Below are 57,671 nucleotides of genomic sequence, written 5' to 3' on the forward strand. Positions count from 1 at the left end.
GGTTTACGCGCAGGAGTTGATACCGGGGCGTGTAGGCATGGTCTCCGGCTTGTTCTTCGGTTTTGCCTTCGGCATGGGCGGTATTGGCGCAGCGGTGTTGGGTCGTGTAGCAGATGCATATGGCATCGATTATGTGTATTCATTGTGTGCGTATTTGCCGTTGATTGGCATGTTGGCAATTTTTCTGCCGAATTTGGAGCGCCATCCTTCCTGATTTTGTTGTCCCTGTTCGCTTATTCGCAGGCGGCCCCCTGTGGCCGCCCGGGCACGCAGCTGTCCTCTTGATCACATTTTCGTGCGTGCGAAATGCGCGCTTTTTTGCTCGTCATCCCGGCGCAGGCCGAGACCCAGTGTCTTCGCTCTTCTTAGAGCGAAGACTAAAGCAGAGTACTGGCGAACTAAAGTCACTGGGTCCCGGGCTGCGCCGGGATGACGAGCGAAGGCGTTTGGCGTTGAGATTTCGACTAAAAATGTGATCAAGAGACAGGGCACGCACGGGGCCTACCCCTACGGTATGTCCTGAGGGTATGAAACGGCCCGCATAAGCGGGCCGTTTCTGCTTCCTCAGTGCTTCGCAGGTGGTGGCCCTTGCACCACCTGCATAAGGCTGTGCGGCCTCAGGTATTTCTTGAACGCCGCCTGCACCTGCTCCGGCGTCATGGACAGGAAATGCTTCGCCGCCACCAGCGGCTGATCCAGCGGCTCGCCATGCCATGCCCAACTCAGCAGCGAACGGCCGATGCTGTTGATGCTGGCGACGCTTATCGGAATCGAGCGGATTTCGTACTGGCGTGCGTTATTCAGCTCTTCGGCCTTCACGGGTGTGTTCTGCATATCCAGCAGGTTCTGGCGCACCAGTCCATCGACTGCCGCCACCTTGTCCGGGTCACTGCCATACTGCACAAAGAAGATCGAGCGTGAGCGGTCTAAGCGCAAGCCGGAGCCCGCACCATAGGCGTAGCCATGTTTCACGCGGATATCGGCCATTAGGCGCGAGGCAAAGCCGTTGCCGCCGAGCACGTCATTGCCCAGTTGCAGCGCGTAACGGTCGGGGTTGTGCATGTTGAGTTCAAGCATCTGGCCCATCAGCACCTGGTCTTGCGAGGCATACGGGTTGTCGACCACGGTATAGCCGGCCGGATTGGTGGCGACCGGCTTGGCGATCACATCCGGTTTCGGACCTTCGGCTTTCCATGCGCCGAAGTAGCGTTCCACCGTGGCCTTGGCCTGGCCCGGCGTGACATGGCCGACCACGACGATGGTGGTGAGATCAGGGCGATATGTTTTCGCATAGTAATCCTTGATGTTCTGCAAGGTGAGTTTGTTGACCGTTTCCGGCGTGGCGCGCCGCAGGTCCGGATCGCCCTTGGGCAGCAGGCCTTCCATCATGGCCTTCATCATCTTGTACTGCGGCGACTGCATTTCGCCGGCCAGGCTGCGCGACAGCGTTTCCTGCCGCACGGCGAAGCCTTCCTGGGGTAAGGCCGGGTGCAGTTCGTTGTCAGCAAGCAGTTGCATGCCGCGGTCGAACTGGTCGCTGAGCACGGCGATGCCAAAATCGGTGCCGCCACTTTCCGTGGCGGAGATATCGTCCAGTGCCTTGTGATACGCATTGCGGTCCAGGGTGGTGGAACCGTAATCGAACAGCGTGGACAGTAGGCGTGACGCACCTTCCTGTCCAGCCGGCTCATGCAGCTTCGGGTTGTTGTCGATATGACCCAGCACCGTCACTGTCTTGCTGATGGTTTCCGGTTGCACGATCAGACGGATGCCGTTGACAAGCGTCATTTCCACCGGCGCCAGCGTCCAGCGCGGCATGTCCAGCTTGCTCAGCTTTTCAGCGGCCCATTCCGGCAGTGGCGCATCGAGCTTGTCGTTGCCGGCGAAGGATTCCGAACCGCCAAAGCCGACGCTGTCCGGCGGACGCTTGCCGTTGTTGTCGGAAGTGAGGACCACGGTGACACGCTGATCCGGTTTCAGATATTCACGCGCGACGCGATTCACATCATCGACAGTGACATGGCGAATCTGCTGTTCGGCTTCTTCGGGTGAATTCAGTCCCATCCACGCGATGGCCTGCGACCAGGCACTGGCGAGCGTTACGGCACTGTTCTTGTTGAATTCGGCTTGTGCGATCTCGGAACGCTTGGAGGTTTCCACCAGTTCGGCAGGTGTGCCGTTTTTCAGCAGGTCGTCGATCACGCCCTGCAGATCGGCTTGCGCCTTCTTGGCGTCGCCGCCCTTGGGGAAGCCGACTTCGATGACCCCGACGCCACCGTAGCTGAAAGGCTGCAACTGCGCATCGGCACTCAGTACCTTGCCTTGCACGGCGAGCGCGTTGAGCGAACTGCGTGCGTTGTTGAGCACGTCCAGCAGAACTTGCGCGGCAGCGTTGTCCTTTTCCTTCATGCCCGGCATGCGATACATGAACTGCACCGAACCCGTGCCTTGCGGGGTGGTAGCGGTAATCGTTTCCGGTTTGACGGGTTGCAGCTTCAGGGGGGCGGCTTTGGCCAGCTTGCGTTGCGGAATTTTGCCGAACAGTTCCTGCACCGTGGCGAACGTGCTTGGCGGATCGACATCGCCCACGATCACCAGCAAGGCGTTGTTCGGCGCATACCAGTCCTTGTAGAACGTTTGCAGATGTTCTGCCGTGGTTTTGTCGAACGACGGACGCGTACCGAGTGCATCTTCCGCGTAGCCGGTGCTTGCGTACAGAATGCGTTCGGCTTTTTGGAAAGCGAGATAACCTGGATCGGAAATATCGCGCGAGACTTCCTGTTCGATCGCACCGCGCTCGCGCTCCCAGTCTTTATGGGTGAGCAGCGCGCCTTCCATGCGTGTTGATTCGATGTGCAGCAGGATGTCGAGATAGTTCGACGGCGCCACGAAGTAATACTGCGTGGCGTCATTCGTGGTGAAGGCATTGTTTTCCGCCCCCATCTTGCCGGTCATTTCATTGAGCTGCGCACCGGTCATGCCCTGGCTGTCGCGGAACATCATGTGTTCCAGCGCATGCGCCGTGCCGGGGAAACCCGCCGGCGTGTGATAGCCGCCGGCCAGATAGGTGATCTGGGTGGTGACCATCGGCGAAAGTGTTTCGCGCACGATGACGACGCGCAGGCCATTGTCCAGGGTGGCACGCAGCACCTTGCCGTCGCTGGCAACGGCTTGCGAGACGGCGGGTGCATCGGCGAGGGCAGGGATGCTGGTGGCCACCAGCCCCATCCCCAGCATCAAGCTCCATGCCAATGTCTTGAAGGGTCTGGACATCATGTTTGGTTTTCCTAGTGTGGACAACGGTAGACCGCCGGATGGTGCCACAGTGCCCGGCAGGCGCCTACGTGCCAGAAGTGGATGCATACCCGCTATCGAGAAGAGACCGTGAAGAGTATCTTCTCGACATGTCGCAGGATTTCCCCAGTGTGGTGTCTCGCAAGTAACGTGAATAAATTCCGAGTGGATTTCGTCGCGAGACAAGGCGCGAGGAGGAGTCATAGTGGGCGCTATGGCGACGACGAGCAACGCAGGATCGTGGCGAAAGACGCCGGAATTTGTTCGTGTTACTTGTGAGACACCACACTAGGGAGGCGTGAATCTATGCTGGTCGTGACAACCGAAAACGTGCCGGGCCATCAGGTGGTGCAAGTCAAAGGCCAGGTGTTTGGCGTGGTAGTGCGCAGTCGTGGCATCGGCGGCAACATGCTGGCGGGCATCCGTTCGCTGGTCGGTGGAGAGATCCGTCAATACACGCAGTTGTTGGAAGAAGCGCGGCGCCATGCACTGGACCGGCTGGTGTCCAACGCCAAGGCGATGGGCGCCAACGCGGTGCTGATGATGCGCTTCGATTCGGCCGAAATCGGCCAGACCATGAGCGAAATCGTGGCCTATGGCACCGCTGTGGTGTTGGATCCTCCGACGTGAGCATGGGGACCCCTGCATGCATTTCAAATGCTACCCTTGCTGTTTTTCCAGCAGCAGGTAGCTATGACCAAAGAGGCCGGCCGTGGACACGCCCTGCTGGTAGGTGCGGGCATCCTTTGCAGCCGCCTGTTCGGCCTGGTGCGGCAGCGGGTGTTTTCCCATTATTTCGGCCTCTCCGACGCGGCCGATATCTTCAGCGCCGCACTGCGCGTTCCCAACTTTCTGCAGAACCTGTTCGGAGAGGGTGTGCTCTCGGCCTCCTTTATCCCTGTCTACGCCCGACTGCTGGCCCAGCACAAGCAGGAAGAGGCAGATCGCCTTGCCGGTGCCATCGCCGCGGCCCTAGCACTGATCATCGCCGTGATCGTGGCGCTGGGCGTGTTGGCGACGCCTTATCTGCTATGGGCGATTGCGCCGGGCTACACGGGTGAAAAGCGCGAGCTGACCATCCTGATCGTGCGGATCCTTTTCCCCGGCACCGGCATCTTGGTGTGGTCGGCGTGGTGCCTGGGTATTCTCAACAGCCATCACAAGTTCTTCCTTTCCTACGTTGCGCCGGTGGTCTGGAATCTTTCCATGATCCTGACCATGTTGTTCTTCCGTCACCGGGATGCGGATCGCCTGATCGTGTATCTGGCGTGGGGTACGGTGCTAGGTTGCTTGTTGCAGTTCTTGGTGCAGTTGGGGCCGGTGTTGAAGCTGGTGCCGGGCATGCGCTTGAAGCTTGATTTGCACAGTCTGCATGTACGGCAAGTGGGGGGTAGTTTCCTGGGCGTGGCGATCGGGCGTGGCGTGGTGCAGATCAGCGCCTTTATCGATCAGGCTATCGCCACCTTGCTGGGCAGCGGCGCTATTGCAGGCATGACCACGGCATCGTCGATCAATTTGTTGCCGGTCAGTTTGTTCGGCATGGCGATTTCCGCTTCGGAACTGCCGACGTTATCGCGCATGGCGGGCGATGAATGGAGTGCCGACGTGGCCACCAAGCTGTCGGCACGGTTGAACCATGGCCTGGAACGCATCGCCTTTTTTATTGTGCCTTCGTCGATGGCGTTTTTCGCGCTGGGCAATGTGGTGGTGGCGGCGCTGTATCAATCCGGTGCGTTTACCCGCAAGGATTCGTATTACGTCTGGGCTATCCTAGCAGGTTCTGGCGTGGGCCTGCTGGCCTCGACCTTTGGCCGGCTTTATGCCTCCACCTATTACGCGATGCGTGATACGCGTACACCATTGCGTTTTGCCATCGTGCGCCTGGTTTTTACCGTTGCACTGGGTCTGGCGAGTGCCTTGTTATTGCCAAGGGCGCTGGACATCCCTCTGCAATGGGGTGCGGTAGGACTTACCGCATCAGCCGGCGTGGCCGGCTGGATCGAGTTCCATTTACTGCGACGCAAGTTGAACAAGCGCATTGGCGCCACCGGTGTGTCGGTGGCGATGATGGTGAAGCTGTGGTCCGCAGCGGGTTTGGCCGTGTTGGTGGCGTGCATGGTGGAGCATTACCTGCCCCTGTATGGTCCGATCGTGACGGCGATATTCGTGCTCTCGACGTACGGCATGGTTTATTTCGGGGTGACCTATCTGATGCGCATCAAGGTATGCGTCGAAGTGTTAGGGAAGATGATGCGGCGCATCGGTATCGGCGGATAGTTTCCGTGCACGCTATCCACTGTGGCAACATCACCCATTGATGCGTGTCAGCGCGATAGCATGTGCATGACATACTGTTGGTCATGGCGAACTTGGCTACGCTCCGATCAAGCTTTCGAGCGGAATGTCGAGGTTCTTGTGGAGGTTGCGCACCATCTCCATGGTGAGGCCGCGTTTTCGATTCAGGACTTCGTAGACGCGGTTCTGCTTGCCAATGAAGGGCACGAGATCTTTAGCGGTGAGCCCTTGCTGCTCCATGCGGAACTTGATGGCTTCGATTGGATCGACTACCTCGATTGGGAAACGCCTTGCCTCGTAGCTCTCGATTACTAGGGTCAGGATCTCGAAGCGATCGCCCTCAGCCGAACCCGGCTCCGGCTCGTTGTCAAAATAGCCAGAAACCTCGCGAAGTGCATCCTGGTAGTCCTTTTGGGTGCGAATGGTGTGGATGGCTGGCTTAGTCATAAATCCTCCACGGTCGCCGCATCGACCTTGTCGTATTCGGCATAGGTGCCGATGAATTTGATGTAGAGCGCCTGGAAACGGTAGGCGACTGCGACAATTAAGCGATAGCTATTGCCCTTGATGTTGAAGACCACGCGATTCTTGCCGACGAAGCTGACGCTCGCATATTGGTCCTTGATGTCCTGAGGGTTGCTCCAGGAGGCTGCCTTGGCTTCGTCATACCATGCCTTGATGGCGTGTGCGGCTGATTGGTATATTTCGACACTTTTCGGATGCACTTGGTCACAGTAGCTTTCCGTCAACTGCGTATTCCGACGAAATCGGCCACTCATTCCAGCGCAAATCGGCCACCTGATCCGAGCCAAATCGGCCGGGTCTTCCGAGGTTAATCGGCCACCCCGGCAAAGGCCGTGCGCGGGGTGGGTGGATTATGGGGTGACGGAGCGGGTCGAGGCCACCGTGGCCGGAGCGCGCTTGCGCATGGACTCGCCGGTGAGGGCGAGTCGGTAGCTGTTATGGACGAGGCGATCGAGGATGGCGTCGGCGAGGGTGGGGTCGCCCAGGTACGCATGCCACTGCTCGACCGGCAACTGACTGGTGATGAGGGTGGATTTCTTGTCGTAGCGATCGTCGAGGATTTCCAGCAGGTCGCGCCGATTGAGGTCGGTCAGCGGTGCCAGGGCAAAGTCATCGAGCACGATCACGTCGACCTTGGCGAGCGAGCGGAAGTAAGCGCTACGACGTGATTCGGCGTGTGCCTTGGTCAGTTCATCGATCAATCGTGGCAGGCGGAAGTAGCGCACCGAGTAATCTGCCCGACAGGCCGCTTGAGCGAGCGCACACCCGAGATAACTCTTGCCGACACCGGTCGGTCCGGTGATCAGCACGTTCAGGTGCTCTTTGATCCACGTCAGCGTGGCGAGTTTGGCGATCAAGCACTTGTCCAGCCCCCGTGCGATGCGTGTATCGAGGTCTTCCAGGGTGGCGCTCTGTCCGAGTTTGGCCCAGCGTAAACGCTGATGCAGGCGCTGCGTATCGCGGTCGGCCATCTCGTGCTGAACCAACAGGGCCAGGCGGTCCTCGAAGGGCAAATGGTCGGCTTGGGTAGATGCCAGTTGCTGCGTCAGGGCGGCGGCCATGCCGCGCAAACGCAAGGATTGCAGTTGTTCGATCAAGGGATGTAGCACCATCGTGGTCTCCGTCAGTGGTAGTAGGACGCGCCGCGCACGTTGTCGTGCTCGGGCAGGGAAAGTGTCAATTCGGTTTGCGGAAGGGTGTGCTTGATCAGCGCACGAATGGCGCGGTAACTGGTGCTGTTGTGCGCCAGCGCCTGCTTGCAGGCTGCCTCCAGTTGCAGCGGCGAGAAGTCGTTGGCCAAGCGCAAAATGCCCAGGCATGCGCGCAACGCATATTCGGGATGCTTGCGCATGTTGACTTGCATGTTCAGCACGCCGACGACGTTCGGCCCGATGGTTTCGGCACGTGCAAACAACTGCTCGATCGTCAGCTCCGTGACCGCGCGATGGCTCTTCGGGCGATGCGCCGGGCAGGTCGTAAAACCGCCGCGCATCGTGGAGCGCGTATGCGCGGCGACGCGCGTGCCGCGCAGAAAGATTTCCACGGTGGAGGCACACAAACGCACGTCCACCACGCGGCCCGTCAGGGTATGCGGCACCGAGTAGTAATGCCGATCCACCTCGACGTGGTAGTCCAGGTGCACCTTGGCCTTCTTCCATTCGGCGTATTCGTAGCGCGTGGCAGGCAGCCGTTGCAGCGCTGCTCGTTCGATCGCCTCGAATACGCTCAGACGGCTTCCCTCGCGCTTCTGAAAGGGTTGCCGATTCAGTTCATCCAACAATGGGCGGATGGCTGCGTTGGCCTCGTTGAGCGAGAACAAGGATTGTTCGCGCAGCGGCGCCAGAATCCGCCGTTCCACCACCTGCACGCCCACTTCGGCCTTGGCCTTGTCGCGCGGCTTTCTCACCCGTGCCGGCAGCACCGTGGTGGCGTAGTGCTCGGCCAGATCCTGATACGACGGATTGATATCCGGATCGTAGCGATGTGCTTTGGTCACGCCGGCCTTGAGGTTATCGGGCACGATCGCGCGCGGCACACCACCGATGAATTCCAGTGCCCGCACGTGCGAGGCCAGCCAGTCAGGCACGCTCTGGGTCCAGGTGGCCTCGGCATAGGTGTAGCTTGAATGCCCGAGCACGGCCACAAAGATTTGTGCCGGACGCAGCTCGCCGGTGCGACGGTCGATGATGTCCAGCGTGTGTCCCGCGTAGTCGACAAACAGCTTGTCGCCCGGCACATGGACGTGGCGAAGCACCACGTCCTGCTTGCTGGCCCATTGCCGGTACAAATCGGCAAAACGGCTGTACTGATAACCGTCGGGGTGATGGGCTTTGTACTCCTCCCACAACAGCATCAGCGTGACGCCTTTGCGCGTCAGTTCGTAGTGGATACGAGGCCAGTCGGGGAGTGGTTGGTGAGCCTGCTCAGCCGACACGGTCGGCGGATAGAGCCGATCCCACAGCGTGTCTTCGTCCACCTCCTCGGGGAGCGGCCAATGGACGCCAGCGGCTTGCGCGCGGCGCAGGTAATCGGCCACGGTGCTGCGCGCCAGCTTGACGCTGGCTGCCACCTGGCGGGCGGATAGGCCGGCCGCGGTGAGCCGGAGAACTTCTCGAATCTTGCGCATGGACAACCTCGCTTTGGGCATCGCTCTGCTCGCTGGGGAAAAGCGGGCGAGCGTGCCCGATCAGGGGTCCACGCATGACGTTGGCAGGGTGGCCGATTTGGCTCGGAATGGGGGCCGATTTACGTCGGAACGGGTGGCCGATTTAGCTCGGAATCAGTGGCCGATTTGCGTCGGAATACGCACGTCAACCGCCGCTGAATACATTTTTATAGGTTTTTTTGCGTTTGCTAGTTGGCGACGCCGCTATTTTCGCCTACATTTCAGCTCGCCGAGAGGCATTTCAATAAACCAAATAACGATGGGGTAGTCCATGGCAAAGAAGGCAGCAAAAGGCAAAATGGCATCCAAAGCCGCCGCAGCTCCGAAGCCGATCAAGGAAGCACTGAGCAAGTCGGCTTTGGTTTCGCACCTGGCTGAAGCCACCGAAGTTGCTTCCAAGGATGTGCGCGCGGTGCTCGCCGCGCTTGAAGGCGTTGCGCATGCATCGATTCACAAGAAGGGGGCCGGTGTGTTCACCCTGCCGGGCCTGCTGAAGATCACCGCTGTCAACGTTCCGGCCAAGCCCAAGCGCAAGGGCGTTAATCCCTTTACAAAGGAAGAGCAGTGGTTCGCCGCCAAGCCGGCCACCGTGAAGGTAAAGATCCGTCCGCTGAAGAAGCTCAAGGACGCTGCACTCTGACCCTTGTTCTGGGCTGGTGCACGCGTATCGGCCTGGAAACGACGGGATGCGTCACTGCAAGGCGACGCATCCCGCTTCAGCGCATCCCATGTCGATGGAACGATGTCGCAGCGCCCAAGTCTTCTGCACTCAAGATGATTGATAAGGCGCGCAGGGCATCGTGATGGCGCATGGCTTATTCCAACGTATCCCGGATGGGAAAGGCCATACCTTACTGCACACTGGCTGTCGCAGTCGGTGCCGGCTTCAGCATCCCCTACACATCCTCGAGACGGCCATCGTTGAATTGCCCAGCGATGGGTCATTAGCGGATACACATCCACATTAAGGAAGCTGTGGAAGCGGATGCCACCCTGGAATGCCGGACCATGGGCAATGAATAAGACTTGCATGCGTAGATCAGCGTTGTCATACCCATGCTCGCCCAGTTTCGAATCGTCCTTGTGCTTGGCCAGATAATCGGTGGTCGTGATGCGCCAGCTCACATCGGCAACACACACCAACTGCGGCACACGCGCATTGGCGCCGTAGTTGAAGCGCTTGGGAATGCGTGTTTTGTCCCAGCAATACATGTGCTGTTGTGGTTGCTCCAACTGCTTTTCGATGGCGTTGAAATCGTGCTTGCGCTTGGGATTGAACCCGGCGATGGGTCCAAGCGTTATTTCCGCCACATCCTTCATGTTGATCAGTTTATCGATCCGGATGTTGTGGTCCGGTGGCACGCTGGCCATACCGTGATCGGCCAATACGATGATGTTGATGTGGTCATACAGGTTGCGCTGGCGAAGGCCATCTACCAGTCGCCCGATGGTGGCATCGGCATCACGCAGGACCTGGTGTGGCATCGGCATCACGCAGGACCTGGTTGAGCTCGGGGGCGTCCGGACCATACTTGTGGCCGGCTTTGTCGACGGCTTCGAAATACAGGGTGATAAAGCTGGGGTGCTGGTCGGCCGGCATATCCAGCCATGCAAGGACCTGGTCGACACGCTGGTCGGGCGTCACCTTGCTGTCGTAGATTTTCCAGAAATCCGGCCGCTTGCTCTGGATGGGCGCATCGGAGCCCGGCCAGAACATGGTTGCTATGCGCAAGCTGTTGGCATTGGCCGTGACCCACAGCTGAGTCGCCTGGTCCCACCACAGTTCGTTGTTCACGGCCTTGCGGTCATCATGTGCGAACTTGCCTAGTTCCGGGAAGCAATCCCACCAATGATTGCGCAGTTATATGACTAATACAGCTTTCTTACCCGCAAAATGGGCGCGCGAGCTGGATTATCGCCAGATCAAAGAGCTGTGGGCGTCATGTCATCGGCTAGGTGCTCGGTGTAAGCCAGCACATCGTGTTCCATCCAGACCTTGCCGTGCTTGTGCGTCAGGTGTCGATAAGCGGGCAATAGGTCGTTTGGGTAGCGGCAAAACGAATCCATCCACGTAGCTCATAGCCCCGCCCGCCTAGGCGGCGCCAAACCAGTTATCCGGAATTTGGTGCCTTAAAACGGCCTGTGAGTAACTGCCTGGGCTAGGAAAAAGAGAAATCGCAACACCTCATCGGACGGCCCACTATGGAGATGCCTGGACCGCCCCCGCAGGGGTGCCCGAAAGTGCCGTTCTGCACTTCCCGGGCTTGCCGGGTTGGCACATGTACCAACCTGGTTCCCCGAATCAGTCTTTTGAAAGCGACTGATTTGCGGCAGGCCATCCATGGCCTGGCTTTGCAGGCTTTTGCTGGCAAGGCCCTGGTCTCAGCCATGTCTACGGCTGAGATGACCCTCATGGCAATACTCAAGTGGAGAAGACACATGCACGCACATTTCGAACGTACCGGCCCCCTGGTGGAACTGTCCAGCTACCCGACCTGGGCACAAGATCTGGTAACCGCCTGCCAGGCCACCAAGCAAAGCGTGATTGACCATGAGGTGTGGTCGATCATGTGCGAGGCGAGCCTGGATGCCGTTGCCACCCGTGATTTCATGGTGGGCGTATGGCCCGTGATTGAGCGTTTTCCCGGTTATATGGCACTCAATCTGCTGAAAACGCGCTATGGTCGTAGCAAGGGAGAAAACATGGCCCGGCGCTGGTTGGTGCGCAATATCCGGGTGGAGCAAAATCACGCAGAGTACTGGCTCAACTGGGCCGAAGGGGCTGGCGTACCCGAGAGCGAGGTACTGAACGGTACCGCACCCTATGGCACGGAATCCCTGGCCAGTTGGTGCGAGGAGGTGAGCCGTAGCGCGCCGCTGGCGGCAGGTATGATTGCCACCAACTACGCGGTGGAAGGGGCGACAGGGGAGTGGTCACAAAAGGTCTATGAAAGCGTGGCCTATTCCGAAAGTTTCCCCAAGGCCATCAGGACGCACAGCTTGCGTTGGCTTCAGCTTCACGCAGCTTATGATGATACTCACCCTTGGGAGGCCCTTGAGATCGTCTGCACCCTGGTCGGCCACGACCCTCGTGCAGATGAGGTGGCGTACCTGCAAGAATGCGTCAAACGGAGTTACGTAAGCATGAGGATTACCTTGGATCGGTGTCTGGATGTGCGTCGTGACCCTTGGCTGCTTAATGAGCCCGCCCTGGATGAACCCGTTTTCAACGGGCCGGTCGTGGCTAAAGAGGCTGCCGCTTAAGTTTAAGTAAGGGTAGTGGTGGGGTGATACACATCAACAGCATCTTCGTGCAGAGTGATGGCTGATTGTGGTTTCTAAAGAGGCACGATGCGTATCACCACGAATGTTCAGCAACGGCCGCTGTCTCGTCGCCTTATGCCGTTGGCATATGGCCTGGCAGCGGTCGTTGGTTTGGTTCTATGCCTGACCTGGGGCGCCCTCCAGGTCCAGGTGACGCTTGCCGGCTTTTTGAACGGCGAAAGTCTTTGGTCTAAGGCCCAGAAGCAGACCGTCATCGATCTGTATGCCTACGCCCGCAGTGGCGATCCGGAGAAACTGGAAAGTTTTAGACGCAACTATGAAGTGGTTCGTACCGATCGCTGGGCGCGTGATGCCATTGCGAAAGGCGATTATGACAAACATCAAGTGTCCGAGGCTTTCAAGCGCGGCGGGGTTATTCCGGCAGCCATTCCAGGGATGATCTTCATCCTCGATCATTTTTCGCATGCTCCCTACATGGAGCAAGCCATCGCCGATTGGCACTCAGTGGACAGTTCTATCGAAGAGTTCAACACCATCGCCGGCGAGTTGCAGCAGGCGTATACGCAAGGCCACTTGTCGGAAGCGGAGCTGGCGCGGCAAAGCGCGCGCATGGATGCCCTCAACAATTACATCCAGCCGCGCAGCGACGAATTCTCGCTCGACATTGCGCTGGGTGCGGCATGGCTGGGTGGCGTGTTGTTTATCGCGGTGCTGGTGACCGCTTTGCTGGCGTCTTTGCTGTGGATCCGCATGGCCAAGCGCATTCTGGCTGGCATCCGTGGCACCGAGGAAAAATATCGGCTGCTGTTCGACAGTGCCGCCGACGCTATCGTGATGGTGGATGAAACGCACGGCAAGATCCTAGGCGTGAACCGTACCGCCAGCGTGTGGACCGGCCGCGATCAGCAAGAACTGGTCGGCGTGGATTTTCTCAAGCTGTTCGTAGAAGGCAGCACACGCACCGCCGGTTCATCCATCATCGGATTGTTGCATACGGCGAATGGCGTGATGCGCACGGTGGAAACCCACAGCAGCCTCACCACCTGGGGCGCGCAGCCTGTGCGCCAGGCCATCATGCGCGATGTTTCCGATCGCGTGGTGATGGAGCAGGAGCGCCGCATCGCCTCCGAAGCAATGGCCAGCGTGGCTGAAGGCATCATCATTGCTGACGCCGAGCGCCGGGTGACTGCGGTCAACGCCGCACACACACGCATTACCGGTTACACGCTGCAATACCTGCAACATCATCGTTTCGACGAGCTGCGTCGCATGCCGGATGGCTCGTCCTTGCCCACCTCAATCTGGGATATGGTGGCCGAAGGTGGCAACTGGGTGGGTGAAGTGCAGAGCTGGTGCTCGGACGGTTCATCCTATCCGGAGCTGCTCAGCATCAGCGCGATTCGCAATAGTGATGGCCGCGTGCAGCATTACGTAGCGGTCATTACTGATATCACGCGTAGCAAGGCTGATCGCCAGCGCCTGGAATACATGGTGGCGCACGACCCGCTGACCGGACTGGCCAATCGCAGCGAATTCCAACGTCACTGCTCGCATGCCATCGAGGTCGCTGCGCGCACGAACGGCGCGACAGCGGTGTTGTTCGTCGACCTGGATGCCTTCAAGGCCGTCAACGACAGTTACAGCCACGCCATCGGCGACCGCCTGTTGGTGAAAGTGGCGCAGCGCATTCGCCGGGAGTTGGGCGAGAACGATGTGGCCAGCCGCATCGGCGGGGACGAATTCACCGTGCTGCTGGGCGGCTTGCGCACACGCGAACAGGCTGCGCAGTTTGCCGGCCGGCTGTTGCAAAGTCTGTCCGAGCCGATGTTGATCGGCGACTACGAAATTGTAATGAGTGCGAGTATCGGTATCGCTGGTTATCCGCTGGATGGCAGCGATCCGGTCGTGCTGATCGCCAATGCCGATGCCGCGATGTACGCCGCCAAGACGCAGGAGCGCAACACGTTTCGTTTCTACACGCCGCTGATGCATGCCGACGCGCGCATGCGCCTGATGCTGGGCGCTGATCTGCGGCAGGCCCTGACGCGCGACGAATTCCACTTGGTGTTCCAGCCTAGCGTGGAGCTGCGCAGTGGCCGCATCGTTGCGGTAGAAACGCTGCTACGCTGGCGTCATCCCGAGCGTGGCGAATTGATGCCGGACGAATTCATTCCGCTGGCCGAAAGTCTGGGCCTGATCCGTCGCATCGACGCCTGGACCATGCGTGCCGCATGCGCGCAAATTCGCCTATGGGACCAGGCCAAGCTACCGCCTATCCGTGTGGCGCTCAATGCTTCCGCGGCGACCTTCGGGCACCCGGGCTTTATCGAGAGCGTGAAGCAGGCCCTGCAAGCCAGCCAGATTTCGCCCAAGCGGCTGATGTTCGAAATTACCGAAAGCGCGATCCTGCGCCTGGGCGAAGCCACCGAGCAGACCATGCACGCGCTGCATGCACTAGGCATCGGCATTGCCATCGACGATTTTGGTACGGGTTATTCATCGCTGGCCTATCTGAAACTATCCGGTATCGATTACCTCAAGATCGACCGCTCCTTCGTGACTGATCTGCCGGACAGTGCGAATGACGTGGCCATTGTCAAAGCCATGCTTGCCATCGCCCAGAGCCTGGGCATCTGCACCATTGCCGAAGGCATTGAATCCGTCGCGCAACACGATTTCCTGTTGCATGCCGGTTGCGTTGAAGGGCAGGGTTACTACTACGCGCGTGGCTTGGCGGCGACAGAAATCGAGCGGATGCTGTTGCCCAATCCGCGACATGAATCATTGCGCTTGCGATTGGTGCCACCGAAGTAGGTCGGGTTACCCTAGACTTGATCCCTGTCTCTTGATTCGAGGGTAACCCGACCTATACCAGTCCAGTGTCTCAAAGCTTCACCTCAACCATCTGCTGCTCGGGCTGATACAACGCTGGATACATCTGCTTCAACCGGGCCACCTTCGGCGCATCGTTGATCACGATATACATGTCATCCGGATGATTGCGCGCGTAATCTTGATGGTAGGACTCTGCCGGATAAAACGCCTTCAGCGGTTGTACCATCGTCACGATGGATGCATCGAAGACTTTGGCCGCATTGAGTTGTGTGATATACGCCTGTGCAATTTTCTGCTGCTCCGCATTGGCGTAGAAGATTTCCGAGCGGTACTGCGTACCCGTATCCGGGCCTTGCCGATTGAGCTGGGTCGGATTGTGCGCTACCGCGAAATACACCTTCAGCAGTTGGCCATAGCTGATCACGGCCGGATCGAACTGGATCTTCACTGATTCGGCGTGACCGGTATAACCATCGCTCACATCGTCATAATGTGCCGTATCGGCATCGCCACCGCTATAGCCGGCCCAAACCTGCCGCACGCCTTTCACGTGTTCGAACACCGATTGCATGCCCCAGAAGCACCCGCCGGCGAGTACTGCGGTTTCGGTGTTGTGCGTGCTGACCTTGGCGACGTCGATGTCGGGGTCGGGGAGGTTGGTGTTGCCTGCCATGACGGTACAGGCGGTGAGGCTACCGAGGGCGAATACATGGATCAGGCGGGGGAGTTTCATCGGGGAGCTCCGGAGGGCTGATGCTTTGTATTCGTTGGTGTGGTGGGCAGGGTTACCTTTGTATTCACCGTCAAGTTCTAAGTCGATGTATTCATGTTCAATGCCGCGAAGGAAAAGCGATGGGATGTTCAGGCAGGCTCAGGAATGCAAAGAATGGGCGGTTCTGGTCGATGGCGAAACTGGCGGACTCATGCAGGATGCCCAGCAAGGTATCAAAGTCCTTGGTCGCGGTCTGACGCAGGTCATTGGCATGGTCGAGCAACAGCGCATGGCCGACACCATGCAGCCAGCCAAGATCGCGTAGGCTGTCGACCAAGGCATCCCAGTTGTGGCCAAAGCCGGAAGGAAGCTTCAACGCGGTGGCCAGGCGGCGCAGCAGTTCGCCCTTGTCGTAGCAACCGGCGAGGTCGGCACGGCAGACATAAAGGTGCCCTTCCTCGGCGGCGGCGGCGAGTGCTTCGAAATCCTCGGCATCGACAAAATAGACCCCGCCGTCATCGGCCTGGGTGAGGTCGAGGGCGCTTTCTGCGCTCATCGGTATTCCTGGAAGGGATGGAATGGCTGGAAGCTGTGGTAGTGATCGCCGGTGTAATAGAACACCGTGGGCGGTGTGCCGCCGGTGATGATGCGCCGTGTACCGCGGTTGCGTGCGTCCGGCGTGTCGACCGTGTATTCGTGGTAGAAACCGCGCGGCTGCTGCGGCAGCAAGCCTTCGTAATTGTCGAACACGACGCCGTCCTGGCTATACGGGAACGGGCCATTGTGCATGATGCGCGTCAGCGTATCGCAGGCTTCAGACGGCATGAACGAAGGCAGATTTGCATCAGCGGCAGGGCAGTTGCTGGCCGGCAGCGTAACGTTGCCGCTCGACGTCATCTCAGGCGGTTTGGCTGGGTGCTGGTGCCAGTAGACCAGGGCACCTACAAACAGCACCAGAAGTATCGATGGGATAAATCTTGATGGCGACATCGCGGACTCCTTGCTTACAATACTGATTTTGCCGGTCAGCATGTCGAGCGGCAGTATTTTCAGGCAGAGTGGGGGACCTTACACGTCTATTTGTCCGGGTGCGGCCGGGCTGTCTTCGCCCAGGGGGCCGAGGTTTCGAACGATCATGTTCTGCGGCGTGGATAGCGGCAATTGCGCTTTTGCCAGGCGTGACAGCATGTCGAATAGCAGATCGCTTTTTACGGTGGCGGCATCGCGCGGGCTGCGCACATAGGCCACGCCGCTGAAGGTCATGGCGCTGCTGGTGACGTCATCCAGCAGCACAAATGGAGCAGGCGTTTCGAGGGTCGCATCGTTGGCAGTCAGCGCGCTCATCATGATCTCGTGCATCTTGGCTGCATCCGTGCCCAATGGCATCGGTAGGCTGATCTTCACGCGGCCCAGCGCATTGCCATGCGTAACGTTGCGCAGGTTCTGGGTAATGAACTGTGAGTTCGGCACAATCATGGTAGAACGGTCCCACAATTGGATTTCGGTAGCGCGCACGTTGATGCGTTTCACGTCACCTTCCACGCCAGCCATACTGACCCAGTCACCCACCTTCACCGGCTGCTCTGCCAGCAGGATCAGGCCGGAAATAAAGTTCGACACGATAGCCTGCAGACCAAAACCGATGCCCACCGACAACGCGCTAGCGATCCAGGTAAGGCTTTGCAGGCTGACGTCGGCGGTTTTCAGCGCCAATGCAAACACGATCACCACTGCTACATAATTTAGCAAGGTGACGATCGACATCTGCATACCAAGGTCGAATCGGGTCTTAGGCAGCAGTTGCTCCAACAGCCAGCGCTTGATGATGCGCACCACCAACATGCCGGCGACGAATACCACCAGCGCATTGAAGATGGCACCAGGCTTGATGGTGAGTTCGCCTACCTTCAGCCCGACAAACACGTTGCCAATATGCGAGAACAGATCGTTCGGACCACCGCCGAATGGCATCAGCAGGGTACCGACGGCCACCAGCAACAGCAGCACCCGGCACAGGGCAGAAAGAACGGTCGAAGATTGTTCCAGCGCACTCGGCGAAATATTGAATGTCGCTTGCAGGCGATGACCGCTGTGCCCCTTCGGGCTGAGCAGAGTTTGGAACAGATCGTGTTGCAAATGCGTGAGCATGTAGAGCGATGCCACGATCATGCCAATCCACAGCATCTGCCACGAGATAAAGAACGCAAACGCGATGTAGCCGGTGAACACCGCTAACCACGCCACCACCACCGCCACCGCAGCCACGCCTGCCAGTGCACCAACCCAAAGCGCATGCTTCACCGGCTTTTTTTCGTGACTGTTGTTGCGCCTGATGCGTTTTACCCGTAGAAATGCAGCGCCAATCAGGCCGCTAATAAACAGGGCTAGCGCAGCGCGCGTGCATATCGCGGCGGGCAGGCTGCTGCCAGCGATGCCGAAGAGATGCTCCAGCGTGATGAGCAGCAGAAAGGCGCCGCCCAGCAACCACGGAAACCAGCGCAGCGCGTGAGCCGTGGCGTCCATCAAGGTGGGTAGCCGCCAGGATGGATGGCGGTAGGAAAGCAGTGCGCGTCCCAGCCCGGCGACAAAGGCGGCGAAGAACGCTGCGCGGATGATCGACTGCGCCAGCGTATCCAGATCTTCGTCCAGTGTATCGTTCCAGTTCGTGCCTTGGTAAAGCAGCCACGTTGCCAGTCCGATCGATAGGGTGACGGAGAGTGTGAAGATCACCGCCAGCGCGCTGCGCCGAAAATGTCCTTCGGGCATATAGCGCTGCGCCAGTGCAAAAGCCAGGCGTTCGACAAGCTGGCGTCCCGGCACGATCAGCAGCATCGCGCCCAGCAGGCACAGGATGAACGGCGTGCGGTTGTCCGGTTGCCATGCGCTGGCGATGCCATCGGCGGCCAGACCCTTGATGCGTTGCAAACGCACGTTGTCGTCGGGAAAAGAATGGGCGAGATCCGACCAGAAACGCATGCTCAGCGGCGAGCCGGCGCGCGTGGCGAGCTGCATCTGGAACTGCTCATTGCGCGTTTCGGCAATTTCTGTCGTCAGCTTGGCCGCATCCTGGCTCAGCAGTTGCGCCTGTTTGATCTCGTTATCCAGCTTGCTCTTGTCGCGATCCAGTTGGCGGCGCTGCTGGCTGACAGCCGCGGTTTCCGGCGGAGCGCCGGCGGCTGGCGGTGGCCCGAGCACGGTCAACCGTGACTGCACGTTATCCAATTCGGGTGTCAACGTGTTCACCCATTGACTAGCTTGTTGTTGCACCGTGCCGGCTTGTGCGCTCAGGTCACCCAAGGCTTGCCCGCTCGCTGACTTGCCGCTCAGCGTGGCCTTGATGCCATCGAGCTGCTTGTTGAGGCCGGTCAAAGCCTGGGCAGGGTCTTGGGTGGAACTCGCACTAGCTGGCGCAGCGCTGCTTGAAGAGGGATTCTGTGCATCTGCTGAGGGCACGGTGATGGCCGCCGGGCCCAGCACAAGCGAAAGGAGAAACAACGGACGGAGAAAGGTGCGCATACCGGACATCATCCGAATGACACGTCGGACGGTCAATGATTCCCACTGATATGTGGCGTTCAAGTGTGGGCAACGTTCAGTCTGGTTTCCGCTGCACAGCGGTAAGTGATAGATCGTCGATGCGGGCGGCCCGGTATGGACCTTAGTATAGTGTGCGGGCTCGATTCCCCATTTCCGATGGCCCACAGGCGGGCAAGACGCCATGATCTTCCGTTGGTTCGAATCCCTGGTCGACGCTTTCAAGGGGCCGGTCGACAGCATGCCGCCCAAATCCGTGGGGCGGTTCTATGTGTTCTACCTGCGCCAGGTCTGGCTGGTTTTTGCCGCTGCCCTCGCGGTGGGTTTTGGCGTGGCGCTGGTCGAGGTATCGCTATTCGGCTTTATCGGCCGCATTGTCGACTTAGCCAAGGGCGAACCCGGCAAAGTCTTCTTCCAGGCACACGGCCACGAATTGCTGTGGATGGGTTTCGTGGTGCTGGTGCTGCGCCCGCTCTTCATCGGCACGCACGACCTGCTGGTGAACCAGTCGGTGGTACCCAACCTCACCAATCGCATCCGCTGGCAGAACCATCGCTACGTCATCCGCCAGAGCTTGGGCTTCTTCCAGAACGACTACGCTGGCCGCATTGCCAACCGTATCATGCAAACCGGCGCATCGCTGCGCGAATCGGCCGTGCAGATTGTTGATGCCATCTGGTACGTGGCGATCTACACCGGCAGCGCCATCGTGATGTTTGCGCAGGCCGACGTGTGGCTGGCGGCGCCGCTGGTAGCGTGGCTATTCGCTTACGTCGGCACTCTGTGCTATTTCATACCGCGCACGCGTGAGCGTTCTTGGCATGCATCCGAAGCGCGCTCGAAATTGATGGGCCGCATCGTGGATGGCTACAGCAATATGCTGACGCTCAAGCTGTTCGCGCACACTCAGCGCGAAGAAGCCTACGTGGCCGAGGCGATGGAAGAGCAGACGCAAAAACTGCGCGACATGACCCGCCTCACCACTGGGATGGACGCCGTCATCACCACGCTCAATGGCTTCCTGATCGTCGGCACGTCCGCATTGGCCGTGTGGCTGTGGAGCGAGGGCAGGGTGACCTTGGGCGCGATTGCGCTTTGTACCGGCCTGGTGATCCGTATCAACAACATGTCCGGCTGGATCATGTGGGTGGTCAATGGCATCTTCGAAAATGTCGGCACCGTGCAGGATGGCATTACCACCATCTCCCAGCCACGCACCGTGCAGGATCGCGAAGGCGCGATGCCACTGGAAGTGGTTGCCGGCGAAGTGCGCTTCGAAGACATCCATTTTCATTACGGTAAGCAGGGCGGCGTGATTGCCGGCTTGGACATGCTGGTGCGACCCGGCGAAAAAATCGGCCTGGTCGGCCCTTCCGGCGCGGGCAAATCCACGCTGGTGAACGTGATGCTGCGCCTTTACGACCTGGAAGGCGGGCATATCCGCATCGACGGTATTGATATTTCGCAAGTCACCCAGGAAAGCCTGCGCTCGCAAATCGGTGTAGTAACGCAAGACACTTCGCTGCTGCACCGCTCCGTACGCGACAATTTGCTTTACGGCCGCCCCGATGCAAGTGAATTGCAATTGCTGGAAGCCATGCGCAAGGCGCACGCCGACGAATTCATCCCCAACCTGATTGATGGCGAAGGGCGCCGTGGCCTAGATGCACATGTCGGCGAACGCGGCGTGAAGCTATCCGGTGGCCAGCGCCAGCGTATCGCCATCGCGCGCGTACTGTTGAAAGACGCACCGATCCTGGTGCTCGACGAAGCCACTTCCGCCCTGGATTCCGAAGTGGAAGCGGCCATCCAGGAAAGCCTTGAGCTGCTGATGGAGGGCAAGACGGTGGTCGCCATCGCGCATCGCCTGTCCACCATTGCGCGCATGGACCGATTGGTGGTGATGGACAAGGGGCAGGTGGTGGAGACCGGTACGCATGCGAAATTGATTACGCATGGTGGGCTGTATGCGCGATTGTGGCAGCGACAGACAGGTGGATTTGTGGCTGCTGACGATGCGCTAGTTTGAGTTCGATGACAGCCTCATGTAAGTGAGGCCGGCGGCCCTGGCTTGCGCATTACGGGGCTATCTGTACTGCACCCACATCAAGAACAATCATGCAGAACTTTCAGGTGGGCTTCACACTAACATTTTGAGTGCGTTGGTGTGTTCGCCCAAGCTGTCGGGAAGCATTGCGTGCTTCCCTGAGCCGCCTGGCATGGGCGGCCAGCAAATCGCCGCGCGTCACGATACCCACCATGCGATGAGGCGCATCTTTGCTCACCACGATCAGGCGACCCACTTCGTATTCCACCATGTGATCGGCGGCTTCCCGTAACGTATGCTCTTCCCGCACCACCAGCGGTGCACGCTGGGTTAGTGATTGCATCGTAGCGTTTTCGGGCCATGCATTTTCATGAACCTGGCGACGTGTCACCACGCCCAGAAGCTGGCCATGCCGATCGACGACAGGAAAGCCCTGGTGTTTGGTGGGCGAGCCGTCTGAATTAAGCCATGCGCGAACTTCCTCGATGGTTTGTTCTGCATGCAGGCTCACCACGTTGCGGCTGCAGGCATCGCGTACATAAATCTGATCTAGATAATCCGCCGCATAGTCAGACGGCACGCGCACGCCACGCCGTACGATCTTTTCGGTCATGATGGTGTTACGCATCAGCAAGCCGGAAACCAGGTATGCCGCCGCGCACGCACCCAACAGCGGCAGCAAGCCATGCGGTTGCTGGGTGGTCTCGAAAGCAAATACCACCGAGGTAAGAAAGGCGCGGGACGCTCCGGCGAAAATGGCTGCCATGCAAATCAGGGACGCCATGCGCGGATCGATCTGCAACCAAGGTGCGGCATGTGCCAAGGCCAGTCCAAGTACGCCACCCATGGCGCCGCCGATGGTAAACAAAGGCGCCAGCGTGCCACCCGAAGTGCCGCTACCCAGTGCGATTAGCCAGGAGACCAGTTTCAGCAGGCACAGCGCGAGCATGGTGCCCAAACCGAATTGGCCGGCAAGTACCGCCGCGATATTGGTATAGCCCACACCCAGCGTCAGTGGCATGACATAGCCCACGATGCCTACCACGATGCCACCCAATGCCGGCCACCACATCCAGTGAACGGGCAATTTTTCGAAGCTGTCTTCGATGGCATAGACCAGCTTGGTGATGCCTACGCTGATCACGCCGATGAGCAGTCCAAGCACGATGTAAGTGGCGAGTGCCGGCAGGGTAGGGATGGCTACATCTGGCATGGGAAACATCGGTTGGTTTCCTTCCAGCACATAATGGACACCGGTGCTGACCGTGGCGGCCAGCGCTACCGGAATCAGCGAACGCGCGCGGCGTTCGAACAGCAACAGCTCAATGGCTAGCAATACGGCGGATATCGGTGCTGAAAATACCGCGGCCATGCCGGCGGCGGCGCCGGCGGCCAGCAGTGTTTTGCGCTCGTCTGCGGTGATGTGCATAAGTTGTGCGATCAGCGAGCCCAACGCACCGCCAGTAGCAATGATAGGGCCCTCCGCGCCGAATGGGCCGCCAGTGCCAATAGCAATGGCGGATGAAACCGGCTTCAGCCAGGTGATGCGCGGTGGAATGCGGCTTTCGTTGAGCAGCACCTGTTCCATCGCTTCGGGAATGCCGTGGCCGCGAATCGCGCGCGAACCCCAGCGTGCCATCACGCCCACGATGATGCCGCCCAGGGCCGGTATCGCGATCACCCACATACCGCGGTGACTGTCGGCGGGGCTGATGAAGTCGTAGCTCCAGCGGCCGTAAAACGCCAGGTTGGTGATCAAGCCGATCAGCGCTGTCAGCAGTCGGGCGACGATTGCCGCTGCAACGCCCAGCAACATGGCGACGCATCCCGTCCAGAGTACCCGGCGATCCAGTGGACGGAACTGGCGCGGCATGTGCGCGGCAGCAAGGGTAGGGTCCAGCGAGGGGGCAAGAGGGAGCGACGCGCGCGTGTGCTGCTCAGTGTTTTCGTTATGCACTGCAAGGATTCCCAGAAAGTGGCGCAAGGTTACTGGGATGAGGGCACGCTAGCTGGCTGGAAAATAAATGACCAAATCGAAGATTTTTGCGAGCATGGATAGATCCTTGACTCTAGACCTGGATCAAAGGTCTAGACTTTGGGCATGAACACCTAACCGCCCTCCCTGATGACAATGGTGTTGAAATGCGGTCCATTATGATTGAATCGCTGTGTAAGCAAGGTCGTTACGTTGCTATGGCTGGTGACGGTATCAACGACTAGTCCCGGTTGGATTCGCGCAGCGTAAACCGAGGGGACGCGCCACGACGATACGGTGAGCGTAATATGCTTGTGGTAGCCGCCACATCTGGCGGCTACCTAGTGATGATGTCGGCCCGGAGGCTAGTGTCATGTCACGCAAAGGGTGGGTCGTGTGGAGCGTTGCCTTGCTTGCGGCATTGACATGGACACCGCCGGCTGTCGAGGCGCCAGTCGCGCCTTCCGGCGCGGCTTTTGTCGCACGCATCGAAGTGATTGGCCCGATCGGTCCTGCTGCAGCGGAATACGTACACGGTGCGATCCAGCACGCTACGGATGACGGTGCCAAGGCCATCGTGCTGCAGCTCGATACGCCGGGCGGGTTGACCGAATCCATGCGTGGCATGGTGGCGGATATCCTCGCAGCAAGGGTGCCGGTGATTGGGTATGTGGCGCCGGCCGGTGCGCGTGCTGCCTCGGCGGGCACGTACATTCTTTATGCTTGCCCACTCGCGGCGATGGCGCCGGCTACGCACCTGGGCGCTGCAACACCGGTCGATCTGGGCGGCGGCACACCGATGCCGTCACCCTTGGACAATGGCTTGCCGACGTCGAGCAAATCGACGCACATGGCTGCGCCGGATAACAAGGCGGGCAGTGATGCCGAGGACAACAAAGTACTCAACGACGCTGTCGCGATGATCCGTTCGCTGGCGCAGATGCACGGGCGCAATATGGTGTGGGCCGAACAGGCAGTACGTGGTGCTGCTACGCTCACCGCGAGCGAAGCGGCTGCGCAGCACGTCATCGATTTTGTCGCCGCCGATCCGTCATCCTTGTTAGCCCAGTCCGATGGACGCACGGTGCGGTTGGGCGAACAGTCCATGACCCTAGCAGTGCGCGATTTGCCGATACGTGACTACCCGCCGAACTGGCGTGCGCGCTTTCTGGGCATCATTACCAATCCGACGATTGCCTATGTGCTGTTGTTGGCGGGTGTCTATGGGCTGATTCTCGAAGCGTTTCATCCCGGCAGTTTCTTTCCCGGCGTGACCGGCGGCATCTGCCTGCTGATCGGCTTGTATGCCTTGCAGTTGTTGCCCGTGAGTTACGCCGGTCTCACTTTGATGGCGCTGGGGGTGGCGCTGTTGGTCGCGGAAGCATTCATTCCCACTGCGGGTGTGCTGGGTGTGGGTGGCGTGATTGCCTTCGTGCTGGGTTCGATCATGCTGTTCCGCACCGATGTACCGGGCTATACGGTGAATCTGGGGGTAATCCTAGGCATCGGTTGCTCCGCTATCATCCTGCTTGCCCTGCTGTTGCGACTGGTGATGCGTGCACGTCATGCACGCCGTTTCAACGACGATGAGCAGATGCTGCAGAACACGGGCGAATTGCTGCAGGCCATCGCAGCGGGCGGCCAGGGTTGGGCACGCATCGGTGGTGAACGCTGGCGTGTGCAAAGCGAGGCGGCGCTTCCCGCTGGTGCGTCTGTGCGTGTGGTCAGCCGTCATGGCCTGTTGCTGTGGGTGACGGTTGCGCAGGCCGGCGAAGGAGAATCCTCATGATCGGTTTTGCGGGCGTTATCGTCATTGTCGTGATTGCGCTGCTGTTTTCGTCAATCAAGGTGTTGCCGGAATACCAGCGCGGCGTGGTGTTGACGCTAGGGCGTTATACCCATACCAAAGGACCAGGGCTGGTGATTCTGATACCGGTGGTGCAGCGCATGACACGGGTGGATTTGCGCGTGACGGTGATGGATGTACCGCCGCAGGATGTGATCTCTCGTGACAACGTATCGGTGCGTGTCAACGCCGTGGTGTATTTTCGCGTGATGGAGCCGGACAAATCGGTGTTGAAAGTGGCGGATTTCTTCCAGGCCACCAGCCAGCTCTCGCAGACGCGCCTGCGCTCGGTGCTCGGCCAGCACGAACTGGATGAAATATTGTCCCAGCGCGATTCGATCAATCACAGCCTGCAGCAGATCCTGGACGAGGCCACCGATCCGTGGGGCATCAAGATCACCAATGTCGAGATCAAGGACGTCGACCTCAACGAAACCATGGTGCGCGCCATTGCCCGCCAGGCAGAGGCCGAGCGCGAACGCCGCGCCAAGGTGATCCACGCCGATGGCGAGTTGCAGGCGTCGGAAAAACTGCGCGACGCAGCCGCCATGCTGGCGCAGCAACCGCAGGCTTTGCAGTTGCGCTATCTGCAGACGCTGTCAAGCATGTCTAGCAGCGGGCAGTCCAGTACGATTGTGTTTCCGTTGCCGCTGGATCTGCTTAAGCCGCTGATGGATGTTGCCGGAAGGAATGATGGAAAGGCACAGGGGCAGGCAGCGGCCGGTTCGATTACTGACGGCTAGGCGTAGCGTGCCACCACACCAAGGCGGACAGGAACGAGAGAGCGGCAGCCGTCTGCAGCGCGGTGCGCATGCCGACCTCGAAAGGGTGAAGTGTAGCGATCAACGTACCGAAAATTGCCACGCCTAATGCAGCGCCCGTTTGCCGGGCCGAGTTGAGCACGCCTGCTGCAATACCTGCTCGGCTTTTTTCGACGGTTCCCATCAACGCGGCGGTTGCCGCCGGGGTGATGAGCCCCCCACCTAGTCCGATCGCAAGCATGGGTAGCCCTACGAGCCAGTAGGGTGATGCAGGTGTCGATGGCACCATTCCCAGAAATCCAATCACCAAGCAGCCGAGGCCGACGAGCACGGGCCAGCGCGGCCCACGAGCTTTTGCCCAACGGCCGGAGACCATATTGCCGCCTGTCACCACGGCCGTCAGAGGCAGAAAGGCCAGTCCGGTGCGAAGTGGCGAGTATTCCCGTACCTGTTGGAAATAGAGGCTGAAAACGAAGATCAGGCCAAAGAAGGTCAATGTCGTTGCCATTGCAACGATGGTGGAGCCAGCGAAAACACCGTTCCTGAAAAAAGAGAGGGGCAACATAGGTTGTGCCCGTCGCGCCTCGATCGTCAGAAAGGCAAGCCAAGCCACTATACAGATAGCTATCCCGATCAGAACAGCCGGCGAATCCCAGCCAAGCGCGGGACCTTCGATAAGCACCGCGACCAATGTGCCGAGTGCGAGGATCGCAGTAATCTGGCCCGATAGATCGAGGTGGTGCGTGTGGTTGGCTTTTTCATCATCGCGAGGGATGCGCGAGGTCATCCAGATGCCAAGTGCTCCGATCGGGATATTTGCCAGGAAGATGCTGCGCCACCCGAACAGGTCGATTAGGAAGCCGCCGACGAGAGGGCCAGCTGCCAAGGCCGCACCGCCACAACCGGCCCACACACCGATCGCGTGTGTCCGCTCGCCGGGATCGGGGTAGGCATGGTTGAGCAAGGTTAGCGAGCACGGCACCAGCATGGCCGCGCCGACTCCCTGCAAGACCCGAGCGACCGTGAGAATAGCCAGGCTCGGCGCGATACCGCAGAGGGCGGATGCAAGCGTGAATACCGCGAGACCAGCCAGATAGACATTTCGTGCGCCCCACCTGTCCCCGAGCGTGCCGCCTGACAAAAGCAGGCTGGCGAAGGCCAGCGTATAGGCGTTCACCACCCACTGAAGACCGGCAATGTCGGTGGAGAGCCCATGGGCGATGCGTTCCAGGGCGACGTTGACGATCGACGTGTCGAGAATGACGACGATGTAGCTGATGCTGGTGGCGGCCAGTACGCGGCGTGCGAGTGTTTTCATGTCAGGTATGGCAGCAGGGATGCAGGAAGACATGACCCATCATACGAGACCTATACTGACAACGTTATGTCAGTATCATCGGGACCACGAGCGGAAAGCCATGCGTCGCAGCGATCGGATATTCGAGATCATCCAGTTTCTTCGGAACGCATCGCGGCCGCCGACAGCTGCTGGCATTGCGGAGGCGTTGGAGGTCACAACGCGCGCACCACATCATGCACGTGTCGCACCCGACGACTCTTGCCAGTGTTTGTACAGCGCCGGAATATTCGTTGTACAGAGCGAGTCCATGCACTCCTGAATTGCCTGAAGTGGCCAGTCCCACCACTTCATTTCGAGCAGCATGACAATCTCTGCTTGGGGAAAGCGCGTTCGAATGGGTTTTGCCGGATTCCCTCCAACAATCGTATAGGGTTCGACATCTTTCGTGACAACAGCGCGGCTGCCGATTACCGCGCCATGTCCGATATGAATGCCCGGCATGATCATGGCTTCTGCGCCAATCCACACATCGCTGCCGACAACCGTGTCACCCGCATACTGGAATGCGTCGCATGCCTCGGAAAATGCCGCTTCTTCCTTCATATAGAAAAAAGGAAATGTGCTGACCCAGTCGTTACGATGTCCCTGATTTCCCGCCATCATAAACGTCGCACCACTTCCGATTGAGCAGAAGCTGCCAATAATGAGCTTGTCGACATCGCTGCGATCCGGCATCAAATAGCGCGCGCACTCGTCAAACGAGTGTCCGTGGTAGTAGCCAGAATAGTAGCTGTAACGGCCCACGATAATGTTCGGGTTGGCTACCTGCTCTGAAAGCAGCTTTCCCTTGAACGGACTGGCAAAGAAATTCGTCATCTTCATTTCCTGTTGTTGCGGCAAGCTTCTAGCTACCAGATTGAGGCGTTTAGGATTGCAGGCGATACGAATCCAATGCAGCAACATCATCCGACACGATCTGTTTCAGGTTACGCGTAATGGATTCAATCGGCCAGTTTCACCACGCGATAGGCTCTTCTCACGTTGTAGTTGATGGCGAAGTCCGTGCTGATAAGGGGGCGTGGTTCAACGCAAGGATTGTGCTACGGGCTTGTTGCCCGTATGTTGCGCGGGCTTGAACCTGGAGCCCCGCGTGAAACCGAGAACCCTCGCCGATTGGCTGGATTATCAGCAACGCATCCACGTGCTGAGCGTCGATCTGGGCCTGGACCGGGTGCGTACGGTGTGGCAACGCATGGGGGCGCCCGCTTTGGCCCGTCGCGTCGTTACCGTCGGCGGCACCAATGGCAAGGGTTCGACGGTTGCCTTTCTCGAGGCGATGTTGACGGCGGCAGGGCAGCGGGCGGGTTGCTACACTTCGCCGCACCTTATTCGCTACAACGAGCGCATCCGCATTGCCGGCGCGGATGCCGACGACGCGGCGCTGATCGAAAGCTTCGAGCGCATTGAACTCGTCCGCGGCGAGATTTTCCTGACCTATTTCGAATTCGGCACGCTGGCCGCATTCGATCTGTTCGCGCGTGCCAATCTCGATGTCGCGGTGCTGGAAGTGGGGTTGGGCGGTCGCCTGGATGTGGTCAACTTGATCGATGCCGATGCGGTGATCATCACCACGGTCGATCTGGATCATGTGGAATGGCTGGGGCCGGATCGCGACAGTATCGGCCGCGAGAAAGCCGGTATTGCCCGGCGTGATCGGCCGGCTATCATCGGCGAACTCGATCCACCCCATGGCCTGCTGGAGGCCCTGTCCTTATGCGGCGCTCATGTCGAACGGGCAGGGCGTGAGTTCTGGGTCCAACGGTCCGTGCACCGCTGGCAATGGCGGCATCAGGATGGCACCTCGCTCAGCTTGCCCGATCCCGAATTGGCCGCGCCGGTGCAATATGCCAACGCCGCGTCAGCCATCGCGGCCCTGCATGCACTGCATATATTTGATCCAACCGAACTGGAGCGCATCGCTGCGGCCGGTATGCATCAGCCGCGAGCGCCGGCACGGCTGCAATCTCTGGGTGGCGATCCGGTGCTGATCGTCGATGTGGGGCACAACCCACAGGCGGCACGCGCGCTGGCCGATTGGCTGGATGCCACGCAGGGTGGGCGCGTGCACGCCGTTTACGGTGCGCTTTCCGATAAAGATGTGGGGGGCGTGATGGCGGCACTGGGGTCGCGCATCACACACTGGCATCTGGCTGGGCTGGAGCGAGATACGCCGCGTGGCTTGCCAGCGTCGGTGCTGGCAGGTGTGTTGCATCAGGTATTGCCGCGTGCGGCTTACGATATCCATCGCGATGTGCGCCATGCGCTTGCCGCTGCCCGTGCAGGGGCGTGGCATGGCGAGCGCATTCTGGCCTTCGGGTCGTTTTTCGTTGCCGCAGCGGTATTGCAGGAAACGACTGGATAAATCGCCCTGTCGGGCGACGGGGACAGGTATAATCGCTGCCGTCACGCACAAGCTGGTTGTCTGGAGTAAATCTTGAACACACGCCTGTTAGGAGCTGCCATCCTCGTCGCTCTGGCCATTTTGTTCGTGCCTATGATGTTTTCCAGCAAGCCGCCGTCGACCAGCACCAACGCGGATCAAACAGTAAGCCTGGCCATTCCTGCAGCGCCGGACCGCGACCTGCAAACCAAGACGATGAACTTGAACGGCCAGCCGGCTGCGGCAGACGGTGTCGCTCCAGCCACCACGGCCGCGCCAAACGCCAGCGGTATGTCGACGGTTAACATTCACTCCCAGCCTGCCGTCAGCGCTACGGCGCCGATGATTGCACCGCCGCCTGCCCAGCAGGTGGCGGCGCAACCTTCCCAGCCGGTTATTCCCGCCATCCAGCCCAAAACCGTGGTCGCCCGTCCGGTGATCGCACCGCCGCCGGCAGCAACGCCGGTGGTTCCTGCACTGCCGCCCGCCACGGACGCACGCGGCATCTATAGCGTCAACCTCAGCGCCTACGCCCCGGACGGTGCCAACCGTCTGATGCAGCGTGTACGCAGCATGGGCTATCCGGTTCGCAGCGAACCGATCCAGCGCGCTGGCAAAACGTTGACCCTGGTCAGCGCCGGCCCGTTCGAGACCCGTGCCGCGGCGGAAGCCGCCCGGCTGAAGATCGCACAGACCGTGCCTGGCGTGCCCGCCCGTCTGGAGAGCGGAGCCACTACGCCCAAGGGTGACGTACCCGCGACGGTGGCCGCAGTAGGCCCTGCACGCACAGGCGCCTGGGCGGTCCAGGTCGCCGCCATGGGCACCCAGGCCGATGCCATCGCGCTGCGCGACAAGCTGCGCACGAACGGTTTCGACGGTTTCGTGGACTCGGTCAATGCCGGTGGCAAGCAACTCTGGCGCGTGCGCGCCGGTCCGCAGACGCAGCGTAGCGATGCGATCAGTTTGAGGGATCAGATCAAGGCCAAGCTCGGGCTCGACGGCAACATCGTCAGCGCGAACTGAATAACGCAACGAAAGCTCGCATTATGAACGCGGTAGACCTAGTCATCATAGTGGTATTGGCGCTGTCAGTCCTTGTAGGACTTTTCAGCGGCCTTGTATCCGAAGTGCTGTCATTGCTGACCTGGATAGGCGCCTATGTGGTGGCGAGAATATACGGCCCGGAGATCGCCACACAACTCGGACATACTATTCAGATGCCGATGCTCAGAGTGGCCGTCGGATACGGCGTCTGTTTTGTCGCGGTGCTGATTGTGGGTGCCCTGGTGCGGTTCATGGTGCGCCAGGTGGTGTTCGGCACAGGCCTGGACAGCATCGATCGCCTGCTAGGGATGGTGTTCGGTTTTGGGCGCGGCGTATTGCTGGTGGCGCTATGCGTGTTTCTGGTTGACCTGACGTCGTTTGCACGCGAGCCGGCGTGGCGACAGTCGGCGCTGGTGCCGCAGTTCGACGGCTTGGTGGCATGGCTGCGGCAGGAGTTGCCATCGAACATGCTGGATCGTTTGCGGCCACACAACCTGCATATGCCGAACATGCAGAACATGCAAAGCTTCCAGAACCTGAAAAACGTGTTGCCGGCCGGATCGCCGCCGCAGACACCCAATCATCCTGCTGCAGCTTCGAGCGCGGCGGTCTATGTGCATTAAGGCAACGCTGAATAAGTATCGGGTAGCAACACCATGTGCGGAATCATCGGTATTGTCGGTACCACTGAAGTGGCATCGGCGCTTTATGACGGCCTCACTGTCCTGCAGCATCGCGGGCAGGACTCAGCGGGCATCGCCACCGTGGACGGTGCACGACTGCGTCTGCACAAGGACAACGGCCTGGTCCGTGACGTGTTCAACCAAGCTTCAATGAGCCGTCTGCGCGGCCGCATCGGCATGGGTCATTGTCGCTATCCCACGGCAGGCTCGGAAGGCTCTTCCGAGTCCCAGCCGTTCTACGTGAACTCGCCGTACGGCATCGCCTTCGCGCACAACGGCAATCTGGTGAACACCGAAACCTTGCGCCGTGAAATGTTCGAAGACGATCGCCGCCACATCAACACCGACTCGGATTCCGAGGTGCTGCTCAACGTGCTCGCGCACGAGCTACAAATCCAAGATCGCATGGCTCTCACGCCCGATCATATCTTCAAAGCCGTGGCGGGCGTGCACGCCCGCGCCCGCGGTGGCTATGCCTGCCTTGCGCTGCTGCTGGGTTACGGCCTGCTGGCCTTCCGCGATCCGAACGGCATCCGTCCGCTGGTGTTGGGCGAACGCGTCACGCCGGAAGGCCGCGAATATGCGGTGACTTCCGAATCGGTGGCGCTGGATATCCTGGGCTTTAAGCGCCTGCGTGACGTGGCGCCGGGCGAGGCCGTATTCATTACCGACAACGGTCAGTTGCACACCCGCATGTGCGCGGACGGTGCCGTGCACGCACCATGCATTTTCGAATACGTGTACCTGGCGCGTCCCGATTCGATGATCGAGAACGTGTCGGTGTACAAGGCACGTCTGCGCATGGGCCAGAAGCTGGCCGAAAAGATTCTGCGCGAACGCCCCGATCATGGCATCGAGGCGGTGATTCCCATTCCCGACACCGCACGCACCGCAGCCAGTGCGCTGGCCGAGGCACTGGGCGTGCCATTCCGCGAAGGTTTCGTCAAGAACCGTTATATCGGCCGCACCTTCATCATGCCGGGGCAGGGCGAGCGTGTGAAATCGGTGCGTCGCAAGCTCAATCCGGTGGAGCTGGAATTCCGCAAGAAGAACGTGCTGCTGGTGGACGACTCCATCGTGCGTGGCACCACTTCGCGCCAGATCATCCAAATGGCGCGCGATGCGGGTGCCAAGAACGTGTTCTTTGCTTCCGCTGCTCCGCCGGTGCGCTACCCGAATGTCTACGGCATCGATATGCCGTCCGCTTCCGAACTGGTCGCCGCCGGCCACACCCATCACGAAGTGGAGCAGATGCTCGGCGCTGACTGGCTGATCTACCAGGATCTGCAAGATCTGATCTGGGCAGTACAGGATGGCAACGAAAACCTCAAGCACTTCGACACCTCGTGCTTCTCCGGCGAATACATCACCGGCCTGGACCAGCATTACCTGCAGCAGATCGAAATGCTGCGCTCCGACGATGCGAAAGCTGCACGTCGCAGCGCATAACGCGCTTTTCCCTCTCCCCCTTGGGGAGAGGGCAGGGTGAGGGGCAGCTCTAGCGACAAACCTTCATGACCGATCTCCACGCTGCCGCCAAACGGTGCCTTGCCGCCAACAACCCCGCCGAAAAACGACGCCTGACCCACGCCACTTGGGCCGCGTTGCAAGCGGGCGAACTGCATCCCGATTCGGCATCTCCGGCGCCCGAACCCATCGGCGCTCCCGGTCGTCCCGAACGTCTCCGACTCGTACCGCAACGCCAGGTTCCCCATCGCGGCCTTGGCACAACAGAAGGACGCGCCGCGCTCGTGCATGCCGTTGCGCACATCGAATTCAATGCCATCAACCTCGCCTGGGATGCGGTGTACCGCTTCCGTGGCATGCCCGTCGATTATTACCGGGACTGGGCCAGTTGCGCCAACGACGAAGCCCGCCACTTTGCCTTGCTATCTGAGCGCCTGACCGAACTCGGTCATGCCTATGGCGACTTCGATGCCCACAACGGCCTGTGGGAAATGGCCGAGAAAACGGCGCATCACGACACCGCGCGCATGGCGCTCGTGCCGCGCGTTCTGGAGGCACGCGGATTGGACGTCACGCCAGGCATAATCGAGCGCCTACGCGCTATCGGTGATTAGCGCACCATCGCGATACTAGAAGTGATCCTGCGCGAAGAGGTCGCGCATGTTGCCGCAGGTACGCGCTGGTTCCGCTGGTGCTGCGAGCGCGATGGTATTGATCCGCGCGAAACCTTCCTCGATCTGCTGCGCGATTAACCTGCGCGGTCCGTTCAATCGTCCCGCGCGATTGGAAGCAGGTTTCGACGAAGCCGAGCTCGATCAACTCACCGTGCTGGCGTTGGCTTCATAGCCAAGGTTGGGTTACAAGCCAATCTACAACGGCTTACGGAATTTGTAGATGAACTTGTCCGTTTTTCCCTTGATCTTCGGATCGAAGATCGCCAGCACGTGATCACCCGCCGGGTTGTGTAACGGTGACATTGGGATAGACCGGCATGCCGGCAAAACCGCGCAGTATCGGTAGTTGCAGGTCGAACTACGCCAGGCTCACGAGTTGGTAACCGCGAAGAATTCGGACTTTCCAACCTCGACGACGGTTTCGTGGGTAGCCCGCCGCAAAGTGGCCGGGGGAAGTGGTATCGCTTCACGCTCGCCGAGTTGGCCACCAAGGCATTCGGCGCCGCTGGTAAAGCGGAAATCAGCCGTGCGCAACGCGCACAGGATGTGCTGATTAATCTGGGCGTCCTACGGCCGACCAAGCAGGTCCGGCGCGCGCGCACCGACGTGGGCGCGGTGCGCAGTGACCCGGGCGTGCGGCACGTCGATTGGGAGCGCGTCGCGCAATTGATGGGCACCTTGGCGCTGTACGAAAACGACCGCACGTGGCGCATCAAGCAAGAGCGCAAGCATGTCGCGGCCATGCGCGGGAACGCGCCACTCGGTCCGCGCGATCCGGCCGAACGCGTTGAATTGACGCCGGAAGAAATCGCGGCCGTAGAAGCCGGCCTCACCGATTCGTCGTAGACGGTTACCGGTCGCGATAGCCGCGACCATTGGCACTTTGAATAGCAATGCTTGCAGGCAGGAAATCCCGTGCCTGCTTTTTGCATGTGCGCTTAAAAAGCAGCCAACGCGGCTGGATGATGGCCCGTTGCGCGGGGTATCGGAGGGATCGACGGTGCATTTGTCCACCGCAGCGGTGCATATATCCACGGCTGCGGTGGATAACAGGGGGATAAGCCTGTGGAGCACGTTACTTATTTGAGAGAGTTATTTCGGGGTGTGTCTCTTCAGCTTTTAGGGATGCTCTGATTTATTCCACGTTTTGGCATGCTACCGCCATCGCCTTAGTTAGCCACGCCATGAAGCAAACCACGTTCGCCTCACTGAGCTACAGCACCAAAAAGCGGCAGACACGCCGAGAGAAGTTTCTGTCGCAGATGGATCAGGTGGTGCCATGGAAAACGCTGGAGAAAGTGATTGAACCGCACTACCCGCGTGAAGGTCGCCGTGGTCGTCCACCGATACCGCTTGGCACGATGCTACGCATTCACTTCCTGCAGCAAGGAACGTGATCCAGAGATGCACCAGACGCGCAAGGGTCAGCAGTGGCATTTTGGCATGAAGGCGCACATTGGCGTGGACATGCAATCGGGTTTGGTGCACACGGTGACGTGCACAGCAGCGAACGAGGCCGACATCAACGAGGCCGGCAAACTGCTGCATGGCAAGGAAGAGATGGCGTTTGCCGATGCGGGTTACACCGGCGTAGAGAAGCGCGAGGACGTGAAGGACAGGGACGTAGAGTGGCAGGTCGCGGCCAAGCGCGGCACGGTGACTGGGTTGCCGGAAGGCAAGCTCAAGAAAGCGACCAAGTGGTTGGAATACCTCAAGGCGGCGATTCGCTCAAAGGTCGAGCACCCTTTCCGTATAGTGAAGCGGCAGTTTGGCTAGGTGAAGGTTCGCTACCGGGGACTAGCGAAGAACACCGCCCAAGTGAAGACACTGTTTGCGCTGTCGAATCTGTGGATGGCGCGACACAAGCTTATGGCGATGACAGGGAAGGTGCGTCCGGTGGTTGGGTAATAAGGGGTAAAGACCCCTGCATGGGGCACTTTTTAGCCCATTCTGTCGAAAATAAGACAATTTTCGTTAAAAATTCACTCATTTGTTTGATAGTGAGTGGATGTTTAGACGTCTGAACACTAATTGTTCAGAGCATCCTTAGCTCTCTTCTTCATAAAAAGGAACGAATAAGGCTGAAGAACTGTTGTCCGAACGCACGATTCTCGACGATGTGTCGTTTGTGGAAGTGGAAGTGGAAGTGGAAGTGTGGCGTGTGCCCTCCTCGATTCTTGGATCGACGCACGAATACAAGTATTCCCTCACTTATGTGGAATGCCGTGTCTGCGTCTTGCGCTTCGACAACGAGCGCGGCAAGGGCGATCACTACCACGACGAGGGACAAGAGACGCCTTACAACTTCACCACGCTGGAAGCCCTGTTCGACGACTTTTGGGCGCTAGTGGATACCAAGAGAGCACCACCATGAACGACCGTACCGTCACCATTTCCGTGTCATCCCGCAGCGCTTCGCGTGCGCGATTCCTCGCTGCCGCCAAGGGCGTGAAGCAAGGGCATTTCATCGTCTTTCGGAAGGCGAGCGAGTTGGCCAAGCTGCTCACAGACAATCGGATCGGCATTCTTGAAGCGATGGCTGGCAAAGGCACGCTGAGCATTCGCGGCGTGGCCGGACTGGTCGAGCGCGACGTCAAAGCTGTTTATACCGATATCCGGGCGCTGGTCGACGCCGGCGTGCTCGATCAGAAGGACGAAGGCGTCGAGTTCCCTTACAGCGCCGTGCATGTCGATTTCACCATTCAGCCGAAGCTGGCCCGCGTCGCGGGCTGAAGGATTGGGCTGTCTATGCCCGTGGGTGCTACGCCACCATCGACGAAGAATTGCGCGACGCGTTCACCAGCCGGCGCACCATGGTGCCTTGGCGTTCCCGCTTGTTGCTGACGGGTGAAAAAGCAAACCACTCAACCCCTTGCACAAGCAATTGCCGGTTTTTGGGTGAATCCCTGCCAACCCTCTATTTCATTCAAGGTCAAACACATAGCTAATGATAGCACTTGATATGCTTTCATAGCATGCGGTATCGTTAGGAAGGTCTATCGCGACGCGCTGCTGGAAGGAAAGGGCGTTGTGGAAATGACCAATTCCATTGCGAAGGCAGAAATTCAGTTGCTTGCCCAAGAGGTGATGAAATGAGTCGCTTCAACGTACCGAAGCCCACGGTAGATCCAGCAAAGTTGGCGGCGTTCGCCGGTGGTGCAGAAACCCGCGAACCCATGACGACTGTGCTGGCGCCGGTGGTGCAGTCGCCGGCACCGGCCGCACCTACCGCCCAAGCTCAAGTCCAGCCTGTCATGGCTGCCGCGCGCGGCAAGGATAAGGGATTGCCGCGGAGCATCTTGATTCGATTGGACGATCAGCCGGAGTTGGCTGAGAAGTTACAGGATGTCTTCCAGCGGTCGACGTATAAGTCGCAGCAGCAGCTGGTGGTGGCGTTGCTTAATGAAGGACTTGATCGTCTGCGTGATGGCTTGAGATAGCCTGTGCTAGCTAATGCTAGTTCTTGATAGCACTAGATATCATGAAATATCACGGGATAGCATTGTGCTCCCGCGCCCCATTGAACAACTTGCCGGACATTGTCCGGCTTGGCCGGCTAAGGATCGTTTGATGGACAGGGCCAGAAGGGCTAAAGTATCACTAGGTATTACCAAGTGATAGGAGAGCAGGCATGGCAACATCGCTCAAGATTGACGATGCGCTGAAAGGCCGCGTCCAACACCTCGCCAGTCAGCGCCGCCGCTCGCCGCACTGGATCATGCTCGAAGCCATCCAGCAATACGTCGAGCGGGAAGAAGCACGCGAGAGCTTTAAGCGGGAAGCCTTGGCTTCCTGGGCGGCCTATCGGGAAACCGGACGGCACCTGACCGGCCAGGAAGTGCGCGCCTGGTTGAACACCTGGGGCACCGAAGACGAAAAGTCGGTGCCTGAGTGCCACGAGTAATCGTTACGGAAGGCGCTGCACTGGGATTGGAGCGATGCCGGCGCTTCCTTGCCGCCAAGGCCCCGGATGCCGCCAAGCGCGCCGGACAGGCGATCGAGCGGCAATTCCTGCTGCTGGAAACGGCCCCCGACATTGGCCGACCGTTCCCTGAAATGCTGGAGCTGCGCGAGCTGGTGATCGCCTTCGGTGATTCCGGCTACGTGGCCTTGTATTGTCACGAACCGGCTGCCGATGCCGTCTATGTCTTGGCATTCCGGCACCAGAAAGAGGCGGGCTACTTCTGACCTTGGTGTCACCTTGATTTAGGTGCAAAAAGTAACGCTTCGCGGCTTTCTGTATCCCTTTGATTATATTGGAAAACGCTGCGCGCCATTTTGACGAATTGCTTTGCAATCAAAGAGTTGCTGTTACCACTTTTTGAGGCCCTCATTCGCGCGAATTGGCGATAGCTCGCGATGATTTTGTTGCAAATAGTGACGCTTCGGCTTTAGCCGCAGGTCGAAATGGCTGGACTGAACGTTGGCAGTCAACGCGAGGAGCGAGCGCGAGGTCGGGCTGATTTCGTGGCCTTCTTCGCAGGACCCGCACGCTTGGTCTTCGTTACTGGCCCTTGGGCTCGGAGAATGGCCGGCAAGTCACCTAACGTGGCCCACTGGCGTTCTAGCGTCTCAACGCGAGCCCGGTAAGCGGCCACGTCCTGCTGCGCCGTGGTCAGACTGGTACGGAGAGTTGCGGGTTCGTGCTGATGCCGCTCCCGCTCGGTGGCGTGTTCCTTCTCCATCGCGGCCAGCCGGGTCCGAAGCCCCTTGCTCTCCTGGCGCGCACGATCCACTTCGGCATGACCATGATCTTCGGTGGCACGCAGTTGCTGGGCCAAGGTTTCGCGTTCGGCCATCGCTGTGGCTTCTTGGGCCTGCACGCGCGCCGACACGGTGGTGAGGTCGGCGTCCAGCCGCCGATTGCGCGTCTCCAGCGCATCCCGTTGCTGGGTCAAATCGACGAGTTGCACCGCCTGCTGCTCGACCAGGCGTTGAATATCAGCCAGACGTGCTGCCATAGCCGTTTCAGCTTGTTGCGCCTGGGCGAGCACCTGCTGTTGGCGCACTTCTGTCTGTTGAAGGGCCTCCCGTTCGCGATCCAGGGCCGCTCGATCGCTGGCCAGTTGTGCGCGTTCGCCAGCGACTTCGGCCTGCACGGTTTCGTGGGCCTGCTGCCAGGCCCGCGCCCACCATTGTCCCGCCAGTGCTGCGATCTCGGCCGGCGCGTCAGGGATCGACGCTATCGCTTGGTGCGCGGTCAAGCGCGCGCCGAACGCTTGCCACCAGGAGTCCAGCAACCGCGTGACCGTGTTCGGCGAGCCGGTGCCGAGATGGGCGCGAATCCGTTCCACAGTGGGCCGCTCGCCGGCGGCGACCAGGGCGTCGGCAGCGGCGTGAACGCGGGCTTCGGTGATGCCTTTGGCCATGACAGGCCAGGGCAAACGCATAAAAACCATTTTACAAACAGCTATGTGAAAGTGATTCTTGATGGACCTGATCAGGAAATCACACGATGCCGAGTTTCATCGATCACTTTTCCCGCATAGAAGATCCACGTATTGAGCGTCACAAGCGGCACGATTTGATGGATATTCTGGTGCTGGTCGTGTGTGCGGTGATCAGTGGTGCCGAAGGGTGGTTGGCGATCCAAGAGTTCGGCTACAACAAGCTTGATTGGCTGCGGCGCTTCGTGCCACTTCGCCACGGCGTGCCATCGCATGATGGCATCGCGTATGTGATGGCACGCCTTTCGCCGACCCAGTTCACACGGTGTTTTTGTGACTGGGTGGCGAGCATCAAGACTGAGCTGGGAGATGAAGTGATCGCGATCGATGGCAAAACCGTGCGTGGCTCGCAGAACCGCCGACATGGGCGCAAACCACTGCACCTTGTCAGCGCGTGGGCGACAAGCAGTCGCCTCGTGCTGGGCCAGGAAGCAACGGATGAGAAATCAAACGAGATCACCGCCATCCCGCGCTTGCTGGAGTTGCTGGAATTGAAGGGCTGCATCGTGATGTTGGACGCCATGGGGTGCCAACGCGACATTGCGGCGCAAATAGTGGAACAGGGTGGCGAGTACGTGATCGGCCTGAAGGGCAATCAAGACAACTTATACGAGGCGGTGCAGGACTTTTTCACTACCGCACACGCGTCGGACTTCCAAGGCGTCACGCATGACTATCGTGAGGAGACCGACAAAGGCCATGGTCGGCTGGAAACGCGGAAGTACTGGATTACGCCGTGTTTGGACACCCTGCCGGCACCGGAGCAGTGGCGCGGGTTGCAGAGTATTGGCATGGTGAAGCGAGAATGCATTCAGGATGGCAAGCAAACCTGCGAGACGCGCTATTTCATTGCGGCGATCGCTCCCGATGCGCAGCGCTTTGCTCATGCCGTGCGGGGGCACTGGGGGATCGAAAATGGGTTGCATTGGTGTTTGGACGTGACCTTTCGTGAGGACGAAAGTCGACTCCGCACGGGTGCTGCTCCGGCCATCATGGCATCCATCCGCCATCTGGTACTGAACTTGTTCCAGCAAGAGCCCAGCAAAGGCAGCATCAAACAAAAACGCTTGAGGGCAGCTTGGAGCGATGAATTCCGCTCCAAAGTGCTCTTGGCATAGGGTTTTTTATGCGTTTGCCCTGCTGCGACAGCTCCTTGGTCGGTTTGCGCGATCGCGCCCTGCTACTGTTCGCGTTCGCCAGCGGCGGGCGCCGGCGCAGTGAAGTGGCTGCTGCTGACATGGCGGATTTACGTCAGGTGGGTGATCGGGCGTTCGTGTACCACTTGGGGCACAGCAAGACCCAGCAGGCCGGGCCGAGTGCCACCTCGACCCCGGACAAGCCCCTCTTGGGTCCGGCGGCCGATGCGCTGGCCGTCTGGCTCGCGGCCGCTCAGCTCACCGAGGGTCCGATTTTCCGTCGGTTGTGGCGGCACCGCGTCGGCGGTGGACTTTCGCCCGCCTCGGTCGCCGCCATTGTGCAACGCCGTGCGGCGATGGCGGGACTGGAGGGAGACTTTGGGGGACACAGCCTACGCTCAGGTTTTGTCACCGAGGGTGCCGCCAGGGCATCGGTTTGCCGGCGCTCATGGCGATGACTGAGCACCGCGCCGTGGGCAGCGTGATCGGATACTTTCAGGCCGGCGGTGTGACTGATAACCCTGCGGCACGCTTGCTCGACGATGGCATCCTAAATCCGTCGCCCGGATCGTCCACGCCACCGGCTCAGAACAACAGCGTGCCGCGACCTTGAGCGCAGCTATGGTCGGTTGCCAGACACAACGAAAGCAAATTAACATCAGGCACTTGGAACGGGGGGGCAGGATGCGTCATTGGATCATTGCACTGGGCATCATGATGCGTATTTCGGCCCATCGTGACCGCCCATTTCGGTAAGGCGTGACCGGTCATTTCGGTAAGCCGTGACCGCCCGTTTCGGTTGATCGTGACCGATTTTCGACGGTCACCGAAATCAGCGGTCACGGCTTACCGAAACGCGCCCCTCGTTGTGCATAACTTCAACGCAACGGCATCCTCCACGGCTTTTTGGAGTGGCGATGCCGACCCCGCGAGTAGCTATGCGCAAGATCAAAGAATGTCTTCGACTGAAGCTGGAGTGCGACCTCTCGCACGAACGCATCGCCTTGGCCTTGGGTCTGTCCAAGGGCGTGGTCAGCAAGTACGTGAAACGTGCCACGGCCGCCGGACTGGACTGGCCCGGCCTGTCCGCCATGGACGACAACGCGATTGCCGCCCAGCTGTGTATGTCACCACCCGCCGTGCGTGGCGAGCGGGCACCCATCGATCTGCCATGGGTGCATCGGGAGTTGCGCCGCAAAGGCGTCACGCGACAATTGTTGTGGCAGGAATACTGCGACGCGAACGCTGGCCGTCTCACGTACCAATACACCCAGTTTTGCCAGCACCTCCACGACTACACGGCCTCGCTGCGCCGTTCGATGCGTCAGTTGCACGTTGCCGGTGAAAAGCTGTTTATCGACTACGCCGGCCCCACCCTTGGCGTCGTCAACCCCGACACCGGCGAGCTGCAGCGAGCGCACATCTTCGTGGCCGTGCTGGGTGCGTCCAGTTTCACCTATGCCTGCGCCACACCGGGCGAAACGCAGATCGACTGGCTGCGCGGCTTGACGCAGACGTTGGCATTTTTTGGTGGCGTGCCGGCGCTGGTGGTACCTGACAATCCGCGCGCGCTGATCACCCAGCCGGATCGCTACGAGCCCGTGCTCAACCGTGCTACGCAGGTGTGTGCAGAGCATTACGGCATGGCGATCCTGCCGGCCCGCCCACGACGCCCGCAGGACAAGGCCAAGGTCGAGGTCGGCGTGCAGGTGGTCGAGCGCTGGATCCTCGCGCGCTTGCGCCATCCGTGCTTTTTTACCTTCAGCGCTCTCAATCACGCCATCGCCGACCTGCTGACGGACTTGAATGCACGGCCGTTCAAGAAGCTCGACGGCTCGCGCCGTTCGTGGTTCGAGACGATCGACCGTCCCGCCCTGATGCCCTTGCCGGCGCAACCCTATGAGCCGGCGCGCTTCAAGCCGTGCAAGGTCAACATCGATTACCACATCGAGGTCGATGGCCATTACTACAGCGTGCCGCATAGCCTGGTACGCAAGACCGTCGAGGCGCGCATCACCGACACCACCGTCGAGATCCTGCATGCCGGCCAGCGCATCGCCAGCCACGTCCGCTCCCCGGCGCGCGGACGCCACACCACCGTCGCCGACCACATGCCGGCCGCACATCGTGCGCATCGGGAATGGTCACCCGGTCGCTTCCTGCACTGGGCCGACACGATCGGCGCGGCAACCCGTCAGTTGGTCGAGCACCTGCTGACCGAGCGCCCGCATCCGGAGATGGGCTATCGCAGTTGCCTGGGGCTGCTGGCGCTCGCGCGCCAGTACGGCGACGACCGCCTGGAAGCGGCCTGCGCACGCGCGTGGGCGATCGGTTCGCGCACGCGCAAATCCGTGCAGTCGATCCTGCACAACAAGCTCGATCAACACCCCTTGCCCAGCGCCATCGCCCAAACCGACTGGGTCACACCCGACCACGTCAACCTGCGTGGCCCCACCTATTACCGCGATCCACCCACCACTCACTGAAAAGGAGACCACCTTGTTGATCCATCCCACCCTTGAACACTTGCGTGCCCTCAAGCTCGACGGCATGGCACAGGCGCTGGAAGAACAGCGCCTGTTGCCGGCCTGTCACGATCTGCCGTTCGAAGATCGGCTCGGCATGCTGGTCGATCGCGAACGCCATTGGCGTGACGGTCGACGGCAGGAACGATTACTTCGTGTGGCCAAGCTCAAACACGCCCAGGCCTGCCTGGAAGATGTGCAGTACAGCGCCGACCGCGGTATCGACAAACGCCTGATCGCCACCTTGTCCGGCGGCGACTGGATCCGGCAGGGGCAAAGTGTGTTGCTGACCGGTCCGACCGGGGTTGGTAAAACGTGGCTGGCGTGTGCGCTTGGACAACATGCCTGCCGCCAAGGCTTCCCGGTGCTGTATCAGCGTGTGCCACGCCTCGCCGAGATGCTACGCATCGCCCACGCCGACGGCAGCTTCGGTCGCGTGCTTGCTCAGTTGGCGCGCATCGACGTGCTAATCCTTGACGATTGGGGCATGACACCGCTCGATCAGGCGGCGCGCCATGATCTGCTGGAGGTCATCGACGATCGCGGCAACGGCAAATCGACCCTCATCACCAGCCAGCTACCGATCGAACACTGGCACGCCTGGCTCAACGATCCCACCCTCGCCGATGCCATCCTCGACCGTCTCGTACACCGCTCTCATCGCATCGTGCTGAAGGGCGAATCGATGCGCCGAAAGTCCTCCGCCAAGCCAGCCGCCGATACCTCATCGTGACCGGTCCAGTTACACTCGAGTGCACCGCACAATAACTGGCGCAGATCGGTCACGATCAACCGAAATACGCGATCACGATCGCCGAAATCCGCAATCATGATCGTCACGGGTGCTTTTCTCCCCGTGTATGGCGCTGAGCGGACGGTGCCTCAGACCCCTAACAATTATTCCCCAGCCAGACGCAGACATGCAGGTATTGCGCGCCATCCTTTGGCAGCAAGATGATCGCATCGATCTGGCGAAGACCGAGATCATCTAATCGATCCCTCTGTGGACCAAGCGGCGGAGTTGGGGTTTGGGGCGCAGTGGAACGGTAGATACACTTAAGCTCGCGCCGAGCGATTTCGGGCCAGCAATCGCGACACGGTTGCGGGGTGCACATTGAACAGCCGAGCGGCATCCGCTGCTGTTTTCTGGCCGGTGCGCACCAAGTTCACAATTTCCTGTTCCTGAGGTGCCTTGAGTTTAGGGCGTCGCCCACCCACGCGGCCATCCTTTCGTGCCGCTTCCAGACCATGTTTCGTGCGTTCGCGCAACATGGCTCGCTCAAATTCAGCGAACGCACCGACCATCTGCATCATCATGCGTCCCGCTGGTGACGTGGTGTCGATCGCTTCGGTCAAACTCTGGAAGCCAGCACTGGCCTGCTGGATTTTGTCCATCAGCGTCAAGACGTCTTTCAAGGAACGCGATAGACGATCCAGCTTCCAGACCACGACCACATCACCTTTGCGCAGTTGACCCAGCAGTCGATGCAGCTCGGGCCGCTCCCAGCGACCGCCGGATGCCTTTTCCCGGAAGATGAGTTCACATCCAGCTGAGGTAAGCGCTGTGATCTGAGCCGTTGTGTCTTGATCCTGGGTCGAGACGCGGGCGTAACCGATACGCATGGTAGTCAGGGATATTCGCGTGATGCGTGCACTACGTTCACGATTTCAACGCAATCGGCAAGCACGCGATAGACCACGATGTAATTGGGGTGTGCGACGATTTCGCGCGTACCGGGCACTCGACCAGACCGGAACAAATACGGATGTTCGGATAACGGCAGTACCGAGGATTCGATCCGCTCATGGAGTTCGTCGGCAGCAGCAGGGTTGTACTGCGCAATGTAGGCGACCACACCATCAAGTTCATCCAGCGCCGACGCGCGCCACTGAACCGGCAGCATCAGGCGCGCTTCTGCTTTCGTTTAGCGGCATCGATGGTTGCACGAATACGAGCCATGGCTTCATCGTGCGGAACGCTCGGACGCGGATCGTCCAGGCTGGCCTGTACCTTGGCACGGAACCAGCGGTCGTAGCTGGCCGCCTGTTCTTCCGTGGCAAATTCGGAAACGATCGGGTCGAGCGGCTTGGTCTTCATCGCAGGCACCTTGAAAATAAGAGGCATCGGTTGCGGAAACCTGTTGCCTATGCGCGTTACAATGCAACAGCTTTATGCAATGCGCAAGCCCTTTGGTATCCGTCCGTCAGCCACCATTGCATAAACGTTCGTTTGCGCAACGGCCATCGACCTACCGTCCACGCCATGCCCGTCCAATTTCTCACCGTCGAACAACGTGCCGATTACGGCCGGTACGTAACCGAGCCCAGGCCGATGGATCTGGCTCGGTATTTCCATCTGGACGATACCGACCGTCAATTTATCGCTGGCAAGCGTGGTGATCACAACCGGTTGGGATTTGCTGCGCAGCTGACCACGGTATGTTTCCTTGGTCGCTTCCTCGACGACACGACTCAGATTCCAGCTAATGTACTGAACGCGTTGGCTAGACAGCTCGAACTCGACGATCCGGTCCGCTGTATAGCGAACTATCATGATCAGCGCCAGCGACTACGGCACATCGAGGAAATTCGCGCCCATTACGGTTACGTCGAGATTACCGAGCGCCAGGTCGGATATCGCCTGACCCGTTGGCTCTATGTGCTGTGCTGGACCGGCACCGACCGGCCGAGTGTGTTGTTTGATCGGGCAACCAGCTGGCTGATAACGCACAAGGTATTGCTGCCAGGCGCTAGCACCCTCGAACGGTATGTTGCTCGCTTGCGCAGTCGAGTGGAAGAACGATTGTGGCAACTGCTCGGCCGTGGTGTCAGCCCTGATCAGCAGGCCAGACTGGAAAGCCTGTTGGTGGTTCCAACGGGTAGTCGCCGTTCGGAACTGGACCGCCTTCGCACTGGACCGGTCATGATCAGCAGCCCATCGTTGGTCCACGCTTTGCGGCGACTCCATTCGGTGCGCGAGCTGGGAGTTCGGTTGCCAACGACAGCGCGTATTCCAGCGACCCGGGTCGCTGCCCTTGCGCGATTTGCGGGTGCCGCCAAAGTCAGTGCGATCTTGCGCTTACCTCAAGCGCGCCGCGTGGCCACCCTAACTCAGAATGAGGTAAGCCCCCGGCTTTGCCGGGGGACTCACCAAGGTTTGACCTATACGGCGGTCGTAGTGAACCTGAAATCTCGACCAAGAGACGAGGTTCACGATGAAAGAGTATCAAAGCTTGAGTCATGCCCGTTGGGACTGTAAGTACCACGTGGTGTTCATTCCCAAGCGGAGAAAGAAGCAGGTGTTTGGAGAGTTACGCAAGCACTTGGGCGAGGTCTTCCACGAGTTGGCTTCGCACAAGGAATCGCAGATTGTGGAAGGCCACCTGATGAGCGACCACATTCACATGTGCATCAGCATTCCGCCGAAGTATGCAGTGTCGAACGTGGTGGGTTACCTCAAGGGTAAGAGTGCCATCACCATTGCGCGCAAGTTCGGAGGACGGAATCGAAACTTCACTGGGGAGTCGTTTTGGGCACGAGGCTATTTCGTCTCGACGGTGGGCTTGGACGAAGCGATGGTGAGGGCATACATCCGAAACCAAGAGCAAGAGGATGAACGTTACGACCAGATGAAGCTGGGCGTGTAGCCCGCCGCCTTCAGGCGGCTCACGCTGTTATCGCCCCTTTGAGGGGCTCACCCAATAAAGCCCCCGGCTTTGCCGGGGGATACTTACTGCCTTCGCGTATTGTCTGGAAGCGACCGCACAGGACGATGCGCTGGAAGTGTTGGAAGCGCTCCTGCGTGATCTGTACAACGGCGCCATCAAGGCCGATAAAAAAGCGCGCTTGCGAACGTTGAAGGATTTGGACCAGGCTGCCGAGACCTTGGCACGCGCCTGCCAAATGCTGCTGGATATCAAATTGAATGCGACCATTCGCGTCCTGCTGGACGAGGTCAACGATCGTGTTTTCCAGCCGATCCAACTAAGTGCGGTCGAAGGCCGCATGGAGCTCGTGTTGCGCGGCTCTCAGCGGTATTGCTTGTGGCATTCCTCGCAGGTTTGATCCACCGGCTTCAGCGCAGCGGTCAGGGCAGGACAATCCGCCGGTGCTGACTGCGCTGCGTTTTGCAAGGCAGTGCGCAAATGACTCGCAAAATCTTGGAACTGCTGTGGCGCGTTGGGGAAACTGGCGGGAATGTCGCTGGCGATCATCTGCATATGCTGCAGTTGCCCCAGGTTGGCCGTCGCATCGCAATGCTGCCCTTTGACGGCCTGCTGCAATTGATGGCGATGGAACCCCATGGTCACCATCAGGGCCTGCGGCATGGGGTTACGCTCGTCGAGTGCACGCACGGTGAAGACGGTGCTGATAATGCCGATGGCCAATCCAAGTACGATCAGGAGCGCTGCACGCATGGCGGAGCCTTCCAGAGGGGCGATAAAACTTAGAGCATAGCGCAGTCCGCATGGCAGTCGTGAGGCGCCGCTAAACTACCCCCACTTCCTTGAGCTAGGTGCGGGCGTGGATCTTTGTATTTTCAAGAATGTGGTGAGTGCCCGAGCATGAGCGATGCGACTTATCCCAAAGAGCGTTTCGATGGCGTCGAGCGGTTGTATGGCGCGGGCAGTGTGGCCCATCTGGCGCAAGTGCATGTGTGTGTGATTGGTATCGGCGGTGTCGGTTCATGGGCGGCGGAGGCACTGGCCCGCACTGGTATGGGTCGCCTTACCCTGATCGATGCGGATGAAGTTTGCGTCTCCAACACCAATCGTCAGTTGCATGCGCTGGACGGCGAGTATGGCAAGCCAAAGGTCGGCGTTATCGCGGCGCGTGCGCACGCCATCAATCCAGCCATTCGCCTTGAGGCGATCGAGCGCTTCCTTACACCGGCCACGCTGGATGAATTACTGGACCGGGGCTATGACGTAGTGCTTGATGCTTGCGATGCGTTCCGCGTGAAGCTGGAAGCCATCGCCTGGTGCCGTCGCCGCAAGTTGCCGATGGTGACCGTGGGTTCGGCGGGCGGCCGCACTGATCCCACGCAGATTCGCGTGCGTGATCTTTCGCGCACCGAGCACGATGCCATGTTCAGCCTGATCCGAAAAAAGCTCCGCCAGGATTTCGGTTTTCCACGAAATCCGGATCGTTATTTCGGTGTGTCAGCGGTGTATTCGTTGCAGAATGTGCAATATCCCCAGCCGGATGGCTCCGTGTGCGGCAGCCGTCCACCGGGTGGCGATGCCCTGAATCTTGCCTGCGGCGGCGGCCTGGGGGCCGCCACGCATGTGACTGGCGCGTTCGCCTTTGCCGCGGTCGGCAAGGTGCTTGAGAAATTGCTGGAGCGCTAAGATTGTCTGGCAAGCTCAGTCGATCAAAAGTCCTTGACTTACTCTTCGCATCATCTTTCCTACGATTGCCAATGTATGATGTTTATCGTGTCGCGCGACTCATGGTGATATGAAAGCCCGATGGCACGAGTGTGTGTCGGCAAGTTGAGTACTGTGAGTTCTGCCAGCGTCTGGAAAGCAAGTGTCAAAGTGAGGTTTCGATAAGCCAGCGGCGTGCGGGCAGGATTATTTATGTGCGTTGTAAAGGTGATCCGAAACGAAACGACTTCCGGATAAAGACTAAGCTTCATCGTCCAAGGAGAGAAATAGATGGCTTACGTAAAGATAGGTAATACGGATCCTCGCCACACGACGTTGCAGAAAGGCTTCAATCTGCGCTGGCCTATTGGCAACGTCGAGGGTGAGTCTTCTCCCAATGGCGCGAGTTTCATTTATATATGCCGCACGGAGACTGACATTGTCGAAGCCGCTGCGGATGCCCTGAGCACGCCGGTTGGACGCATAAACGTGCGCAGCGGTGGTCATTGTTACGAGGGTTTTGTCTCCAATCGCATGCCAGGTAATTTCGGTGAAGTGTTGTCTATCCTGGATATCGGCCTGATGACCGGCATGGACTACAACGAAAACGGAGTTCAGTCTCCTATTTTTGGAAATTTACCACTGAGATATAAATTTCGAGTTGCCGCTGGCAACCAGAATTGGGATGGCTACGCAGCGCTCTATAAAGAAACCGGCAAGACCATTCCTGGCGGATCTTGCTATTCAGTCGGCGCGGGCGGGCACATTTGCGGTGGAGGATATGGTTTTCTATCCCGGATGCATGGACTGACATGCGACTGGCTAGCCGGTGTGGATATGTTGGTGCCCGATAGCCAAGGCGCTGGATTGCGGCCGATTCATGTCTCGCGTGAAAGCCTCGTCCAGCGCGAGCGAGACCTGTTTGCTGCTTGTTGCGGTGCAGGTGGTGGACAGTTCGGTATTATCACCAGCTATTACTTCAAGGATTTGCCTGAAGCCCCGCGAGAAATTCTCTGGTTGCCGCTGGAATTTCATTTGCCGAGCAAAACGACGCTGGCGAGCTTGCTGCGGGCTTACTATCAATGGTTCCATGCCCATCAGTCCACGCCGGAGACTTGGGGGCTAGCTACCAAGCTCGAATTGCGGCATTTCAATTCAGGTCCTCATACTTTGGGCATCCATTATGTGGACCGGAATGGTGGGGTGAGCGACCGGACGTATTTCAATGATTTCGTCAGCACCATGTTGCAACATATTCCCGAGGCACGGGTTTCGCTAACGCCCCCGGAGGTTTATCACATTCCATCAGGCCAGGCGCTCTCGGGTCGTCGTGTCGCCAACGTTGACGAAGCATTGGATGCCACTCGAAGAATGGATTGGCTTCCCTTTACGCAATTGGTCAATGGCTCCGGTCCGAACCAGCGTGGTCGTTACAAATCGGCCTATCAGAAAGGTAATTTCACCGATACGGTCATTGATGGTATATGGGGTGCGCTTAACAGTAGCGACCCCGACAATTATCAGACACAAAGTCTCCTGCAAATCCAGTCCTATGGTGGCCAGATCAATGAAGCGAGCGATGAAACGCGAAGGGAGAGTTCAGTCGCGCAAAGGTCTTCGCTACTCAAATGGCAGCCGCAAACCTATTGGACCGAGCCGGATAAATTGACGGATGACGAACATGCCAAATGGATTCGCGGTTTGTACGTGAGTGCGTTTGCCGATTCCGATGGCATTCCCGTCGACGACAACTTTGAAGGGTGTTACCTGAATTATCCCGATCTTGATATGACTTATAGCGGCGGGCTTCCTGAAAACGGCAAAAATCCGGATTGGCGTTACATCTATTTCCCTGATGCTCACATCGAGGCCAGACTACGGAATACAAAAGCCCACTGGGATCCTCGGGATCTTTTCAGGAACGAAATGTCCGTTCCACTGAATGCTCCGGTGCGGGCAAATTTGGCTAACGCGTGATGGCTCCATGTCGTATAACAAGCCGTGCGTCATGGCGCACGGCTTGTTATACCTCTCAAGCATCCATGCGCTCGACTTTTCCAACCAGTAGTACATACGACAAGGTGCCCAGTACGGCCATTGTTGCGATGTAGGTGATAGCGCGCGAAAAGTCCGCGCCATTTACCAGGAAACCAATCATCAAGGGCGTGACCACGGCGGCAAGATTGCCAATCAGGTTGAATACGCCACCCGTCAGTCCAATCAGTCGTGCGGGAGCAAGCCCAGACACAAGCGACCAGGTGATCGACGCGAAGCCATTGCCAAAGAATGCAATGGACATGAATACGATGACCCATTCGGTCGATGGCGCATAATTGGCGCCGATGATGGACGCCGAGATGAGCAGCCCCGAGATGATCGGCAGCTTGCGTGCGGTACCTTGCGAAACGCCTTTGCGGACCAGCCAGTCCGACAGCAGGCCCGAACTCACCACCCCCACGAATGCGGCCAGGAACGGCAGTGACGCAAGAAAGCCAGATTTGATGAAGTCCATGCCACGATATTTCACCAGGTAGGTCGGGAACCAGGTGAGAAAGAACCAGAGTGTCGAATTGACGGCAAACTGGCCGATATAAATGCCCCACAGCTTACGCCGGCTCAGCACGAATGCAAGGTCGCGCCAGGTTGATGGCGACTTTTTCGTGGCTGCGTTCTGCGTAGTGTCGAGATCGACCAAACCACCGCCGCCGCGAATCACTTCGATCTCCGCCACATTAATACCACGGAAAGCCCGAGGTTCGCGATAGATGGCGTACCAAAGCACGCCCCAGACGATGCCCGCAAGGCCGGTGGCGACGAATACCATGTGCCAGCCTATGGTCGTCAACAGCCACGCGAGCACGGGCGTGAGAAATGCAAGCCCAACAAATTGCCCCGAGGTGTAGAAACCAATCGCCGTGGCGCGTTCGCGTGTTGGGAACCATGCCGTCACGACACGATTGTTGATGGGATATGCCGGCGCCTCAAGCGCGCCCACGGCCAGGCGAAGGACGAACAATGCGACGAACGATCCAGCAAACCCCAGCAGCACGGTGGCAGTGGACCATAGAATAAGTGCCACCGCATAGAGCACTCGCGGCGAAACCCGGTCGACCAGCCAGCCCCCCGGAATCTGCATCAGCGCGTAGGTCCAGCCGAATGCAGAAAATACCAGTCCTGCGTGCACGGGATCAATGTCGAGTTCGCGGAACAATTCAGGTGCGGCGATCGAAAGATTGCTGCGATCGAGATAGTTGATGACCACCGTTATGAACAGCAGTGCCATGATGGCGAACCGCTTGCGGGTTGGTGTCATGGGGCGGGTCGCCGAAGCGTTGTGTACCGGCGATGTATCGTTGTACATGATGAGGGTCCTTGTCACGATGGACTGTTCTTGGGGGTGGATTTTTTTCTATATCCCGACGTTACAGTGACGTCAATGTTGGGATGACGGCATCCATTGCGCCCTTGCGCCATATTTGCTGCGCGTGCGTCTTGCCAATGCGACATGGCATGTGTTCGGGACTGGCACACTGAATTCGAAGGTTTCCGGTTTATACAAAGGCGCCTAGGTGGCCGAGCCGCTGCTATCTCTGGTCCAGTTCTCAGGCCGAAACAAACCTTTTTGTGGCAGGGCAGCATTGCGTCACGCTCCTTCCTACATCTCTTTGTGGGTAAGTCTGACTGCAATCCGTGATGGATACGGCAACGATGCTGCTTTGACTTTTCGTTGATCGTGACATTTCGATGAAAAATACGCGCCCACGTATAAGCAACATGCCTGGACATATTGAGTAGAGGACACAAAGATGAAAAGGGACTATTTCACCTGCCGCATCAAACCTGCCTGCATCGGCATCGCACTTTCGTTCGTTGTTGTTACGTCAAAGGCGTCGGCGGAAGTGGCATTTCATCCCTCCGAAAAAACGTCCATCGCGCTTTATGGCGTGCTTGATGTGGCGAAAGCCTATGCAAACAATCAACGAGGCCGTTCGAACATCTATATCAGCCAGGGCAGTCTGACGGCCAATAGAGTCGGTGTGCGTGGAAGTGCGGAGCTAGGTGCCGACACGCAAGCCTTGTTCCGGCTGGAGAGCGGTTTCGATGCGATTACCGGGAAATTCGGTACGCCCGGTTATTTGTTCAATCGCCAGGCATTTGTCGGAGTAAGCAACAAGTCATACGGCACGTTGAGTGCGGGCCGTCAATACACACCGTACTTCCAATACACCGGCGCGCTTGGCCTGGCCCCTGCATTGACGGCCGCCACGGGCGCTCACCCTGGTGATGTCGACGCGATGGATGCGACGTTGCGCTTGAACAATTCGCTGACCTACACGCTACCAAAACTCGGTGGTTGGCAAGCAGGCGTACAGTACGGCATGGATGGATCGACAGGGCGTTTTTCGCGCGGCACCACCTTGAGCGCCGCCGTGCGCTACGACTATCAAGCTTTCTCCTGGTCGACGGGATATATCGGACTTAACCATATCCAGGAGAGCAGGGCGATTGCCACTTACGCCAACAACGCGCCCATCAATAAGGGGTACAACTCGGCGGACAACTCGCGAATACTCGCCACGGCAGCGCGTTACACGGACGGCAAGGGAATGGTTGGCCTTAGTTATTCGAATGTCCAATACCGGCCGGCTGCGGCGACGTCGCTTTTCAGGGAAACGGCCGTGTTCAACACGGTCGGTCTTATCTCCACTTATGCGATAACACCATCATTCACCCTGGCAGGTGGATACAGCTATACCGCGGAAGTGGCACGCAATGGTGTGCGTACTCCGGCGCTTTACCATCAGTTTTCAACCGGACAACTCTATACGTTGTCAAAGTACGTGGCGTTCTACGCCGTGCAGGGGTACCAGCATGCAGGGGGCAAGACGCTTGGCATGATGAGTGGCGTGACTGCCATCGTTGATGCGGTGGCTTCGGTAGGGGACTCCCAAAACGGCACACCGTCTTCCACTAGGCATCAGTTCGTGGCCATGCTCGGTGTGCGCTTCACCTTCTGAGGGATGGGAGGCGTTGCGCCTCCCATCCTTTTGGGTGGAGTTGTTACCAGCCCATGTAGTGACCACCGTTGATTGACAGGTTCGCGCCGGTGATCCAACTCGCTTCATCGGTGGTGAAGAAGGTGACCGCGTGGGCGATTTCTTCCGGCTTGCCCAGCCGCCCCACCGGAATCTGCGCCACGATCTTTTCGCGCACTTCTTCCGGCACGGCCATGACCATGTCGGTAGCCACGTAACCGGGCGAGACCGTGTTCACCGTGATGCCGAAGCGCGCGTTTTCCTGCGCCAGCGAGATGGTGAAGCCGTGCATGCCGGCCTTGGCGGCGGCGTAGTTGGCCTGGCCGTACTGGCCCTTCTGACCGTTAATGGAGCTGATCTGCACGATGCGGCCCCACTTGCGGGTGCGCATGTCCTCGATCACCGGACGGGTGACGTTGAAGCAGGCGTTGAGGTTGGTGTTCATCACATCCACCCACTGCTGGTAGGTCATTTTGTGGAAGGTGGCGTCGCGGGTGATGCCGGCGTTGTTGACCAGGATCTCGATCGGACCGCATTGGTGGTGAATGGCGTTAATCATGTCTTCGCATGATGTCGGATCGGCCACGTCGCCGGCCACCAGACAAACTTCGATGCCCTCGTCCTTCATAGTCTTGCGCCAGACCTCAGCCTTTGCTTCGTCGCGGTAGTTGGTGGCCACGCGATGTCCCTGCTTGACCAGATGGCGCACGATTGCAGTGCCGATACCGCCGGTGCCGCCAGTAACCAATGCCGTACGCTGTGTCATGAACCGATCTCCTTGATTGTCTGCATGGGAAGTTGCCGCACCCTATGTGGGACAACTTGGGGTTATACGCAGACATCATGAAAGAATATCGGTTCTCGGTATCACGAACATGCTTCGACTGCGTGCCGATCTTTATACCGGGTTACGTCACGCGATGATCGCTGCATTGCGGCAAATTTTGCGGGTCGAAATGTGCAAGTGTCGCATCGAGCAGACTGGGCGCATCGCGGGCCTTTTCATCCGGTGCCAGGCCAAGAAAGGACAGAGCATGTCGCAGGGCGGGGAGGGGGTGGGTGGGATCAACCTCAAGCGAGTATTCGGACTTCGATAACTTGCGGCCTTCACTGTCCAGTACTAGCGGCAAATGCAGGTAACGCGGTGTCGACAACCCCAGGCAATGCTGCAACCAGATCTGACGTGGCGTGGAGTCGAGCAAATCGCTGCCGCGGACCACGTCGGTGATGCCTTGCCATGCATCGTCCACTACGCAGGCCAATTGGTAGGAATAGAAACCCTCCACCCGGCGGACCACAAAATCGCCGACCGCATCACGCAAGCGCTGGCTTTGCGGGCCTTGCAGGGCATCGATGAAATGAATGTCTTCGTCCGGCACACGAATGCGCCAGGCCGGAGCACGTCTAGGATCGGCTGGCGCAATGCAGTGCCCGTCGCGGTGCAATCCGCCGCCTGCCGCCAGATCGCTGCGGCTGCACCAACAAGGAAACACCCGATCATCACGACACAATTGCTCGAATGCCGCATCGTAGGCGGCGATACGGGATGATTGATAGATGACAGGCCCGTCGGCGACCAGCCCGAACGCGGGCAAGGCGGCGAGAATGGCGTTGGCGGAACCGGCCAGCTCGCGGGGCGGATCGATATCTTCCATCCGCACCAGCCATGGACCGCCTGCATGCCGGGCACACAGCCAACTTCCCACAGCGGCAACCAGGGAGCCGGCATGCAGAAGACCAGTGGGCGAGGGGGCAAAGCGTCCGCGGTAACTCATCTGTTTATTTTACGGAAGCTGACCATGCTGCCTACGACATGCCAGCTAAATACGCTTATGCCTTGAAAAGGTGGTTTTTGCCCGAACCTCTGGGTCCGGATTACTATGGTTCCGTTTGGTGTGACCGATCAAGGAGAGTTATGCGACGCATCGCACTTTTTCTGCTTACCAATATTGCCGTCCTGTTCCTGCTGAGCATCGTCTGCCGTCTGTTCGGCGTCGATCAATGGGCGGCCATGCATGGCTACGGCGGCATGGGAGGGCTGTTGATCTATGCCGCCGTGTTCGGCATGGGCGGTGCCTTTATCTCGCTGGCCATGTCCAAGTGGATGGCCAAGATGTCCACCCGTGCCCGGGTGATCGAGCAGCCGCAGAACGAAGCCGAGCGCTGGCTAATGGACACGGTACGCCGTCACGCGCAGAACGCTGGCATCGGTATGCCGGAGGTGGCGATCTACGATGCGCCAGAAATGAACGCCTTCGCCACGGGCATGACCAAAAACAGCTCGCTGGTGGCCGTGAGCACCGGCCTGTTGCAGCAGATGGATCGCGAGCAAGTGTCGGCAGTGCTTGGCCATGAAATCGGCCACGTTGCCAATGGCGACATGGTGACCCTCACCCTGATCCAGGGCGTGGTCAATACGCTGGTGATCCTGGCAGCGCGCATCGTGGGCCGTCTGGTGGATAGCTGGCTTTCCGGTGGACGCGATAACCGCGAGGGCGGTGGTATGGGCTACTTCGTTTGCGTGATGGTGCTGCAACTCGTGTTCGGCCTATTTGCCTCGATGATCGTGATGGCCTTCTCGCGCTGGCGCGAATTCCGCGCCGATGCGGCCGGCGCCAAACTGGCGGGGCGTGGTGCGATGATCTCCGCCTTGCAGCGCCTGCAGCTTAATCACGGTGAAAGCACCTTGCCCAAGACGATGGCGGCTTTCGGTATCTCCGGTCCGCTGGCGCAGGGGTTGAAACGCCTGTTCATGAGCCATCCGCCGCTGGAAGAGCGCATCGCCGCATTGCAAAAGCAGGTGTGATGCCATTGGTTTTTCCCTCTCCCCTTTGGGGAGAGGAACTTAAGTCTTCTCCACTCCATTGACCTGACCTTTTCAATCAGACCATGACTATCGCCGAAACCTGCAAATTCGAAGCCGAAGTCGCCCAGGTGCTGCACCTGGTGACGCACTCCCTGTATTCGCACAAGGAAATCTTCCTGCGTGAGCTGATTTCCAATGCCTCCGATGCCTGCGACAAATTGCGTTTTGAATCCATCGCTAAACCTGAGCTGCTTGCTGGCGATGCCGAACTGCATATCGACGTGAGCTGGGATCCGGCCGCACGCACCATTACCGTGCGTGACAACGGGGTAGGCATGAGTCGCGAGGAAGTCGTAGCCAATATCGGCACCATTGCCAGCTCCGGCACGCGCCGTTTCCTTGAGGCAATGAGCACGGAGCAGAAGAGCGATGCACGCCTGATCGGCCAGTTCGGCGTGGGCTTCTATTCGGCCTTCGTGGTAGCGGACAGAGTGACAGTGCTGAGTCGGCGCGCCGGTGCTCTCGCCAGCGACGGCGTGAAGTGGGAAAGCGACGGCAAGGGCGAGTATTCGCTGGAACCGGTTGATCTGCCTGAGCGTGGTACGGCTGTCGTATTGCATCTGAAGGCCGACGAGGACGAATTCCTCAAGCGCTGGCAATTGCGTTCACTGATTACGCGTTATTCGGATCATGTCGCTTTTCCGATCCGCATGCCGATGGAGAAGGATGACAAGCCCACCGACGAGTGGGAAATCGTCAACGCTGCCTCGGCGTTGTGGACCAAGCCCAAAAGCGAGATCAGCAACGAGGATTACCAGAGTTTCTACAAGTCGCTCGGCCACGATTTCAACGATGCGCTGGCCTGGACGCATAACCGCGTGGAAGGCAGCCAGAGCTTTACCACGTTGCTTTACCTTCCATCGCAGCCGCCGTTCGAGCTGATGATGGGAGGACGCGATGAGCGCAAGGGGCTGAAGCTTTACATCAAGCGCGTCTTCATCATGGATGCGGCCGAAGAACTGTTGCCTAACTACCTGCGCTTCGTGCGCGGCGTAGTAGATGCGGACGACCTGCCGCTGAACGTGAGCCGCGAAATCCTGCAACAGAACCGCCAGCTCGAGCGCATCAAGGCCGCTTGCGTGAAGCGCGTGCTCGACTTGATCGAAAAACTGGCCAAGGACGAGCCCGAAAAGTTCGAAACCTTCTACAAGGCATTCGGCAATACGCTCAAGGAAGGCATTGCCGAAGACCACGCCAACCGCGAGCGCATCGCCAAGTTGCTGTGCTTTGCGTCGACCAAGGGCGAGGGCAGTGCACAGAAGGTGTCGCTGGATGATTACATCGGCCGCATGGCGGTCGGCCAGGACGAGATCTGGTATATCACTGCCGACAGCTACGCCGCGGCTGTCGGCAGCCCGCAACTGGAAGCCTTCAAGGCCAAGGGCATTGAAGTGCTGCTGATGTCCGACCGTATCGATGAATGGATGATCGGCAGCCTTACCGAGTACGCCGGCAAGAAACTGCGCAACGTCGCCAAAGGCGAACTGCCGCTGGATGAAGAAGGCAAGAAGCAGCAGGAAGAAGTCAGCAAGGCCGCCGAGCCACTGCTCAAAAAGCTCAAGGATTTGCTCGGCGATCGCGTAGGTGATGTGCGGGTTTCCGCACGCCTTACCGATTCGCCCTCGTGCCTAGCTTTGTCCGATTACGAGATGGCCCCGCATCTTGCACGCCTGCTGCGCGAAGCTGGCCACGACATGCCATCGAGCAAGCCGACGCTGGAAATCAATCCGCAGCACGCGTTACTCAAACGTGTCGAAGCGGAAAGCGATGAAGCCAGGGCAAGAGATCTTGCCAGCCTGTTGCTTGAACAGGCCGAGATCGCGGCCGGTGCGCAGTTGGCTGACCCGGCGGCCTTTGTGCAGCGGTTGAATCGTGTACTGGTGGGCTGACGCGTACCGCGACACCATAGT

The 57,671-nt window shown here is 59.1% G+C and carries 51 protein-coding genes and 5 pseudogenes (1 of these 56 cut by a window edge); 33 read left to right on the forward strand and 23 right to left on the reverse strand.

Features of this window, described 5'->3' with window-relative positions; genetic code table 11:
- Positions 1-214: the end of an MFS transporter gene (locus EO087_RS03670; protein ID WP_128897694.1), read on the forward strand. It extends 1,013 nt beyond the left edge of the window; the window shows 214 of its 1,227 coding nt (coding positions 1,014-1,227); its start codon lies beyond the left edge, outside the window; its stop codon occupies positions 212-214.
- A 350-nt stretch (positions 215-564) separates the two neighbouring features.
- Here EO087_RS03670 and EO087_RS03675 read toward each other — a convergent pair whose 3' ends face one another.
- A complete protein-coding gene (locus tag EO087_RS03675) occupies positions 565-3,276 on the reverse strand; it encodes a pitrilysin family protein (protein ID WP_128897695.1) in 2,712 nt (903 codons plus the stop codon).
- A gap of 324 nt (positions 3,277-3,600) precedes the next feature.
- Here EO087_RS03675 and EO087_RS03680 point away from each other — a divergent pair, with 324 nt between their 5' ends.
- Both EO087_RS03680 and murJ read left to right on the forward strand, forming a co-directional pair.
- Positions 3,601-3,924 carry a YbjQ family protein gene (locus tag EO087_RS03680; RefSeq protein ID WP_128897696.1) on the forward strand — a complete coding sequence of 108 codons (324 nt, stop codon included), beginning with the start codon at positions 3,601-3,603 and terminating at the stop codon, positions 3,922-3,924.
- A gap of 63 nt (positions 3,925-3,987) precedes the next feature.
- Positions 3,988-5,571, forward strand: a complete 1,584-nt coding sequence (murJ, locus tag EO087_RS03685) for a murein biosynthesis integral membrane protein MurJ (RefSeq protein WP_164931757.1) — start codon at positions 3,988-3,990, stop codon at positions 5,569-5,571.
- A 96-nt stretch (positions 5,572-5,667) separates the two neighbouring features.
- Here the strand turns inward: murJ and EO087_RS03690 are convergent, their stop codons facing one another.
- The 4 genes from EO087_RS03690 to istA (EO087_RS03705) form a co-directional block, all read right to left on the reverse strand.
- A complete protein-coding gene (locus tag EO087_RS03690) occupies positions 5,668-6,036 on the reverse strand; it encodes a transcriptional regulator (RefSeq protein WP_128897697.1) in 369 nt (122 codons plus the stop codon).
- Positions 6,033-6,338: a type II toxin-antitoxin system HigB family toxin gene (locus EO087_RS03695; RefSeq protein WP_240669119.1), complete on the reverse strand. Its 306-nt coding sequence runs from the start codon at positions 6,336-6,338 to the stop codon at positions 6,033-6,035. The genes EO087_RS03690 and EO087_RS03695 overlap by 4 nt, the downstream gene beginning before the upstream one ends.
- A gap of 126 nt (positions 6,339-6,464) precedes the next feature.
- Entirely contained in the window at positions 6,465-7,226 is a 762-nt protein-coding gene (gene istB / locus EO087_RS03700) for an IS21-like element helper ATPase IstB (protein WP_128897577.1), read from the reverse strand.
- A gap of 11 nt (positions 7,227-7,237) precedes the next feature.
- Positions 7,238-8,761 (reverse strand): IS21 family transposase, encoded by a 1,524-nt coding sequence (gene istA / locus EO087_RS03705; RefSeq protein WP_128897578.1) that lies wholly within the window; start codon positions 8,759-8,761, stop codon positions 7,238-7,240.
- 289 nt (positions 8,762-9,050) lie between these two features.
- On the opposite strand from istA (EO087_RS03705), the gene EO087_RS03710 reads away from it, so the two are divergent.
- On the forward strand, positions 9,051-9,419 hold the full coding sequence (locus tag EO087_RS03710) for an HU family DNA-binding protein (RefSeq protein WP_128897699.1): 369 nt from the start codon (positions 9,051-9,053) through the stop codon (positions 9,417-9,419).
- A 467-nt stretch (positions 9,420-9,886) separates the two neighbouring features.
- Here the strand turns inward: EO087_RS03710 and EO087_RS16620 are convergent.
- From EO087_RS16620 to EO087_RS16630, 3 genes and pseudogenes are all read right to left on the reverse strand, one after another.
- Positions 9,887-10,309 (reverse strand): annotated as a pseudogene (locus EO087_RS16620) (alkaline phosphatase family protein); the annotation flags it as partial.
- On the reverse strand, positions 10,242-10,574 hold the full coding sequence (locus EO087_RS16625) for an alkaline phosphatase family protein (protein ID WP_240669120.1): 333 nt from the start codon (positions 10,572-10,574) through the stop codon (positions 10,242-10,244). The gene EO087_RS16625 and the pseudogene EO087_RS16620, both read right to left, overlap by 68 nt.
- 128 nt (positions 10,575-10,702) lie before the next feature.
- Positions 10,703-10,846 (reverse strand): hypothetical protein, encoded by a 144-nt coding sequence (locus EO087_RS16630; RefSeq protein WP_240669121.1) that lies wholly within the window; start codon positions 10,844-10,846, stop codon positions 10,703-10,705.
- 372 nt (positions 10,847-11,218) lie between these two features.
- Here EO087_RS16630 and EO087_RS03725 point away from each other — a divergent pair, with 372 nt between their 5' ends.
- The gene (locus EO087_RS03725; protein WP_128897701.1) at positions 11,219-12,043 is read left to right on the forward strand and encodes an iron-containing redox enzyme family protein; all 825 of its coding nucleotides are present in this window, start codon (positions 11,219-11,221) and stop codon (positions 12,041-12,043) included.
- A gap of 87 nt (positions 12,044-12,130) precedes the next feature.
- Positions 12,131-14,878: an EAL domain-containing protein gene (locus EO087_RS03730; RefSeq protein ID WP_240669122.1), complete on the forward strand. Its 2,748-nt coding sequence runs from the start codon at positions 12,131-12,133 to the stop codon at positions 14,876-14,878.
- Between the two features lie 70 nt (positions 14,879-14,948).
- Here the strand turns inward: EO087_RS03730 and msrA are convergent, their stop codons facing one another.
- From msrA to EO087_RS03750, 4 genes are all read right to left on the reverse strand, one after another.
- On the reverse strand, positions 14,949-15,632 hold the full coding sequence (msrA, locus tag EO087_RS03735) for a peptide-methionine (S)-S-oxide reductase MsrA (RefSeq protein ID WP_128897702.1): 684 nt from the start codon (positions 15,630-15,632) through the stop codon (positions 14,949-14,951).
- 97 nt (positions 15,633-15,729) lie between these two features.
- Entirely contained in the window at positions 15,730-16,167 is a 438-nt protein-coding gene (locus tag EO087_RS03740) for a barstar family protein (protein ID WP_128897703.1), read from the reverse strand.
- Entirely contained in the window at positions 16,164-16,601 is a 438-nt protein-coding gene (locus EO087_RS03745; protein WP_128897704.1) for a ribonuclease domain-containing protein, read from the reverse strand. The genes EO087_RS03740 and EO087_RS03745 overlap by 4 nt, the downstream gene beginning before the upstream one ends.
- Positions 16,602-16,679: 78 nt before the next feature.
- Positions 16,680-19,127, reverse strand: a complete 2,448-nt coding sequence (locus tag EO087_RS03750; RefSeq protein ID WP_128897705.1) for a DUF3772 domain-containing protein — start codon at positions 19,125-19,127, stop codon at positions 16,680-16,682.
- A gap of 205 nt (positions 19,128-19,332) precedes the next feature.
- Between EO087_RS03750 and EO087_RS03755 the strand changes: the two genes are divergently transcribed.
- Positions 19,333-21,174 (forward strand): ABC transporter ATP-binding protein, encoded by a 1,842-nt coding sequence (locus EO087_RS03755; protein WP_164931878.1) that lies wholly within the window; start codon positions 19,333-19,335, stop codon positions 21,172-21,174.
- Positions 21,175-21,274: 100 nt separating this feature from the next.
- Here EO087_RS03755 and EO087_RS03760 read toward each other — a convergent pair whose 3' ends face one another.
- Entirely contained in the window at positions 21,275-23,065 is a 1,791-nt protein-coding gene (locus EO087_RS03760) for a chloride channel protein (RefSeq protein WP_128899794.1), read from the reverse strand.
- 475 nt (positions 23,066-23,540) lie between these two features.
- On the opposite strand from EO087_RS03760, the gene EO087_RS03765 reads away from it, so the two are divergent.
- Positions 23,541-24,956 carry a nodulation protein NfeD gene (locus EO087_RS03765; protein ID WP_128897707.1) on the forward strand — a complete coding sequence of 472 codons (1,416 nt, stop codon included), beginning with the start codon at positions 23,541-23,543 and terminating at the stop codon, positions 24,954-24,956.
- Complete coding sequence (locus tag EO087_RS03770; protein ID WP_128897708.1) at positions 24,953-25,756, forward strand: slipin family protein; 804 nt, start codon at positions 24,953-24,955, stop codon at positions 25,754-25,756. Before EO087_RS03765 ends, EO087_RS03770 begins: the two co-directional genes overlap by 4 nt.
- Here EO087_RS03770 and EO087_RS03775 read toward each other — a convergent pair.
- Both EO087_RS03775 and catB read right to left on the reverse strand, forming a co-directional pair.
- On the reverse strand, positions 25,743-27,092 hold the full coding sequence (locus EO087_RS03775; RefSeq protein ID WP_128897709.1) for an MFS transporter: 1,350 nt from the start codon (positions 27,090-27,092) through the stop codon (positions 25,743-25,745). The genes EO087_RS03770 and EO087_RS03775 overlap by 14 nt on opposite strands.
- Positions 27,093-27,305: 213 nt before the next feature.
- Positions 27,306-27,950, reverse strand: a complete 645-nt coding sequence (catB, locus tag EO087_RS03780; protein ID WP_128899795.1) for a type B chloramphenicol O-acetyltransferase — start codon at positions 27,948-27,950, stop codon at positions 27,306-27,308.
- Positions 27,951-28,224: 274 nt separating this feature from the next.
- On the opposite strand from catB, the gene folC reads away from it, so the two are divergent.
- From folC to EO087_RS03840, 12 genes and pseudogenes are all read left to right on the forward strand, one after another.
- The gene (gene folC / locus EO087_RS03785) at positions 28,225-29,496 is read left to right on the forward strand and encodes a bifunctional tetrahydrofolate synthase/dihydrofolate synthase (protein ID WP_128897710.1); all 1,272 of its coding nucleotides are present in this window, start codon (positions 28,225-28,227) and stop codon (positions 29,494-29,496) included.
- Positions 29,497-29,568: 72 nt separating this feature from the next.
- Positions 29,569-30,537, forward strand: coding sequence for an SPOR domain-containing protein (locus EO087_RS03790; protein ID WP_128897711.1), 969 nt, complete (start codon positions 29,569-29,571; stop codon positions 30,535-30,537).
- A gap of 23 nt (positions 30,538-30,560) precedes the next feature.
- Complete coding sequence (locus tag EO087_RS03795; RefSeq protein WP_128897712.1) at positions 30,561-31,181, forward strand: CvpA family protein; 621 nt, start codon at positions 30,561-30,563, stop codon at positions 31,179-31,181.
- Positions 31,182-31,214: 33 nt separating this feature from the next.
- Positions 31,215-32,690, forward strand: coding sequence for an amidophosphoribosyltransferase (gene purF / locus EO087_RS03800; protein ID WP_128897713.1), 1,476 nt, complete (start codon positions 31,215-31,217; stop codon positions 32,688-32,690).
- Between the two features lie 65 nt (positions 32,691-32,755).
- Positions 32,756-33,554, forward strand: a pseudogene (locus EO087_RS03805) (ferritin-like domain-containing protein).
- Between the two features lie 251 nt (positions 33,555-33,805).
- Entirely contained in the window at positions 33,806-34,228 is a 423-nt protein-coding gene (locus EO087_RS03810; RefSeq protein WP_128897714.1) for a hypothetical protein, read from the forward strand.
- 338 nt (positions 34,229-34,566) lie between these two features.
- Positions 34,567-35,290 (forward strand): annotated as a pseudogene (locus EO087_RS03815) (IS5 family transposase).
- Between the two features lie 184 nt (positions 35,291-35,474).
- Positions 35,475-35,756, forward strand: a complete 282-nt coding sequence (locus EO087_RS03820) for a DUF6516 family protein (RefSeq protein WP_240669123.1) — start codon at positions 35,475-35,477, stop codon at positions 35,754-35,756.
- The gene (locus EO087_RS03825) at positions 35,753-36,115 is read left to right on the forward strand and encodes a transcriptional regulator (protein ID WP_128897716.1); all 363 of its coding nucleotides are present in this window, start codon (positions 35,753-35,755) and stop codon (positions 36,113-36,115) included. The genes EO087_RS03820 and EO087_RS03825 overlap by 4 nt, the downstream gene beginning before the upstream one ends.
- A gap of 359 nt (positions 36,116-36,474) precedes the next feature.
- Complete coding sequence (locus tag EO087_RS03830) at positions 36,475-36,822, forward strand: hypothetical protein (RefSeq protein ID WP_128897717.1); 348 nt, start codon at positions 36,475-36,477, stop codon at positions 36,820-36,822.
- A gap of 191 nt (positions 36,823-37,013) precedes the next feature.
- Positions 37,014-37,286, forward strand: a complete 273-nt coding sequence (locus EO087_RS03835; protein ID WP_128897718.1) for a CopG family ribbon-helix-helix protein — start codon at positions 37,014-37,016, stop codon at positions 37,284-37,286.
- Between the two features lie 26 nt (positions 37,287-37,312).
- Entirely contained in the window at positions 37,313-37,570 is a 258-nt protein-coding gene (locus tag EO087_RS03840) for a type II toxin-antitoxin system RelE/ParE family toxin (RefSeq protein WP_343133211.1), read from the forward strand.
- Positions 37,571-37,812: 242 nt separating this feature from the next.
- On the opposite strand, the gene EO087_RS03845 is transcribed toward EO087_RS03840, so the two are convergent.
- Positions 37,813-38,751 carry a DNA-binding protein gene (locus EO087_RS03845; protein ID WP_128897720.1) on the reverse strand — a complete coding sequence of 313 codons (939 nt, stop codon included), beginning with the start codon at positions 38,749-38,751 and terminating at the stop codon, positions 37,813-37,815.
- Positions 38,752-38,837: 86 nt separating this feature from the next.
- On the opposite strand from EO087_RS03845, the gene EO087_RS03850 reads away from it, so the two are divergent.
- The 4 genes and pseudogenes from EO087_RS03850 to istB (EO087_RS03865) all read left to right on the forward strand — a co-directional run bounded on the left by EO087_RS03850 (position 38,838) and on the right by istB (EO087_RS03865) (position 43,223).
- A complete protein-coding gene (locus EO087_RS03850; RefSeq protein ID WP_128897721.1) occupies positions 38,838-39,947 on the forward strand; it encodes an ISAs1 family transposase in 1,110 nt (369 codons plus the stop codon).
- 23 nt (positions 39,948-39,970) lie between these two features.
- Positions 39,971-40,578: pseudogene (locus tag EO087_RS03855) on the forward strand (site-specific integrase); the annotation flags it as partial.
- 304 nt (positions 40,579-40,882) lie between these two features.
- Complete coding sequence (istA, locus tag EO087_RS03860; protein WP_128897722.1) at positions 40,883-42,451, forward strand: IS21 family transposase; 1,569 nt, start codon at positions 40,883-40,885, stop codon at positions 42,449-42,451.
- Positions 42,452-42,464: 13 nt separating this feature from the next.
- Entirely contained in the window at positions 42,465-43,223 is a 759-nt protein-coding gene (gene istB / locus EO087_RS03865; protein WP_128897459.1) for an IS21-like element helper ATPase IstB, read from the forward strand.
- 323 nt (positions 43,224-43,546) lie between these two features.
- Here istB (EO087_RS03865) and EO087_RS03870 read toward each other — a convergent pair whose 3' ends face one another.
- From EO087_RS03870 to EO087_RS03880, 3 genes are read right to left on the reverse strand one after another with little or no spacing between them, the layout of a single operon-like run.
- The gene (locus tag EO087_RS03870) at positions 43,547-44,113 is read right to left on the reverse strand and encodes a recombinase family protein (RefSeq protein ID WP_128897723.1); all 567 of its coding nucleotides are present in this window, start codon (positions 44,111-44,113) and stop codon (positions 43,547-43,549) included.
- A gap of 5 nt (positions 44,114-44,118) precedes the next feature.
- A complete protein-coding gene (locus EO087_RS03875; RefSeq protein WP_128897724.1) occupies positions 44,119-44,394 on the reverse strand; it encodes a type II toxin-antitoxin system RelE/ParE family toxin in 276 nt (91 codons plus the stop codon).
- A complete protein-coding gene (locus EO087_RS03880; RefSeq protein WP_128897725.1) occupies positions 44,394-44,588 on the reverse strand; it encodes an antitoxin in 195 nt (64 codons plus the stop codon). Before EO087_RS03880 ends, EO087_RS03875 begins: the two co-directional genes overlap by 1 nt.
- Positions 44,589-44,753: 165 nt before the next feature.
- Here EO087_RS03880 and EO087_RS03885 point away from each other — a divergent pair, with 165 nt between their 5' ends.
- From EO087_RS03885 to EO087_RS03895, 3 genes and pseudogenes are all read left to right on the forward strand, one after another.
- Complete coding sequence (locus EO087_RS03885) at positions 44,754-45,749, forward strand: DUF4158 domain-containing protein (RefSeq protein ID WP_128897726.1); 996 nt, start codon at positions 44,754-44,756, stop codon at positions 45,747-45,749.
- Positions 45,706-46,137: an IS200/IS605 family transposase gene (gene tnpA / locus EO087_RS03890; protein WP_128897727.1), complete on the forward strand. Its 432-nt coding sequence runs from the start codon at positions 45,706-45,708 to the stop codon at positions 46,135-46,137. Before EO087_RS03885 ends, tnpA begins: the two co-directional genes overlap by 44 nt.
- Before the next feature lie 82 nt (positions 46,138-46,219).
- Positions 46,220-46,405: pseudogene (locus EO087_RS03895) on the forward strand (hypothetical protein); the annotation flags it as partial.
- Between the two features lie 113 nt (positions 46,406-46,518).
- On the opposite strand, the gene EO087_RS03900 reads toward EO087_RS03895, so the two are convergent.
- The gene (locus tag EO087_RS03900) at positions 46,519-46,908 is read right to left on the reverse strand and encodes a cytochrome c (RefSeq protein WP_128897728.1); all 390 of its coding nucleotides are present in this window, start codon (positions 46,906-46,908) and stop codon (positions 46,519-46,521) included.
- A 147-nt stretch (positions 46,909-47,055) separates the two neighbouring features.
- Here EO087_RS03900 and EO087_RS03905 point away from each other — a divergent pair, with 147 nt between their 5' ends.
- Entirely contained in the window at positions 47,056-47,841 is a 786-nt protein-coding gene (locus EO087_RS03905; RefSeq protein WP_128897729.1) for a tRNA threonylcarbamoyladenosine dehydratase, read from the forward strand.
- Between the two features lie 309 nt (positions 47,842-48,150).
- On the forward strand, positions 48,151-49,836 hold the full coding sequence (locus EO087_RS03910; RefSeq protein WP_128897730.1) for a BBE domain-containing protein: 1,686 nt from the start codon (positions 48,151-48,153) through the stop codon (positions 49,834-49,836).
- Positions 49,837-49,891: 55 nt separating this feature from the next.
- On the opposite strand, the gene EO087_RS03915 is transcribed toward EO087_RS03910, so the two are convergent.
- Entirely contained in the window at positions 49,892-51,220 is a 1,329-nt protein-coding gene (locus EO087_RS03915; protein ID WP_128897731.1) for an MFS transporter, read from the reverse strand.
- A gap of 445 nt (positions 51,221-51,665) precedes the next feature.
- Here EO087_RS03915 and EO087_RS03920 point away from each other — a divergent pair, with 445 nt between their 5' ends.
- Entirely contained in the window at positions 51,666-52,877 is a 1,212-nt protein-coding gene (locus tag EO087_RS03920) for a porin (protein ID WP_128897732.1), read from the forward strand.
- A gap of 43 nt (positions 52,878-52,920) precedes the next feature.
- On the opposite strand, the gene phbB is transcribed toward EO087_RS03920, so the two are convergent.
- Positions 52,921-53,661 carry an acetoacetyl-CoA reductase gene (gene phbB / locus EO087_RS03925; RefSeq protein WP_128897733.1) on the reverse strand — a complete coding sequence of 247 codons (741 nt, stop codon included), beginning with the start codon at positions 53,659-53,661 and terminating at the stop codon, positions 52,921-52,923.
- Positions 53,662-53,803: 142 nt separating this feature from the next.
- Positions 53,804-54,670: a tRNA glutamyl-Q(34) synthetase GluQRS gene (gluQRS, locus tag EO087_RS03930; RefSeq protein ID WP_128897734.1), complete on the reverse strand. Its 867-nt coding sequence runs from the start codon at positions 54,668-54,670 to the stop codon at positions 53,804-53,806.
- A gap of 140 nt (positions 54,671-54,810) precedes the next feature.
- On the opposite strand from gluQRS, the gene htpX reads away from it, so the two are divergent.
- Positions 54,811-55,701 carry a protease HtpX gene (gene htpX, locus EO087_RS03935; RefSeq protein ID WP_128897735.1) on the forward strand — a complete coding sequence of 297 codons (891 nt, stop codon included), beginning with the start codon at positions 54,811-54,813 and terminating at the stop codon, positions 55,699-55,701.
- An 83-nt stretch (positions 55,702-55,784) separates the two neighbouring features.
- Entirely contained in the window at positions 55,785-57,650 is a 1,866-nt protein-coding gene (gene htpG, locus EO087_RS03940) for a molecular chaperone HtpG (protein WP_128897736.1), read from the forward strand.
- The last annotated feature ends 21 nt before the right edge of the window (positions 57,651-57,671 follow it).

The organism is Dyella sp. M7H15-1 (assembly GCF_004114615.1).
Taxonomy (GTDB): domain Bacteria; phylum Pseudomonadota; class Gammaproteobacteria; order Xanthomonadales; family Rhodanobacteraceae; genus Dyella_B.

Bases quoted from the DNA above. Each gene is read 5' to 3' on its own strand.
- EO087_RS03675 (WP_128897695.1), bottom strand. From the start codon at position 3,276: ATGATGTCCAGACCCTTCAAGACATTGGCATGGAGCTTGATGCTGGGG.
- EO087_RS03680 (WP_128897696.1), top strand. From the start codon at position 3,601: ATGCTGGTCGTGACAACCGAAAACGTGCCGGGCCATCAGGTGGTGCAA.
- murJ (WP_164931757.1), top strand. From the start codon at position 3,988: ATGACCAAAGAGGCCGGCCGTGGACACGCCCTGCTGGTAGGTGCGGGC.
- EO087_RS03690 (WP_128897697.1), bottom strand. From the start codon at position 6,036: ATGACTAAGCCAGCCATCCACACCATTCGCACCCAAAAGGACTACCAG.
- istB (WP_128897577.1), bottom strand. From the start codon at position 7,226: ATGGTGCTACATCCCTTGATCGAACAACTGCAATCCTTGCGTTTGCGC.
- istA (WP_128897578.1), bottom strand. From the start codon at position 8,761: ATGCCCAAAGCGAGGTTGTCCATGCGCAAGATTCGAGAAGTTCTCCGG.
- EO087_RS03710 (WP_128897699.1), top strand. From the start codon at position 9,051: ATGGCAAAGAAGGCAGCAAAAGGCAAAATGGCATCCAAAGCCGCCGCA.
- EO087_RS16630 (WP_240669121.1), bottom strand. From the start codon at position 10,846: ATGGATTCGTTTTGCCGCTACCCAAACGACCTATTGCCCGCTTATCGA.
- EO087_RS03725 (WP_128897701.1), top strand. From the start codon at position 11,219: ATGCACGCACATTTCGAACGTACCGGCCCCCTGGTGGAACTGTCCAGC.
- EO087_RS03730 (WP_240669122.1), top strand. From the start codon at position 12,131: ATGCGTATCACCACGAATGTTCAGCAACGGCCGCTGTCTCGTCGCCTT.
- msrA (WP_128897702.1), bottom strand. From the start codon at position 15,632: ATGAAACTCCCCCGCCTGATCCATGTATTCGCCCTCGGTAGCCTCACC.
- EO087_RS03740 (WP_128897703.1), bottom strand. From the start codon at position 16,167: ATGAGCGCAGAAAGCGCCCTCGACCTCACCCAGGCCGATGACGGCGGG.
- EO087_RS03745 (WP_128897704.1), bottom strand. From the start codon at position 16,601: ATGTCGCCATCAAGATTTATCCCATCGATACTTCTGGTGCTGTTTGTA.
- EO087_RS03750 (WP_128897705.1), bottom strand. From the start codon at position 19,127: ATGCGCACCTTTCTCCGTCCGTTGTTTCTCCTTTCGCTTGTGCTGGGC.
- EO087_RS03760 (WP_128899794.1), bottom strand. From the start codon at position 23,065: ATGCCGCGCCAGTTCCGTCCACTGGATCGCCGGGTACTCTGGACGGGA.
- EO087_RS03765 (WP_128897707.1), top strand. From the start codon at position 23,541: ATGTCACGCAAAGGGTGGGTCGTGTGGAGCGTTGCCTTGCTTGCGGCA.
- EO087_RS03770 (WP_128897708.1), top strand. From the start codon at position 24,953: ATGATCGGTTTTGCGGGCGTTATCGTCATTGTCGTGATTGCGCTGCTG.
- EO087_RS03775 (WP_128897709.1), bottom strand. From the start codon at position 27,092: ATGAAAACACTCGCACGCCGCGTACTGGCCGCCACCAGCATCAGCTAC.
- catB (WP_128899795.1), bottom strand. From the start codon at position 27,950: ATGACGAATTTCTTTGCCAGTCCGTTCAAGGGAAAGCTGCTTTCAGAG.
- EO087_RS03795 (WP_128897712.1), top strand. From the start codon at position 30,561: ATGAACGCGGTAGACCTAGTCATCATAGTGGTATTGGCGCTGTCAGTC.
- purF (WP_128897713.1), top strand. From the start codon at position 31,215: ATGTGCGGAATCATCGGTATTGTCGGTACCACTGAAGTGGCATCGGCG.
- EO087_RS03825 (WP_128897716.1), top strand. From the start codon at position 35,753: ATGAACGACCGTACCGTCACCATTTCCGTGTCATCCCGCAGCGCTTCG.
- EO087_RS03830 (WP_128897717.1), top strand. From the start codon at position 36,475: ATGAGTCGCTTCAACGTACCGAAGCCCACGGTAGATCCAGCAAAGTTG.
- EO087_RS03835 (WP_128897718.1), top strand. From the start codon at position 37,014: ATGGCAACATCGCTCAAGATTGACGATGCGCTGAAAGGCCGCGTCCAA.
- EO087_RS03845 (WP_128897720.1), bottom strand. From the start codon at position 38,751: ATGGCCAAAGGCATCACCGAAGCCCGCGTTCACGCCGCTGCCGACGCC.
- EO087_RS03850 (WP_128897721.1), top strand. From the start codon at position 38,838: ATGCCGAGTTTCATCGATCACTTTTCCCGCATAGAAGATCCACGTATT.
- istA (WP_128897722.1), top strand. From the start codon at position 40,883: ATGCCGACCCCGCGAGTAGCTATGCGCAAGATCAAAGAATGTCTTCGA.
- EO087_RS03870 (WP_128897723.1), bottom strand. From the start codon at position 44,113: ATGCGTATCGGTTACGCCCGCGTCTCGACCCAGGATCAAGACACAACG.
- EO087_RS03875 (WP_128897724.1), bottom strand. From the start codon at position 44,394: ATGCTGCCGGTTCAGTGGCGCGCGTCGGCGCTGGATGAACTTGATGGT.
- EO087_RS03880 (WP_128897725.1), bottom strand. From the start codon at position 44,588: ATGAAGACCAAGCCGCTCGACCCGATCGTTTCCGAATTTGCCACGGAA.
- EO087_RS03885 (WP_128897726.1), top strand. From the start codon at position 44,754: ATGCCCGTCCAATTTCTCACCGTCGAACAACGTGCCGATTACGGCCGG.
- tnpA (WP_128897727.1), top strand. From the start codon at position 45,706: ATGAAAGAGTATCAAAGCTTGAGTCATGCCCGTTGGGACTGTAAGTAC.
- EO087_RS03900 (WP_128897728.1), bottom strand. From the start codon at position 46,908: ATGCGTGCAGCGCTCCTGATCGTACTTGGATTGGCCATCGGCATTATC.
- EO087_RS03905 (WP_128897729.1), top strand. From the start codon at position 47,056: ATGAGCGATGCGACTTATCCCAAAGAGCGTTTCGATGGCGTCGAGCGG.
- EO087_RS03910 (WP_128897730.1), top strand. From the start codon at position 48,151: ATGGCTTACGTAAAGATAGGTAATACGGATCCTCGCCACACGACGTTG.
- EO087_RS03915 (WP_128897731.1), bottom strand. From the start codon at position 51,220: ATGTACAACGATACATCGCCGGTACACAACGCTTCGGCGACCCGCCCC.
- EO087_RS03920 (WP_128897732.1), top strand. From the start codon at position 51,666: ATGAAAAGGGACTATTTCACCTGCCGCATCAAACCTGCCTGCATCGGC.
- phbB (WP_128897733.1), bottom strand. From the start codon at position 53,661: ATGACACAGCGTACGGCATTGGTTACTGGCGGCACCGGCGGTATCGGC.
- gluQRS (WP_128897734.1), bottom strand. From the start codon at position 54,670: ATGAGTTACCGCGGACGCTTTGCCCCCTCGCCCACTGGTCTTCTGCAT.
- htpX (WP_128897735.1), top strand. From the start codon at position 54,811: ATGCGACGCATCGCACTTTTTCTGCTTACCAATATTGCCGTCCTGTTC.
- htpG (WP_128897736.1), top strand. From the start codon at position 55,785: ATGACTATCGCCGAAACCTGCAAATTCGAAGCCGAAGTCGCCCAGGTG.